Source organism: Paraburkholderia sp. RL18-101-BIB-B (assembly GCF_046026985.1).
GTDB lineage: Bacteria > Pseudomonadota > Gammaproteobacteria > Burkholderiales > Burkholderiaceae > Paraburkholderia.
The window spans coordinates 1-56,619 of the sequence record NZ_JARESV010000011.1; the positions used below are offsets into that span (position 1 = coordinate 1).

Annotated in this window: 56 protein-coding genes (1 of these 56 only partly in view); 23 read left to right on the plus strand and 33 right to left on the minus strand. The window is 61.2% G+C overall.

All coding sequences use genetic code 11. The features are described 5' to 3' along the window. On the minus strand, nt 1-372 hold a 372-nt coding region (locus P0D73_RS17815), incomplete at its 3' end, for a GDP-mannose 4,6-dehydratase (RefSeq protein WP_408432335.1). Between the two features lie 466 nt (nt 373-838). After that, complete coding sequence (locus P0D73_RS17820; RefSeq protein WP_408179364.1) at nt 839-1,750, minus strand: GDP-mannose 4,6-dehydratase; 912 nt, start codon at nt 1,748-1,750, stop codon at nt 839-841. A 192-nt stretch (nt 1,751-1,942) separates the two neighbouring features. Between P0D73_RS17820 and P0D73_RS17825 the strand changes: the two genes are divergently transcribed. Further along, nucleotides 1,943-2,821 carry a symmetrical bis(5'-nucleosyl)-tetraphosphatase gene (locus P0D73_RS17825; RefSeq protein WP_408432337.1) on the plus strand — a complete coding sequence of 293 codons (879 nt, stop codon included), beginning with the start codon at nt 1,943-1,945 and terminating at the stop codon, nt 2,819-2,821. 49 nt (nt 2,822-2,870) lie between these two features. Here the strand turns inward: P0D73_RS17825 and P0D73_RS17830 are convergent, their stop codons facing one another. The 8 genes from P0D73_RS17830 to P0D73_RS17865 form a co-directional block, all read right to left on the minus strand. After that, a complete protein-coding gene (locus tag P0D73_RS17830; RefSeq protein ID WP_408432339.1) occupies nt 2,871-3,716 on the minus strand; it encodes a lysophospholipid acyltransferase family protein in 846 nt (281 codons plus the stop codon). A gap of 72 nt (nt 3,717-3,788) precedes the next feature. Further along, on the minus strand, nt 3,789-5,069 hold the full coding sequence (locus P0D73_RS17835) for a dihydroorotase (protein ID WP_408179359.1): 1,281 nt from the start codon (nt 5,067-5,069) through the stop codon (nt 3,789-3,791). Nucleotides 5,070-5,194: 125 nt separating this feature from the next. After that, nucleotides 5,195-6,220 (minus strand): aspartate carbamoyltransferase catalytic subunit, encoded by a 1,026-nt coding sequence (locus P0D73_RS17840; RefSeq protein ID WP_012431924.1) that lies wholly within the window; start codon nt 6,218-6,220, stop codon nt 5,195-5,197. Nucleotides 6,221-6,415: 195 nt separating this feature from the next. Next, on the minus strand, nt 6,416-6,970 hold the full coding sequence (gene pyrR, locus P0D73_RS17845; RefSeq protein ID WP_408432341.1) for a bifunctional pyr operon transcriptional regulator/uracil phosphoribosyltransferase PyrR: 555 nt from the start codon (nt 6,968-6,970) through the stop codon (nt 6,416-6,418). Next, nucleotides 6,957-7,397, minus strand: a complete 441-nt coding sequence (gene ruvX / locus P0D73_RS17850) for a Holliday junction resolvase RuvX (protein WP_408432343.1) — start codon at nt 7,395-7,397, stop codon at nt 6,957-6,959. Before ruvX ends, pyrR begins: the two co-directional genes overlap by 14 nt. Continuing rightward, nucleotides 7,394-7,972, minus strand: a complete 579-nt coding sequence (locus P0D73_RS17855) for a YqgE/AlgH family protein (protein ID WP_007178990.1) — start codon at nt 7,970-7,972, stop codon at nt 7,394-7,396. The genes ruvX and P0D73_RS17855 overlap by 4 nt, the downstream gene beginning before the upstream one ends. 252 nt (nt 7,973-8,224) lie before the next feature. Beyond that, a complete protein-coding gene (locus P0D73_RS17860; protein WP_408432345.1) occupies nt 8,225-9,637 on the minus strand; it encodes a FimL-related protein in 1,413 nt (470 codons plus the stop codon). 268 nt (nt 9,638-9,905) lie between these two features. Further along, a complete protein-coding gene (locus P0D73_RS17865) occupies nt 9,906-10,076 on the minus strand; it encodes a rubredoxin (RefSeq protein ID WP_006047743.1) in 171 nt (56 codons plus the stop codon). A gap of 290 nt (nt 10,077-10,366) precedes the next feature. Between P0D73_RS17865 and P0D73_RS17870 the strand changes: the two genes are divergently transcribed. Then, nucleotides 10,367-11,227 carry a hydroxymethylpyrimidine/phosphomethylpyrimidine kinase gene (locus tag P0D73_RS17870; RefSeq protein ID WP_408258202.1) on the plus strand — a complete coding sequence of 287 codons (861 nt, stop codon included), beginning with the start codon at nt 10,367-10,369 and terminating at the stop codon, nt 11,225-11,227. A gap of 162 nt (nt 11,228-11,389) precedes the next feature. Here P0D73_RS17870 and groL read toward each other — a convergent pair whose 3' ends face one another. The 3 genes from groL to P0D73_RS17885 all read right to left on the minus strand — a co-directional run bounded on the left by groL (nt 11,390) and on the right by P0D73_RS17885 (nt 14,717). Further along, nucleotides 11,390-13,030: a chaperonin GroEL gene (groL, locus tag P0D73_RS17875; protein ID WP_132375877.1), complete on the minus strand. Its 1,641-nt coding sequence runs from the start codon at nt 13,028-13,030 to the stop codon at nt 11,390-11,392. 54 nt (nt 13,031-13,084) lie between these two features. Beyond that, on the minus strand, nt 13,085-13,375 hold the full coding sequence (gene groES / locus P0D73_RS17880) for a co-chaperone GroES (RefSeq protein ID WP_007178996.1): 291 nt from the start codon (nt 13,373-13,375) through the stop codon (nt 13,085-13,087). A 487-nt stretch (nt 13,376-13,862) separates the two neighbouring features. After that, nucleotides 13,863-14,717: a helix-turn-helix transcriptional regulator gene (locus P0D73_RS17885; RefSeq protein ID WP_408432347.1), complete on the minus strand. Its 855-nt coding sequence runs from the start codon at nt 14,715-14,717 to the stop codon at nt 13,863-13,865. Between the two features lie 308 nt (nt 14,718-15,025). Between P0D73_RS17885 and P0D73_RS17890 the strand changes: the two genes are divergently transcribed. After that, on the plus strand, nt 15,026-15,337 hold the full coding sequence (locus tag P0D73_RS17890) for a cupin domain-containing protein (protein WP_408432349.1): 312 nt from the start codon (nt 15,026-15,028) through the stop codon (nt 15,335-15,337). 157 nt (nt 15,338-15,494) lie between these two features. Here the strand turns inward: P0D73_RS17890 and P0D73_RS17895 are convergent, their stop codons facing one another. Continuing rightward, a complete protein-coding gene (locus P0D73_RS17895) occupies nt 15,495-16,736 on the minus strand; it encodes an NADH:flavin oxidoreductase/NADH oxidase family protein (protein ID WP_408432351.1) in 1,242 nt (413 codons plus the stop codon). A gap of 217 nt (nt 16,737-16,953) precedes the next feature. Between P0D73_RS17895 and P0D73_RS17900 the strand changes: the two genes are divergently transcribed. Both P0D73_RS17900 and P0D73_RS17905 read left to right on the plus strand, forming a co-directional pair. After that, a complete protein-coding gene (locus P0D73_RS17900) occupies nt 16,954-17,559 on the plus strand; it encodes a TetR/AcrR family transcriptional regulator (protein WP_408432353.1) in 606 nt (201 codons plus the stop codon). Nucleotides 17,560-17,679: 120 nt separating this feature from the next. Continuing rightward, entirely contained in the window at nt 17,680-17,802 is a 123-nt protein-coding gene (locus P0D73_RS17905; RefSeq protein WP_408283182.1) for a hypothetical protein, read from the plus strand. A gap of 143 nt (nt 17,803-17,945) precedes the next feature. Here the strand turns inward: P0D73_RS17905 and P0D73_RS17910 are convergent, their stop codons facing one another. The 4 genes from P0D73_RS17910 to P0D73_RS17925 form a co-directional block, all read right to left on the minus strand. Beyond that, nucleotides 17,946-18,449, minus strand: coding sequence for a YybH family protein (locus tag P0D73_RS17910; protein WP_408283184.1), 504 nt, complete (start codon nt 18,447-18,449; stop codon nt 17,946-17,948). Between the two features lie 13 nt (nt 18,450-18,462). Next, a complete protein-coding gene (locus P0D73_RS17915; RefSeq protein ID WP_408179345.1) occupies nt 18,463-18,963 on the minus strand; it encodes a Cif family virulence factor in 501 nt (166 codons plus the stop codon). A 107-nt stretch (nt 18,964-19,070) separates the two neighbouring features. After that, nucleotides 19,071-19,460: a MarR family winged helix-turn-helix transcriptional regulator gene (locus P0D73_RS17920; RefSeq protein ID WP_408179343.1), complete on the minus strand. Its 390-nt coding sequence runs from the start codon at nt 19,458-19,460 to the stop codon at nt 19,071-19,073. A 204-nt stretch (nt 19,461-19,664) separates the two neighbouring features. After that, nucleotides 19,665-20,576 (minus strand): LysR family transcriptional regulator, encoded by a 912-nt coding sequence (locus P0D73_RS17925; RefSeq protein ID WP_408283188.1) that lies wholly within the window; start codon nt 20,574-20,576, stop codon nt 19,665-19,667. Nucleotides 20,577-20,680: 104 nt separating this feature from the next. Between P0D73_RS17925 and P0D73_RS17930 the strand changes: the two genes are divergently transcribed. Beyond that, the gene (locus P0D73_RS17930; RefSeq protein ID WP_408432355.1) at nt 20,681-21,769 is read left to right on the plus strand and encodes an alkene reductase; all 1,089 of its coding nucleotides are present in this window, start codon (nt 20,681-20,683) and stop codon (nt 21,767-21,769) included. A gap of 157 nt (nt 21,770-21,926) precedes the next feature. Further along, complete coding sequence (locus P0D73_RS17935; RefSeq protein ID WP_408432357.1) at nt 21,927-22,283, plus strand: helix-turn-helix domain-containing protein; 357 nt, start codon at nt 21,927-21,929, stop codon at nt 22,281-22,283. A 4-nt stretch (nt 22,284-22,287) separates the two neighbouring features. Here the strand turns inward: P0D73_RS17935 and P0D73_RS17940 are convergent, their stop codons facing one another. The 7 genes from P0D73_RS17940 to P0D73_RS17970 form a co-directional block, all read right to left on the minus strand. After that, nucleotides 22,288-22,704 carry a VOC family protein gene (locus P0D73_RS17940; protein ID WP_132375882.1) on the minus strand — a complete coding sequence of 139 codons (417 nt, stop codon included), beginning with the start codon at nt 22,702-22,704 and terminating at the stop codon, nt 22,288-22,290. Continuing rightward, the gene (locus P0D73_RS17945; protein WP_408432463.1) at nt 22,701-23,231 is read right to left on the minus strand and encodes a helix-turn-helix domain-containing protein; all 531 of its coding nucleotides are present in this window, start codon (nt 23,229-23,231) and stop codon (nt 22,701-22,703) included. The genes P0D73_RS17940 and P0D73_RS17945 overlap by 4 nt, the downstream gene beginning before the upstream one ends. Nucleotides 23,232-23,643: 412 nt before the next feature. Further along, nucleotides 23,644-25,146 (minus strand): DHA2 family efflux MFS transporter permease subunit, encoded by a 1,503-nt coding sequence (locus P0D73_RS17950; RefSeq protein WP_408432359.1) that lies wholly within the window; start codon nt 25,144-25,146, stop codon nt 23,644-23,646. A 220-nt stretch (nt 25,147-25,366) separates the two neighbouring features. Then, entirely contained in the window at nt 25,367-25,972 is a 606-nt protein-coding gene (locus P0D73_RS17955; protein WP_408283203.1) for an FMN-dependent NADH-azoreductase, read from the minus strand. 148 nt (nt 25,973-26,120) lie between these two features. Further along, nucleotides 26,121-27,158, minus strand: coding sequence for a threonine aldolase family protein (locus P0D73_RS17960; protein ID WP_408179337.1), 1,038 nt, complete (start codon nt 27,156-27,158; stop codon nt 26,121-26,123). Between the two features lie 108 nt (nt 27,159-27,266). After that, a complete protein-coding gene (locus P0D73_RS17965; RefSeq protein ID WP_408179336.1) occupies nt 27,267-28,076 on the minus strand; it encodes a helix-turn-helix transcriptional regulator in 810 nt (269 codons plus the stop codon). A gap of 153 nt (nt 28,077-28,229) precedes the next feature. Then, nucleotides 28,230-29,159, minus strand: a complete 930-nt coding sequence (locus P0D73_RS17970) for a LysR family transcriptional regulator (RefSeq protein WP_408179335.1) — start codon at nt 29,157-29,159, stop codon at nt 28,230-28,232. A 98-nt stretch (nt 29,160-29,257) separates the two neighbouring features. Here P0D73_RS17970 and P0D73_RS17975 point away from each other — a divergent pair, with 98 nt between their 5' ends. The 3 genes from P0D73_RS17975 (at nt 29,258) to P0D73_RS17985 (ending at nt 31,799) form a co-directional block, all read left to right on the plus strand. Next, a complete protein-coding gene (locus tag P0D73_RS17975; protein ID WP_408179334.1) occupies nt 29,258-30,088 on the plus strand; it encodes an SDR family oxidoreductase in 831 nt (276 codons plus the stop codon). Between the two features lie 111 nt (nt 30,089-30,199). Continuing rightward, the gene (locus tag P0D73_RS17980) at nt 30,200-31,018 is read left to right on the plus strand and encodes a class I SAM-dependent methyltransferase (protein ID WP_408179333.1); all 819 of its coding nucleotides are present in this window, start codon (nt 30,200-30,202) and stop codon (nt 31,016-31,018) included. A 331-nt stretch (nt 31,019-31,349) separates the two neighbouring features. After that, nucleotides 31,350-31,799, plus strand: a complete 450-nt coding sequence (locus tag P0D73_RS17985) for a hypothetical protein (RefSeq protein ID WP_408179332.1) — start codon at nt 31,350-31,352, stop codon at nt 31,797-31,799. Between the two features lie 18 nt (nt 31,800-31,817). Here the strand turns inward: P0D73_RS17985 and P0D73_RS17990 are convergent, their stop codons facing one another. The 4 genes from P0D73_RS17990 to P0D73_RS18005 are packed head-to-tail and all read right to left on the minus strand — an operon-like array spanning nt 31,818 to nt 36,783. Further along, nucleotides 31,818-33,305 (minus strand): MdtP family multidrug efflux transporter outer membrane subunit, encoded by a 1,488-nt coding sequence (locus P0D73_RS17990; RefSeq protein ID WP_408432362.1) that lies wholly within the window; start codon nt 33,303-33,305, stop codon nt 31,818-31,820. Further along, nucleotides 33,302-35,413: an FUSC family protein gene (locus P0D73_RS17995; RefSeq protein ID WP_408432364.1), complete on the minus strand. Its 2,112-nt coding sequence runs from the start codon at nt 35,411-35,413 to the stop codon at nt 33,302-33,304. Before P0D73_RS17995 ends, P0D73_RS17990 begins: the two co-directional genes overlap by 4 nt. A 7-nt stretch (nt 35,414-35,420) precedes the next feature. Next, on the minus strand, nt 35,421-36,479 hold the full coding sequence (mdtN, locus tag P0D73_RS18000; RefSeq protein ID WP_408432366.1) for a multidrug transporter subunit MdtN: 1,059 nt from the start codon (nt 36,477-36,479) through the stop codon (nt 35,421-35,423). A gap of 19 nt (nt 36,480-36,498) precedes the next feature. After that, nucleotides 36,499-36,783 (minus strand): YtcA family lipoprotein, encoded by a 285-nt coding sequence (locus P0D73_RS18005; protein WP_408178779.1) that lies wholly within the window; start codon nt 36,781-36,783, stop codon nt 36,499-36,501. On the opposite strand from P0D73_RS18005, the gene P0D73_RS18010 reads away from it, so the two are divergent. From P0D73_RS18010 to P0D73_RS18025, 4 genes are all read left to right on the plus strand, one after another. Next, on the plus strand, nt 36,782-37,072 hold the full coding sequence (locus P0D73_RS18010; RefSeq protein WP_408178780.1) for a hypothetical protein: 291 nt from the start codon (nt 36,782-36,784) through the stop codon (nt 37,070-37,072). The genes P0D73_RS18005 and P0D73_RS18010 overlap by 2 nt on opposite strands. Nucleotides 37,073-37,260: 188 nt before the next feature. Next, nucleotides 37,261-37,653, plus strand: a complete 393-nt coding sequence (locus P0D73_RS18015; protein ID WP_408178781.1) for a DUF3331 domain-containing protein — start codon at nt 37,261-37,263, stop codon at nt 37,651-37,653. Nucleotides 37,654-37,975: 322 nt separating this feature from the next. Beyond that, entirely contained in the window at nt 37,976-39,697 is a 1,722-nt protein-coding gene (gene poxB / locus P0D73_RS18020) for a ubiquinone-dependent pyruvate dehydrogenase (RefSeq protein WP_132375896.1), read from the plus strand. 134 nt (nt 39,698-39,831) lie between these two features. Then, the gene (locus P0D73_RS18025) at nt 39,832-41,004 is read left to right on the plus strand and encodes an MFS transporter (RefSeq protein ID WP_408432465.1); all 1,173 of its coding nucleotides are present in this window, start codon (nt 39,832-39,834) and stop codon (nt 41,002-41,004) included. A gap of 127 nt (nt 41,005-41,131) precedes the next feature. Here P0D73_RS18025 and P0D73_RS18030 read toward each other — a convergent pair whose 3' ends face one another. Then, nucleotides 41,132-41,770 carry a response regulator transcription factor gene (locus tag P0D73_RS18030; RefSeq protein ID WP_408178783.1) on the minus strand — a complete coding sequence of 213 codons (639 nt, stop codon included), beginning with the start codon at nt 41,768-41,770 and terminating at the stop codon, nt 41,132-41,134. A gap of 536 nt (nt 41,771-42,306) precedes the next feature. Between P0D73_RS18030 and P0D73_RS18035 the strand changes: the two genes are divergently transcribed. Both P0D73_RS18035 and P0D73_RS18040 read left to right on the plus strand, forming a co-directional pair. Continuing rightward, a complete protein-coding gene (locus P0D73_RS18035; RefSeq protein WP_408432369.1) occupies nt 42,307-45,669 on the plus strand; it encodes a PAS domain-containing sensor histidine kinase in 3,363 nt (1,120 codons plus the stop codon). A gap of 260 nt (nt 45,670-45,929) precedes the next feature. Then, nucleotides 45,930-46,280 carry a winged helix-turn-helix domain-containing protein gene (locus P0D73_RS18040; RefSeq protein WP_132375900.1) on the plus strand — a complete coding sequence of 117 codons (351 nt, stop codon included), beginning with the start codon at nt 45,930-45,932 and terminating at the stop codon, nt 46,278-46,280. A 121-nt stretch (nt 46,281-46,401) separates the two neighbouring features. On the opposite strand, the gene P0D73_RS18045 is transcribed toward P0D73_RS18040, so the two are convergent. From P0D73_RS18045 to P0D73_RS18055, 3 genes are all read right to left on the minus strand, one after another. After that, on the minus strand, nt 46,402-46,767 hold the full coding sequence (locus P0D73_RS18045) for a response regulator (protein ID WP_408432372.1): 366 nt from the start codon (nt 46,765-46,767) through the stop codon (nt 46,402-46,404). 46 nt (nt 46,768-46,813) lie between these two features. Beyond that, a complete protein-coding gene (locus P0D73_RS18050) occupies nt 46,814-46,927 on the minus strand; it encodes a hypothetical protein (protein ID WP_408432467.1) in 114 nt (37 codons plus the stop codon). A gap of 883 nt (nt 46,928-47,810) precedes the next feature. Continuing rightward, a complete protein-coding gene (locus tag P0D73_RS18055) occupies nt 47,811-48,497 on the minus strand; it encodes a TetR/AcrR family transcriptional regulator (protein WP_408432374.1) in 687 nt (228 codons plus the stop codon). Between the two features lie 271 nt (nt 48,498-48,768). Between P0D73_RS18055 and P0D73_RS18060 the strand changes: the two genes are divergently transcribed. The 7 genes from P0D73_RS18060 to P0D73_RS18090 form a co-directional block, all read left to right on the plus strand. Continuing rightward, entirely contained in the window at nt 48,769-49,743 is a 975-nt protein-coding gene (locus tag P0D73_RS18060) for an HlyD family secretion protein (RefSeq protein WP_408432376.1), read from the plus strand. Beyond that, on the plus strand, nt 49,740-50,684 hold the full coding sequence (locus P0D73_RS18065; RefSeq protein WP_408283237.1) for an ABC transporter ATP-binding protein: 945 nt from the start codon (nt 49,740-49,742) through the stop codon (nt 50,682-50,684). The genes P0D73_RS18060 and P0D73_RS18065 overlap by 4 nt, the downstream gene beginning before the upstream one ends. After that, a complete protein-coding gene (locus P0D73_RS18070) occupies nt 50,681-51,823 on the plus strand; it encodes an ABC transporter permease (RefSeq protein WP_408178790.1) in 1,143 nt (380 codons plus the stop codon). Before P0D73_RS18065 ends, P0D73_RS18070 begins: the two co-directional genes overlap by 4 nt. A 12-nt stretch (nt 51,824-51,835) precedes the next feature. After that, nucleotides 51,836-53,296 (plus strand): efflux transporter outer membrane subunit, encoded by a 1,461-nt coding sequence (locus P0D73_RS18075; protein WP_408178791.1) that lies wholly within the window; start codon nt 51,836-51,838, stop codon nt 53,294-53,296. Between the two features lie 130 nt (nt 53,297-53,426). Continuing rightward, nucleotides 53,427-54,593 (plus strand): HPP family protein, encoded by a 1,167-nt coding sequence (locus tag P0D73_RS18080; RefSeq protein WP_408178792.1) that lies wholly within the window; start codon nt 53,427-53,429, stop codon nt 54,591-54,593. Nucleotides 54,594-54,682: 89 nt separating this feature from the next. Next, complete coding sequence (locus tag P0D73_RS18085; RefSeq protein ID WP_408178793.1) at nt 54,683-55,096, plus strand: MarR family winged helix-turn-helix transcriptional regulator; 414 nt, start codon at nt 54,683-54,685, stop codon at nt 55,094-55,096. A gap of 6 nt (nt 55,097-55,102) precedes the next feature. Beyond that, nucleotides 55,103-56,619 carry the 5' portion of a chloride channel protein gene (locus P0D73_RS18090; RefSeq protein ID WP_408283243.1) on the plus strand. The gene runs 274 nt beyond the window's last position, so only the first 1,517 of its 1,791 coding nucleotides appear in the window; the start codon lies at nt 55,103-55,105; its stop codon lies off the right edge, out of view.

Consider the following 56,619-nt stretch of genomic DNA (forward strand, 5'->3'; position numbering starts at 1 on the left):
CGCGGCCTTGTCTGCCTCGCCGAGCGCATTCCAGTAATGGCGGGCCGCCTCGAGCAGCGTGAAGGTGCCGACCACGTTCGTTTGCACGAAATCAGCCGGGCCATGGATCGAACGATCCACATGGCTCTCGGCGGCAAAATGCAGCACGGCACGCGGCTTATGCTCGGCAAAGAGCGCGTCGAGCGCGGCGCGATCGCAGATATCCGCGCGCACGAAAATGTGCTTCGGATTGTTTCGTTGCGACTTGAGCGTACCCAGATTGCCGGCGTACGTCAGCTTGTCCACGTTCAGTACCGCTTCGTCCGACGCATTGAGCCAGTCGAGCACGAAATTGGCGCCGATAAAACCGGCGCCGCCCGTTACCAGAATCATGAAATTCCCTTCTAGATGTTTGGTAGCAGGTCGAATTAGGCTGACTGACCTGCTCCCACGCGTTGTGGTGTCGGAATCTTGTCGACGCCCGCCGCCGCCCCTGACATTGCGGGCGGGCGCTCAAACGCCAATCTTATGAAGCCCCGATTATAAAGCCGCCTAAGGCAAAAACTAGAACCCTAACAACTTGAAACAGCTTGACAAGTTTGGTTTCCATCATTCAATCCCGCCGTCACTTTCATGATAAATGTCGCTGTGAACGGCCGTAGGCATGATGGAGCGCCGCGCCGATGGAACGGCTAGCGGCCTGATTCAACGCGACGCACCGGCAAAACGGGAGGCAACACCGCACACATCTGAACAAATCAGCATGCAATGCGAAGCATTATGATTGTTTATACGCGATCGAAAGTCGCGCGTCACCATGGCCCAAAAAGATGGCGGATTGCCGCGCGGGTGCGGCCGATTATGCCGCCAGCATCCAGCGCAGCGTATCCATGAACGGAATGGCCTCGACTTTCGGCACGAGCGTGCGCAGCTTGGCGGGCGAACCGGCCAGCATCTTTACATCGGTTTGTCGCACGAAGGCGGGATTGATCTGAATCTCGAGCTCATGCCCCGTCAGATTGCTTGCCGCCGAGAGAATTTCGCGCAACGTGAAAGGCGTGCCGGTGCAGACATTGACCGTTTCCGAAGCGGCCTCGGAGTCGAGCAACGCTTCATAGGCGTTCGCCACGTAGCGCACGTCGGAGAAATCGCGCGCAACGTCGATATTGCCGAGTTCGATCGACGGTTCGCGGCGCGCGAAGTGCTCGACGATCTTCGGCACGAGGAAGTTGGACGCCTGGCCGCGGCCGGTATAGTTGAACGGCCGCACGATCAGGATCGGCAGGCGGTCGAACCAGGTCCGCACCATGGTTTCCATCGCCGCCTTGCTGGCCGCGTAGTGATTGACCGGCGTGACCGGAAAGCTCTCGTCGATGGCGTCGCTCGTCACGTTGCCGTAGACGTTCGCGCTGCTCGCGATCAGCAGCTTGCGGGGCGTATGGCCGACAGCGGCGCACGCCTCCAGCAGATTCAGCGTGCCGATTACGTTGACGCGGTAAAAGTCGAGCGGATCGTTATGGCCTACAAAGCTGATCGCGGCCAGATGGACAATGTAGTCGGGCCGCGCGGTTTCGATCACGCGCCGGCAGGCATCCGGCGACGTGATGTCGAGCCTCAGGCGCGTCGGCGTTTCTGGCTCGTCGCGCCCGGCGACCGTTTCGATCACAGTGTGGCCGCGACCGAGCAGGTTATCGACCAGATAGCGGCCAGTAAAGCCGCTCGCCCCGGTGACGAGCGTACGGATAGGTTGCTCTGCATGAAAAGACGACATGCTTTCTCCGTTCATGAAAGTCATCCTGTTGTGTCGCAATATCGCGGGGTCCTGCACCAGCCCGCTTGCCAGCAGCGCCTGACGCGATATGAACCCTTCAAACGGGCTATTATGTCACGCTAATATGTTGCATTGCCCAACGCGGCACGCCTCGTGCGTAACAGCGTGTATCAAACCGCACCCATTTCCTTGATGACACCGTCCACCACGTCTTCCGCTCTTTCCGATCCGTCCCCACTCCCGCTCGCTTTCGGCGATCTGCAAGGTTGCCGCACGCCGTTCCAGCAACTGCTGGCCAAGGCCGCGCCGCCGACCGGTACGCCGCTGTGGTTCGCGGGCGACCTGATCAACCGCGGCACCGAGTCGCTGGCCACGTTGCGCGACGTCATCGCGCTCGGCGAGCAGGCGGTGCCGGTGCTGGGCAATCACGACCTGCATCTGCTGTCGGTGTCGGCGGGGATTCGCAAGTCGAAGAAAGGCGACACGATCGACGAGATTCTCGCCGCGCCGGATGCCGCCGACCTGCTCGAATGGATCCGCCACCGTCCGATCGCGCACTTCGACAACGGCATGCTGATGGTCCATGCGGGCGTGCTGCCGCAGTGGGATGTGAATCTGACGCTCGAACTCGCCGACGAATTGCAGCGCGCCCTGCGTGCGCCGAGCTGGAAAGAGACGCTCGCCGGTTTGTACGGCAACGAGCCGAATCGCTGGAAACCGGGACTGAAGGGCATCGAGCGGCTGCGTTTGACGTGCAGCGCGTTGACGCGCATCCGCTTTTGCAACGCCGAAGGCGTGATGGATTTCAGCAGCAGCGGCAGCCTGAACGCGGCGCCGCCGGGTTGCATGCCGTGGTTCGATGTCCCGTCGCGCAAGACCGCCGATGTGACGGTGGTGTTCGGTCATTGGGCCGCGCTCGGACTGATTTTGCGTGACAACCTGATCGGTCTCGACTCAGGCTGCGTGTGGGGCGAACAACTGTCCGCCGTGCGTCTCGCGCAAAAGCCCGCGGAACGCACGCTGACGCAGGTCGATTGCGAAAACTGCCGCGCGCCGGGCGGCGGCAACTAACTCGCCGCGGTGACGCGGCCGGATGAAAGGCCCGAGGTCAGCCCAAATGTTAGGCCGAACGTCCTGACTGGTCGACCTGATCGACTGGTTCTTCGATCAGCGTTGCCACGGCGGCGGATGTGGCGGCCCGCTCCGCCATCACCGCGCCGGTTGTCGCGGTGCCGCTTTGCATCGCCTGCAATGCGGCCGCAATCACACCTTCCGCTTCTGCCGCCAGCGTGCGCCGGTCCGCGCCTGGCGCGAGCGGTGCGCAGACATAGATATGCGCGGTGAGCGGTCCGCCGCTCAGCAGCAGATTCAGAGAATCGGCGAGCGACAGATCGTCGATATAGGCAGGCGCGGTGGATTGCCGGCCCTGCGCGTCCTCATACATGATGCACAGCGGCTGCACCGCCGCCGACGCCGACACGGCCGCCTGAAACAGGTTCGCGTGAAACGGCAGCAGCGCGAGACCATTGGACGTGGTGCCCTCGGGAAACACGCACATCAATTCGCCCGCGCCCAGGCGGTCGGACAGTTCATGCATGATCCGCTTCGCGTCGCTGCGCTTTTCGCGCTGAATGAACACTGTGTCCAGTTGCTGCGCGAGCCAGCCGACCACCGGCCATTGCCGGATCTCGGCCTTCGAGACAAAGGGTGTGGGCCGCCACGCATTGATCACGTAGATGTCGATCCACGAGATGTGGTTGGCGACCACCAGCGCGCCGCGATCGAGCCGTGCGCTGTCGTTATGCACGACGAGCCGCATGCCGCACAGGCGCAACATCTTCAGCGACCATTCGCGATTGAGCGTGTGACGCACATGGGCGCTGGCTTTGGGAAAGCGCGTCGCCACGATCCACATGCCGTGCAGCAGATGGGCGACGAGACGGGCCTTGCGTAACGCGAGCTTCATGGTCGGAGCGTTCCTGATTGGGCCACGAACTGGCTTATGAGCGGGACGACGAGAGTAGCAACACCGCGGCGATCAGCGCTGTTCGAACGCGACGTGCCCGGACACGATGGTCGCACGCACGCGCGCCGGCAATTCGTAGCCGAGGAACGGCGTATTGTGCCCCTGGCTCTTCAACGCGCGCGGCTCGACGCGCCAGTAAGCATTTCGGTCGAACACGCAAAGATCGGCCACGCCGCCCACGGCGATACGACCGGCCGCGTCCAGATTGAGCACATCGGCCGGCGCCGTGGTGATTCGGTTCAGCGCCTTGGCGAGCGGCACGCCTGCTTCGTCGGCCCACTTCACCGTCAGGGACAGGAACAGCTCCAGCCCGGTCGCACCGGGCGTGGCCTCGGCGAAGGGCAGCAGCTTTTCGTCGTCGTCGACGGGCGTGTGGTCGGAGCAGATCGCGTCGATCGTGCCGTCGACCAGACCCGCGCGAATCGCTTCGCGATCGCGCTGTTGACGCAACGGCGGGTCGAGCCGGAACTGCGCGTCGAAGTAGCCGATGTCGAGGTCGATCAGATGCACGTGATTCACGGTGACGTCGCACGACACCGGCAGGCCCTCGGCCTTCGCCGCGTGCATCAGCGCGACGCCCGCCGCCGACGACACGTGCGACAGATGCACCCGTGCACCGGTCACGCGCACCAGTTCGAAGATGGTGTGCAGCGCGATGGTTTCCGCCGACACCGGCACGCCCGACAGCCCCAACCGCGACGCCAGCGCGCCGCTCGCGGCCACGCCGCCCTTGCCGAGATAAGCGTCCACGGGACGCAGCCACACGGTGTAACCGTAGGTCTTCGCGTATTGCAGCGCGCGCATCAGCACCTGAGTGTCGACCACCGGCACGTCGGCCTGCGAAAAGCCGATGCAGCCCGCTTCGGTCAACTCGACCATCTCGGTGATGACCTGCCCCTTGAGGCCGACCGTCAGCGCGCCGAGCGGATACACGTGCGCCTGATCCAGATTGCGCGCGCGGAACTTGAGCATCTCGACGAGGCCCGGTTCATCGAGCGTCGGATCGGTGTCCGGCGGACACACGAGGCTCGTCACGCCACCCGCGAGCGCCGCGGCCATTTCGGATTCGAGCGTCGCCTTGTGTTCGTAGCCCGGCTCGCGCAAACGCGCCGAGAGATCGACCAGACCCGGCACGACACACAGGCCTTTGGCGTCGATCGTCTTCGACGCGTTGAACTCCGCGGGCGCGTTGCCGATGGCGACGATCTTGCCCGCTTCGATAAAAATGTCCTGCTGCTGTTCGGTGCCCGCTGCCGGATCGATCAGCGTGCCGCCTTGAATATGAATCTTCATGCGCTGCCTTATGTTCAACCTAACGTTCAGCTACGTTCCGCGCAATATGCCGCGTGTTCGTACTGTGCTTTCGCGACGCGCGCGCCGTGCCATTCACGATCGACGCCGCGCTGCACCTTGCAAGATCAATCGTGGTTGCCCGCGACGATCCCCATCACCGCCATGCGCACCGCGATCCCGAAGGTCACCTGGTTCAGAATCACCGATTGCGGGCCATCGGCCACTTGCGAATCGATTTCGACGCCGCGGTTCATCGGGCCCGGGTGCATCACGATCGCGTCGGGCGCGGCGAGCGCGAGACGCTCCGGCGTCAAGCCCCAACTCTTGAAATACTCCTGCGCCGACGGCAGCAATGCGCCGCTCATCCGTTCGTTCTGCAGACGCAGCATGATGATCACGTCGACGTCCTTTAGACCTTCGTCGAGGTTGTGAAACACGCGCACGCCCATCTGTTCCAGGCCGCCCGGCAACAGCGTGCGCGGACCGATCGCGCGCACTTCCGGCACACCGAGTGTGGTCAGCGCATGAATGTCCGAGCGGGCGACCCGCGAATGCAGAATGTCGCCGACGATCGCCACGCGCAGCTTCGTGAAGTCCTTCTTGTAGTGGCGGATCGTGTACATGTCGAGCAGCCCCTGCGTGGGGTGCGCATGACGGCCGTCGCCGGCATTGATCACGTGCACATGCGGCGCGCAATGCTGGGCAATCAGATAAGGCGCGCCGCTCGACGCATGGCGCACGACGAACATGTCGGCATGCATCGCCGAGAGGTTGTTGATCGTGTCGAGCAGCGACTCGCCCTTGCTGGTCGACGACGCATTGATGTTCAGATTCAGCACGTCCGCCGACAGACGCGTCGCGGCGATCTCGAAGGTGGTGCGGGTGCGCGTCGAGTTCTCGAAGAACAGGTTGAACACCGACTTGCCGCGCAACAGCGGCACCTTCTTCACCTCGCGATCGGTCACGCTGACGAACTGGTCGGCGGTGTCGAGAATGTGATTGACGATCGCCTTCGGCAAGCCCTCGATCGACAACAGATGTTTCAGCTCGCCGTTTTTCGTGAGCTGCGGGTTGCCCTTCAGGAAGCCATAACGGAAGCGCTCGGTGGCGCTATCGGCGGAATCCTTGGGAGCCTGGGTGGCGGTGTTCATGGTGTACCTGCTTCAAATACGGGCTTTCAACGTGATCGGTGTCGATGCTGACTGCGTGTGACGATGCCAAGCCGGCTTTCGCGCGCGATGCCGCGGCGACCGGCTCGAAAAATCTCTCTTGTGTGGCGTGTGATGGCTCGATGCAATGCGCCGATTGCGACGGACTCGCTGCGCGCCTGACTCATCGCGCCGTGTTCAGTCGACGCGTGCTTCAGTGTGAAAAGTGAAACGCGGCTGACCGGGTGCGCCGCCTGCTTCAACGCTTTCCGAGCGGGCCAGCACGAGCGTGGCGTCGGCGGGAATGTTCATCACGCCGCCGACAAAGCGCGCCGCCACCGGCAATTCGCGCCCGCCGCGATCGGCGAGCACCGCCAGTTCGACCGATGCCGGGCGGCCGTAGTCGTACAGCTCGTTCAGCGCCGCGCGAATCGTGCGGCCGGTGTACAGCACGTCGTCGACCAGCACGATACGGCGGCCGTCGACCGAAAACGGCAGCGAGGTCGGGCTCGCCTGCGAGTGCAGGCCTTTCTTCGCGTAATCGTCGCGATGCAGCGCGACGTTCACCACGCCGAAGCTCCGCAGGTTCAGGTCGCGCGCCAGCCGCTCGGCAAGCCACGCGCCGCCGCTGTAGATGCCGGCCAGCACCGCGCCTTCGGCGCCGTCTTGCCCGCCGCCGAGCTGGTCGCCATACACCGCGCGAATCTGGTCGAGCAGCGCGCGATAAAGCGCTTCGGCGTCAATGGAACTCATGATCGTCGGAAAGTCCGTCTAGATATTGCTGGAGGATGATGCTGGCGGCTTCGGCGTCGAGCATGTCGGCGCGGCCGTTGCCGACGCGGATTTCCGCCTTCGCCTCGACCGACGAATAGCGTTCGTCGATCCACGTGACCGGCAGATTGAAGCGGCCGTTCAGCTGATTGCCGAAGCGCTTCGCGAGCTGCGTCATTTCGTGCGGCGTGCCGTCCGGATGCATCGGCAAGCCGACCACGAGCGCGTCCGGCTTCCATTCGGCGATCAGTTTGCCGACCGCCTCGAAACGGTATTCGCGGCTGCGGTTCTGCACGATCACGAGCGCCCGCGCGCGACGCGTCAGCGAATTGCCGACCGCCACGCCGATGCGTTTTTCACCGTAGTCGAACGCAAGCAGCGTCGCCTCACGTCCGCCCGGCAGGCTCATGCGTGACCCGCCTCGCCCGACAGCATGGACAGGTTGATGCCGAGCAAGGCCAGCGCGGCTTCGAGACGCTCTTCGGCGGGTACGTCGAAGACGATCTTCGGGTCGGCTTCGACCGTCAGCCAGCCATTCTTCGAAATCTCTTCTTCGAGCTGGCCCGCGCCCCAGCCGGCATGGCCGAGCGTGAGCAGGAAACGCTCGGGACCCGTGCCGCTCGCCACCGCTTCGAGCACGTCTTTCGAGGTGGTCATCTCGAGACCGCCCGGCACCGACATGGACGAGGTGTACGCGTTGCCGTCTTTCGGATCGTGCAGCACGAAGCCGCGCTCGGTTTGCACCGGGCCGCCGAAATAAACGGGCACATGGAGAAGGGGTTCGATCTCGAGCTTGAGATCGATGCGACTGAAGAGCGCTTGCAGGTCGATATCGGTCGGCCGGTTGATCACGAGGCCGAGCGCACCGCGCTCACTGTGATCGCAAAGGTAGACCACCGTTCCTGAAAACGTCGGATCCGCCATGTTCGGCATGGCGATCAGGAACTGGTTGGTCAGATTGATGCGATCGGTACTCTTGGACATAGTTCGGATTTTAGCAAAGACGATGCAGGATGGCGGGCTTTGAGCGTGGAACCGCGATGTGTGCCATGGAGCGTGCCGCGAGCCATCGACGGCGATTCAAGTTGCACTCTATCACGCACGCGGGCGCTCGCCACGGTGCAGGTTCGCAGGGTTTCGCGGCACGCGTATTGCGTGCCGGCGGGATATGTCATTGCGGCCCGTTGCGTCCGGCCGGCAGAGGGTCCGGCGGGCCGAATCCGCCACGCGTACTGTTCACGCGCCGCCCTGCTCGATCGAGCGCGTCAAGGCCGCCAGCGCGGTGTTGCCGCCGGGCGGCGCGACGCCCGCTGCGACTTTGTGCAACGTAGCACGCAAGGCCTCGGCGGCCTGCTCGAGCGTGCTCGCCGCCGGCGCGCCGACAATCACATGCGCACGCACCGCGGGCGTCGACACGCCGGCATGCGCGCGACGGCGCCACGCGAGCCCCAGCGCGTCGGCCAGCAGCGCCACGTGGCCGAGGCCCAGCGCGCACGCGGCGGAGCCGAGCCGGTAGGCGGCATCGCCCGCCTGCAGCGCTTCGCTGGGATCGGCTTTCTCCGGCTGGTCGGCCGCGCGGGCATGCTCGGTTAACGCGGAGATCGAGGCGTCCGCGGTTTGCAGAAAATCTTCGTACGCGTTGGCGCTAACCGCCAGCACGCCCAACTCGCGCGTCAGTGCACTGCGCGTGGCGCTGATCGCTTGGGCCTGCACTGCGCCCGCTTCCCAAAGCATTTCGGATGCCTGGGTGCCCGCGACGTGCCAGTCGACGGTCAAGCCGTAGTCGTGCAGCACTTCCACCTGGTCGGCGTCTTCCGCTGCGGCGCCGAACAACGCGTAGTCGCGCCACAGCAGCGCAAGCGTCGCGCGCACGAGGGAGCGCGGCGCAAGTTCGATGCCGCGCGCATGATCGGCGAGCGCGAGGTTGCAACGGGCGTAGAAACGCCGCGCGTCGGTTTCCCCGGTGGCGCGGCCGCTGACCCGTAAAGCCTTGGCGCAGGCCTTGGCGAGGCGCCAGAAATCGTAAGGGTCCGGGCCGGCGAGTTCACTGAAAACGGCGTCCAGTTCGTCGAGCGCCGCATTGGTCACGGCCAGTGCCGCCGCACTGCCGGAATCGGCCTGCGAGCGCAGCACCGGCAGCAGCGCGCGCTCATAGCGAGCCCGCAGATGAGCCAATTGATCGGCGGACTGCGCGTGCAGCGAGACCGGCGGCACCGGCCGCGCGGTCAACGCGAGATCTTCGAACGCGACGGTGGAACCGGGCGTGTGCTCCGACAGATGCGTGCAGAGCGCCCGGTAATGATTGAACAGTACGGGCGAGCAGGACAGCTCGCGCAGATTGTGGCGTTCGAGCGCGGCGCGGAAGTCGCGCAAGGCCGCGCCGAACACGGGCCGCGCGTTGGCCGCATCTGCCGGGTCGCCCTCCAGGAGCGGCGACAGCCGCACCAGCGCGTCAGCAAAACGCTGCGCGCTCAGCCAACCGGCTCCGCGCAATGCGTGCGACGCACGCAGCAACGCCGAGGTGCTCTCGCTGTGCTGTTCGAATGCCAGCAGCGCCTCGGCCAGCGCCAGTTCGGCCGGACGCACAGCGCCGCCGCGCGGGTTCGGCAAGGCATCGAAGGAAACGGGTGCAGCGGATCGAAGAGTCATGGGCAGGCGACACGAAGCTGACGGGCCGTCGCCTCGCGCCGCACGCAGACTGATCGGCTAACGCGCGAACCGGCAACAGGACAATGACAGACTAACGTTGCGACACGGCACAGCCGAGGACGTTCCGCGTCGACGCGTTGGGGCAAACTTCAGAGCGCACCGGGTGCGTTCGATCCGGCGCGCCACGCCGGCTGCGAAACACCATGCCAATGCCGCGCCGCAGGCATGCGGCGCGGCCCGCAGCCGGCATGCCGGCTGCTCCCGGACTTCAGATCTGGACCATCTCGAAGTCTTCCTTACGCGCGCCGCACTCCGGGCAGGTCCAGTTAATGGGGACGTCTTCCCAGCGGGTGCCCGGCGCAATGCCTTCGTCCGGCAAACCGGCTTCTTCGTCGTAAATCCAGCCGCAAATCAGGCACATCCAGCTTTGATATTCCATTCTTGTGTCGCGTCGTAGAGTCCGTGGAAACGGGAGCCATGATGGTACCGTGTTGCCGCCCCAATGCCTAGCAATCAGAAACGCGCAATCGTAGCGTGCTACGGCCTTTGGCTATGCAGTTTGCGTCGGCCGGCACGGTGGTTGCGGTGCCATGCCGCGCGCCGGCCGCGGCCGGCTTGCTGCGATGCATCGCGAGATGCGAAAAAACGCCCTCGCGACGGTTTAGGCCGCATAATTGAGTCGATTGCGCACTCTCTGCGCCTAAATTTAGCTCCTTTCTGTCAATCTTCATGCCCAGCGACACGCCTCCGATCGTCCTCACCTTCGGCCTTTCCGATCCCACTGGCGGCTCCGGCCTGCAAGCCGACCTGATGACCCTTGCCAGCATGGGCTGTCATGGCGTCTCCGTGCTCACGGGCTACACCGTGCGCGACTCGGCGAGCTGCGACGAAGTCACCGGGCTCGACCCTGAAGTGGTCGCGACCCAGGCGCGGATGCTGCTCGAAGACATGCCGATCGCCGCGTTCAAGGTCGGCGCCTGCACCCGCGCGGAAGTAGTGAGCGCGATTGCCGAAGTCGTCGCCGATTACGACGACATTCCGCTGATTCTCGCCCCCGATTTCACGCTCGACGACGAGCACGTGCTGTCCGCCGACGAACTGCGCGAAGCGATCGCCGATCTGCTCGCGCCGCAAACCACCTTGCTGGTCGCCGATTCCGCCACGCTGCTCGCGCTCGCGCAACCGGACGGCGACGCCGAAGCGCCGAGCCTCGACGCCGCCATCTCGCATCTGCTGTCGCAAGGCTGCGAATACATTCTGTCGACGGAAACCGGCACACACCGGCACGTCAACACGCTGTTCAGCGAAGACGGCCAGTTGCGTCAGGACATGTGGGACCGCGGCAGCCATCGGATCATGGGCTTGACGGATACGCTGGGCTCGGCGATCGCCGCGTTGCTGGCCAACGGCCAGGAGCCCGCTGAGGCCGTGCGCGAGGCGCAGGAATATTTGTACCAGGCCCTGCGCAACGCCTTCCGGCCGGGCATGGGCGCGTATATGCCGGACCGGTTCTTCTGGGCGCGCAGCAGCGACGACGAAACGCCGCCGACAGCCGGCAAAGATGCGGCGCCGGGCGAAGCACGGCACTGATAGGTAACGCGAAGCGCTGATCGCTTTCCCGGCGCTTCAGCCCGCAGCAAGCGCCCATAAAAAAAGCCGCATTTCTGCGGGTTTTTTCTTTTGGGAAGCACGCCTCGCGGCGCACTCCCCCATGTGCTTCCAACTGGACCTCGTAACGAGGCCCAACTGAAATTACATGTCCATGCCCATGCCGCCCATGCCGCCGGGCATACCGCCGCCCATCGGAGCATCTTCCTTCGGCAGTTCGCAGACAGCTGCGTCGGTCGTCAGCAGGAGACCCGCCACCGAAGCTGCGTTTTGCAGCGCCGTGCGCGTCACCTTCGTCGGATCCACGACACCTGCGTCAACCAGGTCGACGTACTCGCCGGTTGCTGCGTTGTAGCCGTAGTTGCCCTTGCCAGCAGCAACAGCTGCCACCACGACGCTGGCTTCTTCGCCACCGTTCGTGACGATCTGGCGCAGCGGCTCTTCCATCGCGCGCAGCACGATCTTGATACCTGCGTCCTGATCGGCGTTCAAGCCCTTCAGGCCGGCGATTGCCGTACGTGCGCGGATCAGCGCGACGCCGCCGCCAGCAACGATGCCTTCTTCCACAGCTGCGCGCGTTGCGTGCAGTGCGTCTTCGACACGTGCCTTCTTTTCCTTCATTTCGACTTCGGTCGCAGCGCCGACCTTGATCACTGCAACGCCGCCTGCCAGCTTGGCAACGCGTTCTTGCAGCTTTTCACGGTCATAGTCCGACGTTGCTTCTTCGATTTGCGTGCGAACTTGCTTCACACGTGCTTCGATGTTCGCACCTTCGCCAGCGCCGTCGATGATCGTCGTGTTTTCCTTGCCCACTTCGATGCGCTTCGCTTGACCCAGTTCAGCCAGCGTTGCCTTTTCGAGCGTCAGGCCGGTTTCTTCAGCGATGACTTGACCGCCGGTCAGGATCGCGATGTCTTCCAGCATGGCCTTACGGCGATCGCCGAAGCCCGGAGCCTTGACAGCAACGGTCTTCAGAATGCCGCGGATGTTGTTCACCACCAGCGTTGCCAGTGCTTCGCCTTCGACGTCTTCTGCGATGATCAGCAGCGGACGGCCAGCCTTGGCGACTTGCTCCAGTACCGGCAGCAGATCACGGATGTTCGACACCTTCTTGTCATGCAGCAGCACGAACGGGTTGTCCAACACGGCAACTTGCTTGTCCGGGTTGTTGATGAAGTACGGCGACAGGTAGCCGCGGTCGAATTGCATACCTTCGACCACGTCCAGCTCGTCTTGCAGCGACTTGCCGTCTTCAACGGTGATGACGCCTTCCTTGCCGACCTTGTCCATGGCTTCAGCGATACGATCGCCGATCGATGAGTCGCTGTTTGCCGAAATCGCGCCGACTTGGGCGATTTCCTTGTTGGTCGTGCACGGCTTGCTGATCTTGCGCAGCTCTTCGATCGCTGCGAACACAGCCTTGTCGATACCGCGCTTCAGGTCCATCGGGTTCATGCCCGACGCGACGTACTTCATGCCTTCGCGGACGATCGACTGAGCCAGAACCGTTGCGGTCGTGGTGCCGTCACCTGCGTTGTCGCTGGTCTTGGAAGCAACTTCCTTGACCATTTGCGCGCCCATGTTCTGGAGCTTGTCTTTCAGTTCGATCTCTTTCGCGACCGACACACCGTCCTTCGTGACCGTCGGGCCGCCGAAGCTGCGTTCCAGGACAACGTTGCGACCCTTCGGGCCCAGCGTGACCTTCACAGCGTTCGCGAGGATGTTCACGCCTTCAACCATCTTGGCACGGGCGGAATCACCGAATACGACGTCTTTAGCTGCCATCTTCTAACTCCTTGAATTCTTTAAGATATGACCGGGAAAAGTAGCGACCAGCGCTTACTTTTGCACCACGGCCATGATGTCTTCTTCGCGCATCACGAGCAGTTCGTTGCCGTCGACCTTAACGGTCTGGCCTGCGTACTTCCCGAACAGGACGCGGTCACCAACCTTCACGTCGAGCGCGATTTGAGCGCCCTTGTCGTCACGCTTGCCCGGGCCGACTGCCAGAATTTCGCCTTGATCCGGCTTTTCTGCTGCGGCTTCGGGGATCACGATGCCCGACGCGGTCTTGGTTTCTTGATCCAGACGTTTGACGATCACGCGATCATGCAAAGGACGAAGGTTCATACATACTCCTCTCTTGATTGAGACTGAAGAACGCTGAGAAAACCCGGCTGGCTGAGCCAACCGGCGATGTTGTTAGCACTCTCGTGCAGCGAGTGCTAATTATATGGACGGGTGGTGACAAATTCAAGAAGGGATGCTGCTGTTGGGTGAGATTCACTCAACTTTGGACCTTGTCCACTTAAGTCTGAGCGCCCGAGCGGCGCCCGGCCGCCATCAGGAAAGGAAATATCATTTTGAAACAATGGGTTATTGTGAAACCAGCTGTTCCACAATGCCCCGAGTGCAGTGCGACCCCTGGCTTTTTCTGACGGCATCAGTCCGCGCGTCCGGGTGACTCACACCAAATCCAGGGGAAAACCCCGCCCCAAGTGCAATCGTCAGTGACGTTCCGGCAGATCGAAAACATGTTTCGGCCCCTGCCAGCACCTAACTCTCTCTCCCAGCCGGCTGAGGACGGAATCGACAGTCAGCTCGACACGCGCGGTGGTCATCGCGCTGCGCCAGAGACAAATTGTACGTTGTGTCTGTATTGGCTCGGTGTCACCCCTTGCTGACGAGCAAAGAAGCGCGTGAAGTTCCCAGGCGAGTCAAAGCCCAGATTGAGCGCAACATCCTGAAGTGCCATTTCCTGCTGCGAAACACTTTGAATCGACAGATCCATCCGCAGCATGCTGCCGAATGTCGCCGGCGTCATGCCTGTCTGCTTGCGGAATAGATGGAAGAAATGTGGACGCGATAGCCCAACCATTTGTGCAAGATCATCGAAGTCGGGTGCGATGCCCCGCACCTCTTTCATCGCTTCGATCGCGCGACGAATTCTGATGTCGTAAGCGATTCCGCCAACGGATCCGGCCGCTGACAGCTCATTCCTCTGGGGCAATACACCGACGAGTTCGCCGGTCATGTCGGCGATCAGCCCTTGGAGCGCTTGAAGCGACTGGCCCTCACGGTCGGTCAGGATGTCGAGCAGATCAGTATGAAGGCGGCCAAGCTTCCCTTGCAACGCTACGGACGGCCTCGAAAAAAACCGGGGATGAATGCTGTAAGCGAAGCGCCGGTCGACCTCCCTCAACCAGTCCGGCTCTAGGTAAAGGGCCAGCAGCACAGTCGGCTGCGATTGTGGGCGATGCTCATAGAAGTGCGGCTCCCACGCATTCACGAGCAACACGTTCCTGTCCGACAAAACGTGCTCACGATTGCGGATTCCGAACTGGATGTCCGGACCGCCCTCCTTGAAGATAACGTGAGAAACCCGGTGTGCGTGCAAGACCATGCTTTTGTCCAGCATGAGCAACGCCACTCTTCCAAACGGTCCGTGAATGATTCGCAAAGGTTCCGACATGGTGATTGGCTCCTGCCGCCCCGATGAATTCAAAGCGCTCTTATTCGCTCGGCCGCTTCGCGCAAAAAAAAATCATCCGGAATGATAAATCGGCCCCGTCCGGGACAAGTTTGCATACGGCAGGGACAAGGACAAGTGGGAAATTCGCCTACTCTGGCGGATAGGTTCGCCGCTACCGAAGTATGGTCCAGCGGCCAATCAACACGCTTCGAAGTCCGAACGTGAATGGCGTCTGCTGCGATGCAGAACGCCTCCCGTGACATTCGCAAATCAAGGAGACGATCCTGGCTGGTGTCGGCAGTGAAAAGGTGTTTGAGAATGACAAGGTCATCGTATGGAATTTCGTCCTCGCTCCGGGCGAGGAAACACCGGTACATACCCATACGCATTCCTACATGTGGTACGCGATCGAAGGTGCCCCCTTGCATATCTTCGACGAAAACGGCGGGGACCTCGGCATCTTCGACGTGCCAACGGGCGCGATTTATTCCCTCAAATGCGAGGACGGATATCTGGAAGTCCTGTCCGAGATCGGCAAGGGCGCCAAGGTCCCTGCGACGCACAAGGCGCGCAACGAGGGAAGCAAGCCATACCGCGAGGTGCTCGTCGAATACAAATAGCAGCGCGTCTGATTGAGACACCCTGGTACCCGATCAGGGTGACACTAACGCAGACGGTACGAGCGTGGGCCATGGCACACGCTCGACGGGACTGGCAACTTGAAGTCGCCAGGACGACCGGAGGCCGCCGCTGGATTCGCTGCGGTCCGGACATAGCTTAAGCCCGCTGCTGCAAGAGTGCGTTCATGTTGCGGGTCTCGAGCTCGGTGAACTGGGCCACGGCATCAGCGCCATCTAGCGACAGATCCGCGTCGAGCCCATCCGCCAGACGTTCGAGTTGCATGTTGTTCCATGGAAGAAGATGGAACGGATGGAGCATGGCTTCGGGACTGGACGCACGATCGACTTCGCCCGAGAGAATGCGCTTCGGAACTTCAGGATCGGCGATGATTGGGCGCCCGAGTCCGATGACGTCCAGTTCGCCGCGCTCCAGCGATTCGACCATGGCGGCCGTCGTGCGGAACCCGCCTACCACCATCACGGGCATCGTCGCCGCGGCACGAACCGAGGCCGCGAAATCCACGAAAAATGCTTCGCGCTTGACGGTACTTTCGCGCGGCGCGTCTTCTCCTTCGTCCTTCAATGTGAGGCCGGCGATCTTCGGCTGCTCGAGCGAGCCGCCCGAAAGTTCAAGCAGATCAAGTGTCGAATCGTTGAGCTTCTTCACCAGCTCGATGCATTCGGCATTCGTAAAGCCGCCCTTTTGAAAGTCCGACGAATTGAGCTTGATCGCAACGGGAAAGTCGGGTCCAACGGCGGAGCGGACCGCCGCCAACACTTCGAGCAGGAAACGCGAACGGTTTTCTAGCGAACCGCCCCAACGGTCGGTGCGTTTGTTGGCGAGCGGGCTCAGGAATTGCGAAATCAGATAGCCGTGTGCCCCATGCAGCGAGACACCCGTGAAACCGGCCTCGCGGACTTTCCCCGCCGCGAAGGCGAATTGCCCGATGGCCTGCTGGATCTGCTCTTCGGTCATCTCACGCGGCGTGGCAAACGAAAAGCCGGCGCCCCGTATCACATCGATATCCACCGAGGAAGGCGCCAGTGGCGACGTATTGATCGCGTCTTGCACCTGTCGTCCGGTATGACTGAGTTGAGCCCAGAAATGCGCACCTTCCGATGTTCCTGCCGCCGCGAGCCGCGCCAGTTGCTCCTGTCCGCTATCGTCATGGATGACGATGTTGCCCGGGCGCTCGAGGTGCCACCGATCGACCTGGATATTGCCGGAAAGCAGAAGGCCTGCGCCGGAATGCGCCCAGCGCCGGTACAGCGCCTCGAGACGCGGCGTCGAATGATTGTTGGTATCGGCCATGCCTTCGCTCATGGCCGCTTTGGCCAGGCGGTTTGTCAGGATCGCGCCGCTGGGTAACCGGAGCGGCTGTGAAAGGGCGTTGTTCATCCGAATGTCCTTCAGGGGAAAAATTGTATGAAGACCAAGCCCTTCCGTCGCAAAGCATAAGGGGTGGCTCGGCTGTCTAACGACAGTCATCGCTGTCGTTTGTTGTATAGTGATCGCTGTCGTATGATGCGTCAAGCAGATAAAAGAGGGACACGTTATGGTCAAGACCTGGTCGGATGACAATCCGAAAGCCGCGCTGATGTCGCGCAAGCGCACGATGATCGTCGACGCCGCGCTGCGGGCGTTCCTTGAGAATGGCTATGCGGAAAGCTCGGTGAACCGGATCGCCGAGGAAGCCGGCGTATCGATCAAGACGCTCTACCGGCACTTCGAGAGCAAGGACGATCTGTTCAGTGCGGTGATGGAAGCGGCCTGCTCGACGACCGGCACGCAGTCCGGTTCGGCAGAGGGAGTCGCAGAGCTTCGCGAGCCTGATTGGTTTAGCGAACCGCCGCCCGTCGCGTTGCCGATCGCGGGGGGCGAATATCTTCGGCACGCGCTTTCGGAAGAACAGTTGGCGCTGTATCGCGTCGTGACCCGCGATGCCCCTCGCTTCCCCGAACTCGCGCGCCGCTATCGCGAACAGGTTGCGGGTGCACGCGACGCGCTATTCGCGAGCTATCTTGACCGATGGCTACCTGTCACAGGCTGGAAAGTCAAAGACAAGTATGGTGCCGCGGCAACCTTCGCGGCACTCCTTAAGGCCACGCTTTTCGACGAGGCGCTGTTTGGCGTGAAGAGCGCAAGCGAGGAAGAAATTGCATCGTGCGCGAGGAACGCGGCCGTCCAGATAATGGTTCTCATCGAAGCCTGTCAGTTCTAATTCGTTCCGCTGATTCCAAGCCGCGATGGATTCGAGGCGTTGCGGAACATCGTGTGCTGGCCTGCCTCGCCGGCGGCGTGATGGAACAGCGGGCCGCTGCGGTCAACCACCATTGCCGCAATGCCGAACAGCGCCTTTCGCGACACATCGTCGAGCGACGCCTTGATGGCCGAATCGTCAAAAGATCCGTACGCGGGCAAGCGGGCCGATTTTGCGATTGACGGGATCGCCGCCCTCGATTGAGATCGCATCGACGCGTATCAGGACTTCGTCAGCCCCGCAGACCGCGCCGGCGACATCTTCATAACGGAAGATCTGCGGTCCTCTATTCCGAGAGCAGACGACGGCTTCCGTCTCTCTGCTCTCGTTGACAGAGAAAATCGGATCTACTGCGCAGGCGCCGGCACAGGCACGATCGACGCAATCCGCCACCCTTCCGGGGTTCGGACAGCGACTTCATAGACGAGGAACGGAGCGCTCCTCGCTGACGCTTCCGAAGCGCCAAGGGTAATCTGCGTAGGGGCGTACAACTGGGCAACGTCTGCGGTCAGGGGAACAATTTTGATGCTCTCGACGTTCGGCTCGAACTTCCACACCCCTTTGAAGGTTTCCTTGAAATGCTCGATGAGCGCGGGCTTCCCCCAGAACTGGTAGGCGCGAGCCACGAATGCGATCGGGTCGGGTTGGCCAGCTGGCGCGGATGCCAGTACGCGCTCGAACGCGACAATGTCATGCGCCGTAGCGGCCGCTGCCTGCCGGAGAAAGACGTCTTTGACCTCTTGCCTGTCTTTCTCCGTGAAACGATGCGTGGCGGCGGCGTATGCAGTCGCATTGGCGGCCGCAAGGATCACAACCGCGAAGAATGAAACGAGTGTTTTCTGTATGCGCATGTGCATCTCCCATTCACTCGGCAGGAACGGGAATTACCGCCGAGATCTTCCAACCGGATGGCGTCCGGATCGCAAACTCGTTGATCAGAAATGTCGCCGTTCTGGCGGGTTGGCCGGCTGCTCCGAGTGTGACGCGAGTCGGTGCATAGATCTGCACCGTGTCGCCGTTCAACGGAATGATGCTTATGGCGCTCTGATCCGGTTCAACGCGCCACGTACCCGTGAAAGCCTTGCGGAAGTGCTCCATGACGGCATCCCTGCCCCAGAACCGGTACGCGCGAGCCACGAACGAGACAGGGTCTGGCTGACCTGGAACGGCATGCGCCAGCGTGCCGTCGAGCGCGTCGATGTCATGGGCCGTTTCGGCGGCGGCCTGACGCAGGAACAAGTCATGAATCTCCTGCGTATCGCTTGCGGTAACTTCGGCAGCGTGCGCGGAAGTCACGGCAGTCATCAATGAAAAGGAAAGTGCAAAGAGGAGGTTGCGGCGCACACCCAACGATCGAATATCCACGATATATAGTCTCATATGCCCGTATATGGAATTTTTTTGCGGCGAGAGAACGGGATACTCTCGCCGCATGTCGCGGGGATCTCAATGCAGATGTGGCGCCCTTGACCTCAGAAAGTCTCTTGATCCATGGTCAGGTCCAGTTGCACGATTCGAGCCATGAATCGCCGCATCGCCAACGCGTCCTCCGTTCCAAATTCCTTTTCGAAGCGTGCTTGCGCCTTCTGCCACGATGGTTTGCTTTGCGCCTCTATCTTGGCGCCCAAGGTAGACAACGCTAGTTCTCGCTCCCGGCGATCTTCGCGCCCGACCTGAATCGTGATCAGCCCGTCGCGCTCGAGCGGGCGAACGTTGTGTCCCATCGTTGCCCGATCCATCGACAACACGTCGGCAAGCGCGGCCATTGTCGTCGGCCCGCGGCTGGCAAGGAGACTCAAGATCGTGTACTGCGTGGCCCGCAAACCGGTTTCCACCATGCAGGCATCATAGAAGCGGGTCAAGCGCCGCGCGGCTTTACGCAGAGCGGTGTTGTTACATACACCAGGATTGATTGCCGGCCGAGACGCAGTCATGTTGGATCAAACGTTAAGATCTTGGAGAAAATATTATGGGCATATAAGACCATTGTCAAGCGAGTTCATGCCGGCCGATTAGCACAGAAGTTCGCTTAGCCCACACCTGGCCGGCCGCGTTCGCAACGACGGCTACGTTGCCCGATCGAACTTGTGTGCAAACCGCTCCGTCGCCCATTCGATAAAGACGCGCAACCGCTGGCTCATATGCCTGTCTGGCGGATACACGAGGAAGAAAGGGTATGGATCCGGTTGCCACGTCGACAGAACAGGCAGGAGTTCGCCACGCGCGATCGCGTCCCTCGCGGCAAACGAGAAGGTTTGAATCACGCCGAGACCGGCCAGCGCAGCCGCGACATGGGCGTTGCTCTCGTTCACCCCCATGCCTTGTAAGCTGCCGATTTCGATTCGCTCGCTGCCCTTCTGAAAACGCATCGGCAACACGCGTCCCGTCCGTGCAGAAACGTAGCTCACGATCCGATGGCCGCTTTTCAGCTGGTCGGGATGCATCGGCCTGCCGTGCTCCTTCAGATAATCGGGCGTCGCGCATGTCACCCACGATGCACGGCCAAGCGGACGTGCGACTAGCGAGGGCTCGTCTACGCTGCCACCGCGGACGACACAATCTACGTTCTCGCCAATGAGATCGATCTGCCGGTCGCTCACGCCGAGATCGACACGAATGTCGGGATATCGCGCAATAAAGTCGGGCAGTGCCGGGATCAACACGCCGCTTGCGTTCGCCGAGCCGATGTCGATGCGCAACCGTCCGCGCGGACGCTGATGTGCGCTCGCGAAACCCGAGTCGATGTCCTCGAGTTCCTTCAACACGCGCGAGGTGCGCTCGTAGTACGCGGCACCCTCGGCCGTGACGGTGACGCGTCGCGTCGTTCGTTGAAGCAGTTTGACGCCGAGATGCTGCTCCAGTGAACGCACGAGTTTGCTCACCGTGGCGAGCGGCATCTCGAACGAGTCGGCGGCACGGGTGAATGCGCCCGCTTCAACAACACGGGCGAACACGCGAATGGCAAGCAGTTGGTCCATGTCGATTATCTATCCACGTAGATAAAGTTATCGGATTTACCCACTTTTTCAACAATCTCCTGCTTTGTACAGTAGCGCTCACGTCTTTGAAAAGGAAGTTGATCGTGACTACGAACGCACTTGAACGACTGCTTGCGCCCATTCGCCTCGGCAGGCTGGAACTGAAGAACCGTCTGGTCATGGCGCCGATGACCCGCAGCCGCGCCGGGTTCGACGGCACGCCGGGAGAGTTGGCCGCCGAGTACTATGCGCAGCGCGCGAGCGTCGGCCTGATCGTGACTGAGGGGACTCAGCCCTCGGACGATGGGCAGGGTTATCTCGCCACGCCGGGCATCTATTCCGACGCGCATGTCGCCGGATGGAAGAGGATCATCTCTGCCGTGCATGATCGCGGTGGCCGTCTATTCATCCAGCTCATGCACGCGGGGCGCATGTCGCACCCGGAGAACACGCCGCATCATCGCCAAGGCGTCGCGCCTTCGGCCATCGCGCCCGCTACGCCGATGTTCACGGCCAAGGGGATGCAGGATATTCCGGTACCGCGTGCGCTGACGACCGAGGAGGTGCGCCAGACCGTGGCCGACTTCCGCTTCGCGGCACGCCGCGCGATCGAGGCAGGCGCCGATGGCGTCGAGATCCATGGTGCGAATGCCTACCTGGTCCATCAGTTCCTCGCGCCAAGCGCCAATGCCCGCACCGACGAATATGGCGGCTCGATCCAAAACCGCGCCCGCTTTGCCATCGAGGTAGCCACTGCTATCGCCGACGAAATCGGAACTGACAGGACGGCCATTCGCCTGTCACCCGGCATGACGCGGTGGGGCATCGACGAAGGCGCCGAAGGACCGGCGCTCTACCACTATCTGGTGGCTGAACTGGACAAGCTCGGTCTGGCGTACCTGCACATCACGCATCAGGGCAATGAGCCGCTGGTCGCTGACATTCGCAAGCTTTGGACGGGCGTCTTGATCCTGAACCGGCCGGGCCGCCCCCGTGACGAGCTTGGAGCCGATGTAGCCTCGGGGCTCGCCGAGCTGGAAGCCTATGGCCAGATGGTGCTGGCCAACCCGGATTTCGTCGCGCGCCTGAAAACCGGCGCACCGATGAACGCTGCGAACCCCAATGCCTTCTTCGGCGGCGACGGGCGCGGCTATATCGACTATCCGGCGCTAGCCGAAGCCGTCGAACCCTGAGGGAGTGCGCGTTACCAATCACGCCGGGCGCGAGCCTACTTCGCATCATTGGCAAGATGCGGCTCGCGCCGGCAATCCCGCTCGACGGCGGTGCATGAGCCCCGAGTCAGTGCCTAACCGACATACCGCCACACGACAGACAGTCAGTCACTCGACCATGATCAAGGCAAACCACCTTGTGTACTTCGCCTGCGTAGTCAAGCACAGAAGCTTCAGCGTAGCCGCGAAGGAAGTCCGCGTAAGCAAGTCGACGTTGAGTCGTGCCGTCATCGACCTGGAACAGGGCTTCGAGCATCACTTCTCACGAGAACGAGCCGGCGCGTGGATGTCACGCCCGCGGGCGAGCGGCTATACGCACGCTGCCTCTCCGTGTACAACGCCGTACTGGCGGCGCAAAAAGCCCTCGAAAATATCGAGGCGGAGCGCAATATCACTCCAACCGCTCACCGGGAAACCAGTGCAGTTGACCAATAAGGCGGATGACCGCTATCCGCGCCGTACGACGTTTGAGTGACTACTCACGTCGTGCTTCGCGGCTCCTGAATCATCTTCCAGCCGTTGCCGGCGGGGTCGCGGAAACCGGCGTCGACGCTGCCGAAGCGATCGACCGGCTCCTGGGTGAATTCCACGCCACTTGCCTTTAGCCGGGCGTAGCTGGCGCGGCAATCGGACACCACGAGGACGAGCGGCGGCATGGCCCCCTTCGCGACCATCGCGCGCAGGGTCTGCGCGGTGGCATCGTCGTGAATGGGCGGACCGGGTTTGAACAGTCCGAGCTGGAACGAGGGTTGGTCCGGATGCTGGACTGTGAGCCACCGGTAGGGACCGTTGACCACGTCCGTATGAACGCGGAATCCGAGTTTGTCGACGTAGAACTTGAGCGCTTCGTCCTGATCGTCGACGTACAAGCCGACCACACTAATACCCTGGTTCATGACACCTCCTTGGTTGATGGCCGGAATGTACCTTTGGCCACACGGCGGCGCTTCTCCAAAACTGCGATGGTGAGATCGGGACGCTGCGCGGCCTTCAGAACGCAGGCGGGCACGCGGTCGAGCTGCTGCATGGCGGCCTGCGCCTCACGGCGCATGGCACTGGGGCTTCGTCCAGTGATGTCGCGGAAGATGCGGCCAAAGGTACCCAGGCTCTCCCAACCGGTGGCGAACGCTATTTCCGTGACGCTGAGCCTAGTGTCGCGCAGCAGGGTATTGGCCTGCTCGATGCGCCGTGTCAGCAGGTAGCGATGCGGCGGGATGCCGAAGGCCCGCTTGAAGGAGCGAGCGAAATGGGCCTCGGAGACGCCACTGACCGCGGCCAGGCGTTCGACGGGCCAGGCCTCGTGCGAGGCGGCATCCATTCGGTCTTTGGCGCGTAGCAGGCGGCGCAGCAGGGCCGGATCCTGCAACGGGTCGACGACGGCCGGCGCTGGCGACGAGGCAGGCGGCTGATTGAATTCGGCCATGATCATTGATCGGCATCCTTGGCTGCAAGGGCAGCCTATCGAAGAATGATTCCGGAACCTCTCGATACTTTCATCGGTCTGCGGCTAGAGCGAATCGGTCGGCACGATTGCCAATTATTCGAGCAAGTCCGTGCGTTCAACGCGCGGCATCGATGAGATCGATGAACAGGTGCGACGCGTTCGGACCGCCTGTGATCGTAGCATTCCGGACCCGCACACAAAACCGTTCGAGGCTGACCAGTATCTCATCAGTCGACTTGCTTCAGACAAACGGTTTGGGACTAGCGATATAGACGTCCGGGTAGTGACGCCCGCATGAAGCCATGCATCGCCAGCCGCGATCCGGCGCCTTCGATCGCGCCTGCGGTTCCGCGATCCGGCGTGATCGACTGCCGACACGGCTCGTGTTCGATCAGTAGTGCTCTGTCGCTGCCGCGTTGCCGGTTGTGGGTGCGGGGCCCGCTGTCGTTACGCCGTGACTGTCAGCAACCGGTCGCGCGCCGGCGCCGCTCGGCCGCCCAGGACGCAACAACAAACCGCCCAGCACACCCGCCGCCGCCGCGAAGATCGCACCGACCAGAAACGCCACGTGATAGCCGCTGTTGAGCGCCGCAGTGGCGCTTTCGGAAGCCTGCATCGCGTCACTGCGCGCGGCGGCGAGACTTGCGAGCACCGCGAGGCCGAGTGCGCCCCCCATCATCAACGATGTATTGACGATACCGGACGCGAGGCCCGAATCGCTCGGATCGACGTCGCTCATGGCCGCCAGCAGCACGGCATTGAATGCGATGCCCGCACCGAAGCCGAACAGGATCATGCCGGGCAACACGTCGAGCACGAAGCTGCCGGTCATCGGTGCCCGTGCGAACAGCGCGAGGCCACACGCCGCGACGAGCAGCCCAACGGCAAGCGGAAGGCGCAGACCGAAGCGCATCACCACGCGCGCCGACAGCCCCAGCGAAAAGAACGCCATGATCAGACTGGCCGGCAAAAACGCGAGCCCGACCTGCATGGGCCGGTAGCCAAGCACGCGCTGCAGATACAACGCGGAGATGAAGAACCACGCGAACATCGCTGCCGCCCAGAGTACGCCGACCACATTGGCAGTCGCGAGATTGCGCAACCGGAACAGGCCGAGCGGCATCAACGGATGCTGCACGCGCGCCTCGATAACGAGAAACACGGCAAACAGCGCCAGCGCGGCAAACAGCAGGCCCAGCGTCTGCGCCGAGGTCCAACCCGCTTCATTACCGTTCACGACTGCGTACACGGCGAGCATCAGCGAAGCAGTTACCGTCACCGCGCCGGCCACGTCTAGCCGTTCGCCATGCGCATGACCGCGTGCCGCGGGCAAGAGCGCGACGCACAGCGAATAGACGGCGATGCCAATGGGCAAGTTGACGAGAAAGATCCAGTGCCAGCTCAGCAGGTTGGTCAACAGACCGCCGAGCAGTACGCCGATGCTGCCGCCTCCCGCGCAAACAAAGCAATACACGCCCATCGCTTTAGCACGCTCGCCGGGTTCAGTGAACAGGTTCATGATGAGCGACAGCGAAACAGCGGAGACGACCGCGCCGCCCAACCCCTGCACGGCACGCGCGCATACCAGCAGGAGTTGCGAATTAGCCATGCCGCATGCGAGCGACGCCAGCGTGAACAGCGTAATGCCGCCGAGGAACAGCTTGCGGTGGCCGTAAAGATCGCCCAGCCGCCCGCCAAGCAGCAGGCAGCCGCCGAAGGTCAGCATGTACGCGTTGACCACCCACACCAGCGAGGTTTCGGTAAAGCCGAGGTCCGCGGCGATCGACGGCAATGCAACGTTCACGATCGTCGTATCGAGCACGATCATGAGCACGCCGAGGCACAGAACGATCAGCGCTAGCCAGCGTTTATTGCCGTGGATGGAATGGGTCATGCAGAGACTCCTTTGCCTTGGTCAGACAACTGCAAGCGGATGCCGGCCATGCCGATACCACCAGAAGGCATCGGCATGACCGGTTCCCTTCCGGTTTCGATCAACGCTTGCTGAGCATCGCAAACTGCTGGCGCAACGCGTCCGCCATGTACGACCACGAACCTGCACCGTGACCCAGGAAGCAGGTAGGCAAGTGTGGAACGGACATGGCGGTGCTACGTCATGCAGCGAGTGCGGCGGTATCTTTCTTCGCCGAGGCAATGGCCCCATTGCGTGCCTCCTCACCCATCGCCACGCCCTCCGCGCGAATGAAAGTGATATCCGTGATGCCCAGAAAACCGAAGGCCGCCTTCAGATAGGTTTCCTGGTGATCGAAGAAGGCTGCAGGCGAGCCTTCGCTATAAACGCCGCCGCGCGACGAGGCGATGATCAGCTTCTTGCCGCCGCATAGTCCGACCGGGCCGTGCTCCCCGTAGCTGAACGTCTTCCCGGCGACAGAGATGCGGTCGATCCAGGCCTTCAGTTGAGAAGGCACGCCAAGGTTGTACATCGGTGCGCCGATGACCACGATGTCGGCGGCCAGGAACTCCTCGAGCGCGAGCTGGCCCGCGGCGACGTCGGACTTCAATGCGTCGTCGACCGGGGCGCCTTGCGCGGCCGCGAGGTGTGCGGCCGTCAGATGGCCGATCGGTGTGACGGCCAGGTCGAGATGAGTGACAGCAAGGTCGGCATGGCGGGCCCGGAAAGTTGCGGCAACCTCCGCCGACAGATCACGACTGACCGAGCCTTGCCCGAGGATGCTGGAGTCTACGTGTAGCAGTTTCATGCGATATCTCCGAAGTGGCAGACGATGCGTATGCCGGAAACCCGCACGATAGGCTCTGACCTCCAATCTGAATAGCCTATATTTCTAGATGAAACCCATCGCTCGGGTAGATACCCACCTCACTGAGTGACGCAGGCTGAGTGTGCCTTCAATGCTGGGCGAGCCGAGCCAAAAAGGCGTCGATCTGGTGTTCTTGCGTGGCCCAGGACGTTACCAGGCGAATCACCGAATGATCGTTATCCGACTTTCTCCAAACGTAGAAAGCAAAGTGCTGCGTCAAAGCCGAAATGACAGAATCGGGCAAGATTGCAAACACTTGATTCGTAGCCGTTTCCGCCTCGAGCGCGTAACCGCCGGACGCGATCCCGGAGGCGAGCTTGGCCGCCATGGCATTGGCGTGTTTTGCATTTTCGAAGAAGAGATTCTTGACGCCAAATAACTCCTGAAACTGGATACCTAATAGCCGCCCTTTGGCTAACATGCCGCCGCGCTGCTTGAGGTGGAAAGCAAAATCCTCCGTCAACGCCGGATTGCAAACAACAATGGCTTCACCCAAAAGCGCCCCTACCTTGGTTCCACCGATCCAGAAAATGTCGACGAGCGAAGCAATATCGGCCAATGTCGCGTCGCTCTTGCTTGACGCCAACGCCGCGCCCAAGCGCGCGCCATCGAGAAATAGAACGAGGCCTCGCTGCTTTGCTAGCGCCGAGATCTGCCGCAGTTCCTCGAGGGAGTAGACGGTGCCTGTTTCGGTTGCATTCGACAGATAGATAAGTCGAGGCTTTGCCATGTGCGGAAAATGAGCATTGCTGGCAAGCGCGGCCTCGATATTGGCGGGCGTGAGCTTCCCGTCTACAGCGGGAACGACGATGAGCTTGTGGCCAGTTGCCTCAATGGCACCGGCCTCCCTGACTACGATATGTCCCGAGCTCACTGCAATGACGGCTTCGTGCGGACGCAGGCAACTGGATATCGAAACGATGTTGGCCATGGTGCCGCTCGCGACGTAGTGGATCGCTCCGTCGAACGTGTCCCCCAGGCGAGCCCTGATCCGGGTCGTCGCCTCGGCAGAGTACGAGTCTTCCCCGTAAGGTGCCTGTTGGATGTAGTTGGAGTCAGTCAGGGCACGGAGAATGTCGGGATGTGCGCCTTCGCTGTAGTCGTCAAGAAAGCTGAAAGTAGTCATTCGGTGTTTCTGCCTTGGATGGAGGCCGCCCAGGATGGGCGCGAGGCCAAAAACCGAAGACTACCGATCCGTCAGCAAAACGCCTTGTAAAAAATTGCTGCCCCGCCGTCAGAAGCGAGCGGGAGTCACGCCGTACGCCTCGCGAAACGCCCGCGTGAAATGGCTTTGATCAAAGAAACCAACGGCGTGCGCGATTTCGGTGATTGGCATGTTCCTATTCGCGTTGATCAACGCCATCGCCTTTTCCAGCCGCATGCGCAGTAACCAGGCGTGGGGCGTCATGCCGACAGTGCGTTTAAACAGTTTCAAGAACCGGAATCGAGCGAGGCCAACAAGAAGAGACAGATCTTCCAGAACGATTTTGTCGGCAAGATGCGCCTCGACAAATTCCCGAACAAGTCGCAGTTGTTCAGACGACAGAGCACCGGCGATAGTTTGGGGGGACGGTTGCTTCAAACGGGCGAACAGCGACTCCAGCAATTCCAGAACGTAGGTCTCGTTCATGATCGGATCGTTTATCCCGTGCCGAAGGGTTGAATGCATCTTGAGCAACTGGTCTGCGAGGCGGCTATCTTGCAGCACCACTGCGGCCTGCGAGGGGAAATAGTGCTTGCCCGTGATTTCCTCGCCGAAGCCATTCAGCAGTGCAGGCGATAGTCGAAATGTCTGAAGCGTGTACGACTCGTCCGCATCGGCCACTCCGTCGTGAACCTCGCCCGGAGGCATGAGCTGAATGGTGCCACGCGTGAGCAACAGCGATTCCCCACGGAACGATTGACGCTGCACGCCGCTGGCAATGAGTGCGATATGGCTGTCGAGATGATAGTGCGGCTCAAAGCGAAACTCGGCGAACCGAGCCGTGCTGAGGATCAAACCGGGGATGTCGGCTGAGTGACTGTATTGGACTTCTTCGGGCATGACTCACCTCCGGTTCGCCGCCGACACCTTGGAGACTAGCCCCGAAAGTTGCGCCGTGAGGCCTTCATTATCCCAGCTTCCTTTGGTCTGCACTTACGCTGTCAGATTTCGCGCTTTCATGTGATCTCCCGATCGAGTTGATTAGCCGATTCGTTAGCGTAATCCGATTGCAGGCTTCTCCCTGGAAGTGCCTCCCGTCGACTCCTTCAACAAAGCGATCAATGCCCGCAGCCCTGCGGGAATATGGCGATTGCCAGGAAAGTACAGGAACAGACCGGGTACGAGCGGACACCACTCGTCCAGCACGGTAACGAGGCGCTTGCGGGCAAGCGCAGCGCGTGCGTACATCTCGGGCACGTAGGCGATCCCGAGCCCGTCGATCGCAGCCTCGATCATCAACGCATTGCTATCCAGTGTCAGCGCACCGGGCGGGTCGATCGTGAATTCCTGTCCGTGCCGCGAGAACTCCCAACGATACCGTTTGCCGCTCGGCAAACGCTGCCGGATGCACCGGTGCTGAAGAAGATCGTCTGGCGTGACCGGCTTTCCTTGTTGGCGAAGGTAGCCCGGCGACGCGACCGTCAGAAAGCGCATGTCGTCGCCGAATCGCACTGCAATCATGTCCTTGTGCAGCGCCTCGCCAAGCCGGACGCCTGCATCGAATCCGCCTTCAACGATGTCGACTAGACGTCCGTCGGCGACGAGGTCGAGTTCCATCGCCGGATAGAGCGCAAGAAAGCGCGGCACGACTGCCTGCAACAGTAACCTGATCGCCCCTTCACTGCCGTTGATTCTGAGCGTTCCGCTCACTTGTCCATCGGTGCGCGCGACGTCCTCCAGCACTTCCTCGAGATCGCCCAGCACCGGATTGAGACGTTTCAGGAAACGCTCGCCCGCGTCGGTCAACGAGACGCTGCGCGTGGTCCGATGCAGAAGACGCACGCCCAGGTCGTTTTCCAATCCGCGCATGGCGTGGCTCAGAGCCGAGCGGGACACACCCAGCTGGTCGGCGGCCTGCCGGAAACTGCGCCTTGCGGCGACTTCCATGAACGCCTGGAGGTCGGCCAGAGTTGGCTTGTTCATTGGTGAAAATTCCTCACCTCATCATGCAAATTGAAGGTGGTTCTCATCACAATCATACCGCTCTAGTATGAATGGCAAGAACTCAACAGGAGCTGAGCATGACAAAGAACTGGTTGATTACCGGCGCATCGAGCGGGCTTGGGCGCGAACTCGCCGAGCGGCTGCTGGCGCGCGGTGACCGAGTCGTCGCGACAATACGCAAAGAAGGGGCGCCGGACGATTTGCAGGCGCGGCATCGCGAGCGTTTGCATGTGGTGGAGTGCGACGTGACCAACGTGAACGCGGTCAGGGCCACGGTCGCCGAGGCGTTCGAAGTCATGGGACGGCTCGATGTCGTTGTCAGCAATGCGGCTTACGGGCTATTCGGTGCCGCGGAGGAACTGACCGACGCGCAGATCGACCGTCAAATCGCGACCAATCTGACCGGCTCGATTCAGGTGATTCGTGCAGCCCTTCCGTCCCTGCGGAATCAGGGCGGTGGCCGCATTGTTCAAGTGTCGTCGGAAGGAGGTCAAATTGCGTATCCGAGTTTCAGCCTTTATCACGCGACCAAATGGGGGATCGAGGGCTTTGTCGAAGCGGTTGCAAAAGAAGTCGCATCTTTCGGCATCGATTTTCTGATCGTGGAACCCGGTCCGACGCGGACAAATTTCGGCGCCGGTCTCGATCGCGCGACGCCGATGAGTTGCTATGACCCTACGCCCGCCGGCGAGATTCGGAATGCGATTGCGTCGGGGAACTTCGCCAGCTACGGAGACGCTGGGAAGACGGTGGACGCGATGATCGTCGCGATTGACAGCCCGAATCCGCCGTTGCGCCTGGCTTTGGGCCAGTCCGCTTACCACTCGGTACGCGAGGCACTCCTCGGCCGATTGAGGGTACTGGAATCGCAAAAGGAGGTCGCGTTGTCAGTCATGGAGCAGTCTTAGAACGCAGCAAGCATCCTGGCCGCACAGGCGAGCGATGCGAAGGCGATGCATCACGACTGTTCAATATGTCCGGCTGCGCCTACCATTACCGCAATAGCAGTAGGGAGGCGTATGGACAGCTTCGGTACCGATACTCGCTTCACGGGCTCGATCCCCGAGCTCTATGAGAGCCACCTTGTTCCGCTGCTCTTCGAACCTTACGCCGCAGATCTCGCGAACAGGGTGGCCGGGCGTCATCCGTCACGCGTGCTTGAGACCGCCGCCGGCACTGGCGCAGTGACCCGCGCGATGGCGCATGCACTACCCCTGAATGTCGAGCTGGTTGCGACCGACCTGAATCAGCCGATGCTGGATCGTGCGGCGGCCATCGGCACCCCAAGGCCGATCAAGTGGCAACAAGCAGACGCGACCCGGCTGCCGTTCGACGACGCGAGTTTCGACGTCGTCGTCTGCCAGTTCGGGGTCATGTTCTTTCCGGACAAAGCGCGTGCGTTTTCCGAAGCTCGGCGCGTACTTCGGAACGGTGGCGTGCTGTTGTTCAACGTCTGGGATCGCATCGAGGAAAACGACTTTGCCAATACCGTCACGGCAACGCTTGCCGGTCTCTTCCCCGCGGATCCTCCACTTTTCATGAGGCGCACGCCGCACGGCTATTTCGACACGAAACTGATCTCACGCGACCTCGCGGATGCGGGCTTCAGCGCGGCGCCCCACTTCGAAACGATTGCGGCGCGTAGCCGCGCGACATCGGCTCGCGTGCCAGCCGTCGGCCTTTGCCAGGGAACGCCCTTGCGCAGTGAGATCGAGGCCCGTTCTGGCGGCGGTGCGGACGACGCTACCTCCGCGTGCGCCACTGCGATCGCCGGGCGATTCGGCACGGGACCGGTCGACGGAAAGATCCAAGCGCACGTGGTCATCGCTCAGCGCTGAGAGGCCCGGCATTGCTGCAGCCGGTTGCAAAGTCAAACGGCCATTCACGCGGCGACTCGCATCCAACGGCTGCGAATCCGCGGACGCTACCTCCGTTATGTAAGCCCGTGTGACCAAAGCCGATACACAGACCAGCAGTACCAGTGCAGTGGGTGATCGCCACTAACCCAGCCCAAAGAGGCATCCGCCCACGCATGCTGACCTTCGTTAGCGCAGCCTCAGACATCACTTCCGCTTCCGCCTCCCCTGCACCCTGATCCCGAACCTCCAAATCCAGAATTGCGCGCTCCGAGTTAATATGGATAGCTGAATGACAACGTGAGGATAGTCTATGAATGCATCGGTTATCTCTGCCCTGGCTGCACTAGTCGGCGCCGCCATCGGCGGCATGACTTCGGTTCTTGCCTCGTGGTTGACCCAACGCACCCAGGTTCGCGCGGAGTGGCTAGCGCATGACCTCACCTGGCGGCAGGATCTGTACAAGGCGTTCATCGAGGAAGCGACGAAGTGCTATGTCGACGCGCTGCAACACAACCAGCCCGATCTCGCCGGGCTCGGCAACCTCTACGCGAAGATCAGCCGCATGCGCGTCCAGTCGTCGCTCGAAGTCGCGGACGAAGCCGACGTGATCGGACGCAAGATCGTGGACACTTATCTCGCGCCAGACAAGTCCTTCATCGAGATTCGCGAGATGCTCGCGGATGGCTCGATCGACATTCTCGGCAAGTTCGGCGACGTGTGCCGCGCGGAATTCGAATCGCTGCGCGCACAGCAGTTCTGAACAGAATACGTGCGCCGTTCAACGCGGCTTCAGTTCGACAGGCGGATCGGCGAGATAGCCGCCGCCGAGCGCCTTCGTCAACACAATCTCCTGACTGAGCACTTGACCCTTGAGCGTGAGCAGGGCGACCTGTTCCGCGACCACGGGCTGGCGCGCTTCGAGCGCCGCGAGCCGGCTCGTCAGCCCGCGTTGATAGTAGGCTTCGACGCTGTCCCTCGTGAACGCGACCGATTCGATCCGTTGTTTCTGCAACGCAGTCTCCGCGTCGAGGGACTGCAGACGGCTGCCCGTCTGCGCGACATCGCGTACGGCGTTGAGAACGGCCTGGTTGTACTGCTCGATCAACAGGTTGCTGCCCTCGCGGGCGCCGTTCAGGTTCGCGTTGAGCCTGCCGCCGTCGAAAATCGGCAAGGTCAAGCCCGGAATCAGGTTGATCTGCTGGCTTGCATGCGTGAAGAGGTCGGCGAGGTGCAAGGCGTTGAAGCCGAAAAATGCCTTGATATCGAAGCTTGGATAAAACGCCGCCTTCGCCGCGTCGATCCGGTCGAACGACGCCTCGACATACCATCGCATCGCCTGCAGATCGGGCCGCCGGGCCAGCAGTTCGTACGAGAGCGTCGTCGGCAAGGCAGCCTGCGAGCGCGGCAGCGCAACGGGTTCGATGGCGGGCAGTCCGGCGGGCCCCGCGCCGACCAGCGCGCGCATCGATTCGCGCAACTGCTTGATCTGCCCTTGCGCCGACACGATCTGCCCTTCAATGGCCAGTTGCTGCGCGCGTGCCTCTTCGAACTGGGTGCGGGCTTCGAGGCCTCGCGCCGCTCGCCCTTCGTGTGCTTGCACCGCGAACTCCGCGATCTCATGCGATTCGTTCAGCAGATCGATGAGCTGATAAGTCGTTTGAATGCCGTAGTAAAGCTGGGCGACATCCGTCGAGATTTCGATTTCGACAGCGGACGTCTCGGCGAGCCGCGCATTGCTCACGCCGAGCGACGCGGCGACCTCCGCGCGTTGCTTGCCCCAGATGTCCACGTCCAGGCTCGCGCCAAGCCCGACGACACCTTCCGTGTACCACGGCCCCGTCAGCCCCGCAGCCGGTTCGTTCCTCGCGAACGGGCCGAGAAAGCCGTTCGCCGAAATATGCTCGCGATCCAGCGACGCCAGCGCCGCTACCTGAAGGTTGGAACCCGCTCTGGCAAGCTCCACATCCGACTTTGCTTGCGCGACGCGCGTGCGCGCGATGACCATGGTCGGCGCATCGGCGAGCGCCTGATCGATCAGCGCGTCGAGCTGGGCATCGCGATAGCGCGTCCACCAACGTGCGGCGGGCCAGCCGTCGCGTGCGAGGTGGATGTCGTCCGCGAGATTGATTTGCTCGGGCGCGATCTCGGTGTAGGGCGTGCCGTTGTGATGGATCAGCGCGCACCCCGACAGCTCGGACGATATCCACGCGATGCATAGAAAGCATCGACGCCATCGCCAATCGCACAAACCCGATCGCGCGTTCATGCTCGCACCGCCGGTGATGCCGGCACCGCGACCGGTGCGTCGACGCGCCAGTCCGGCAGCCCCGCGATCTGCCGCGACAGTTCGTCCGCTGCGGCGATGAGCGGCCGATCGGCCAGTTGAGCCGGTTCGACCGCTTGCGCAGCGACCTCGATGCGCCGCGGCGCGTGTGCATCGGGTGGGTTGGCCGCGAGTTCCTCCGCGTACCGGTTGAGTTCGGCGCTGGCCTGTTGCTGGGCCGCCTGCACTGCGTCGATGGTGTGTGGGCTCGACGATCCCGCTTGCGCCACGAGCGCGCTGCGCAACGCATCACCCGCAAGCATGATCTCGCGTCCCTGCGCGAGCACCGTTTGTGCGCGCAGTGTCAGTTGCGACTGCTCGCCTTCCTGCCAGGCGGGCTCGAGCGCGACACGCGAGAGCGTCGTCTCGCAATCGGCCAGCACGGCCCACGCCTGCAACTGGCGCTGTGCATACGGCAGATCATCCCCTTTCCCGGCGCCAACCTGCGATGGGCGCAACTGTGCTGCAATCGCGCGCAACAGGGTTGCGAGCTTCTGTCGCAGCACATCGCCCTCGCCCTCGCGCCAGAACGACATCTGCACGAAAGTCGCCACGCAAACACCCAGCAGAATGCCGACCATCCGGTCACGGATTTCAGTGAGGTTCGTGGTTGGGCCGAACTCTCCGAGCAATGCAAGCGAGAACGTAAACATCACCTGGAGGCCGGCATAGCTGATCCTCTCCGAACCCGCCGTTATCCACGCCCCTACGGCAACGACAGGCAACACGATCAACAGCAGGCCAACGATGTCGTCGAAATGCGGAACGATGAACACGACCGTGAACAACGCCAGCGCGCTGCCGACTGCGGCCCCGGAGAGCCGCAGCAACGCACGCTGCGTCGATGCGCCGAGGCTCGGCAGCGCGACGATCAGGCAGGTCAGCATGACCGTGTGGACGCCCTGCCAGTCCACGGCGTTGTAGAACACATAGCAGACAAGAACAGCGAGCAGCGTCTTCAGCGAAAAGCGCGTGTACGCAGGATTGGTCCATGCGTCGGGCGCGACCATCGGTTCGCTCGCGGGTGGCTTACCGGCCGCGGCGGCACCGCTTGTAACAAGATCGGCGTACGCGCGCAGCGCTCGCTGCGATTCGGCAGCAGCAGGAATCGTGTCGGCGGCATTGCGCTCTTCAGGTGTCGCCGTGCTCACGTAGCGATAGGGCTCGCCAGTCATGACCGAGTCATCGAGCGCGCGGCAGTTCGCACGCAACTCGCGCAACATCGCCAGTTGCGCTGCCGACACGCCTGGCCAACTGAGCGGCAGTTCACTCGCTCCGCGATAAAGCCGCGACACGGTCGCAATGCACGCAAGCTGTGATGCCTGATGCTCGCGATAGTTTGCATCACGCATCGTCGTGAACCGCAGCAGCTTCTGCAGCGTGAGCGCGCCTTGCTGGACGGCCGCCAGCGTGATCCGCGCGGCGCTCGCCGTGCCGTCGATCAGCTGCGTCAGGCGCGCGTCCAGCGTCACGAGTTGCCGATGGATTTCCGCCTTGAGTTGCAATTGCGGTTCGGCAGGCAGCAGCAAGGTATTCACCACGAGCGTCAGGGCGATTGGATAGTTGACGGCGATCCACACCCACAACACCGCGCGGATCAGCAGGTCGGCCTGATCGGTCTGGTCCACGAAACTCTGCACGTAGATCACGACGATCGCGACGATGAAAAACACCACGCCGATCTTGAGCACCCGGAGCAGGTACACGCTGCCAAAGAACATCAGACTCGCGATGACGATGCGCAGCAAGGGATAGTCGAATGTAAATTTCAACAGCAGGATCGACAGGCCGATGGCGAGCGTCGAGCCGACCATGAACATCACGCCGACCAGCCGCGTCACCACCACGTTCGACTGCGTGACATAGAACACCACGAGTAGCGACAACGCGAGTTCGGGCACCTCGAGCGCCATCGACACGACGATCACGATGGCGCTCGTCAGCATGGAACGCAACATGACGTTCAGACGCCCTGGAAACGGTGCAAGCTCGCGGCTCAGGAAAGCGCCTGCATCGCGCAGCGTGACGGGCAGATAGTCGGCGGCGGTCATGGGTTCCTCAATGGTGCTCGCCGCCGTCGCCGCGCCCGGGTTCCAGCACGGCCACCGCCGACGTACCGACGCGAAACAGTTCCGGGTTCGGCTTGTCGATGCGGATCTTCACCGGGAAGCGCTGCGATACATGCACCCAGTTAAGCGTGCGTTGAATGCGCGGCAATCCGCCGGGCAATGCAAGGCCGGCTTCATCGGGCGCGATACCATAGCTGATCGAGTCGACGCTGCCCTGAAAACGCTGGCCCGTATCGCTCATCAGGTAGACCGTGGCAGGCGTCCCCGCCGTGACGCCCTTGAGTTCAGTCTCGCGAAAATTCGCGACCACGTACCAGTGGCGCGTATCGATCAAGGTGAAGACCGGTTTGAGCGCCGTGGCAAACTGGCCGGTCGATGTCTTCAATGACACGATGCGTCCGTCGAACGGCGCTCGCACCGTCGCATACTCCAGGTTCAGTTCGGCCGTCGCGATCTCCGCCATGACGACGGCGCGTTGCGCGACCAGCGCATCGACGCCGCTCACAGCCGCCGCCGCCTGCTGCGCCTGCAGTTGCGCCGCGCTGAGTTCGGCCTGCGTGGAGCGCTGCGCAGTGCGCGCACGGTCGACGTCTTCCGCCGATACATAACCGTGTGACAACAGCGGCTCCATGCGGTGCAGCGTGTCGGACGCCTGGCCGGCTGCGGCTCGCGCGCGCTCGACGGCCGCACGCACCGACTGCGCGTTGTACTGCTGCGCATTGACCGTGCGCTGGGTCAGCTCGATCTGGCGGTCGAGCGCGACGAGGGACGCCTGGCCCCGCGCGAGCGCATCCTGGTACGGGCGCGGATCGATACGGAACAGCAGATCGCCCTGCTTCACCGCCTGATTGTCGCGCACGGCCAACTCGACGATGCGGCCGCTGACTTCGGGCACGACGTCGATCGTATCCGCGTAGACATAAGCGTCGTCGGTGCGAGGTGCCCGGTCCCACACCCGGATGACGTAGACGAGCAGCAACAGCGTCACCACGACCATCACGATGGCCGGCCATTTTCTCTTCGATGTCCTGCTGGCTGGGGTCGCCATTCATCCACCCGACAAAAATTCAATGTTGGAAGAACATCAACCAGACAGCGAGCGCGAGGAATGCGACAAGCGTGGGATACACCACGGCGGAAGGTCCCATCAGATTGTCGGCCTGTAAGCGCTTGAGGATCAGATAGATGACGACCGTGAGCACGACGCCCGCGACGATACAGAACAGCCAGTCGGGAAAGTACGCGCCCAACACGCCAATGGATGGCGAATTTGCGCACCCTGACATCGGAATCGCGGCAATCGCGGCCGCGCCGATTGCACGCTTTGAACATCTGCCTCTGGCTAGTGGCATGTGTCGTTTCAAAGTCGTCTCTATGGTTGAAATCAATGTTACGCCTTGCAGATACGCCGATGCGTCTCGCCTCGGATTTCAGGTTTTGGGCAGTGAGGGAAACGGCTTCGGGCGCACCGGAGATGTGACGCTTGCTTTGCATTTCCAACAAAGCGCCTTCATCCAAAGGCCTTCTGAAGAAACTGACAGCGCACCTTTCAAGATCATAGCCTGTGGGCCGCCCGTCGACAGATGGCAGGCGCACCAAGCCGTCACAATAACGCCGAAAAAGGTATTCCGCATTACATGAATATGTAATGTCGCCGCCATGACTCCTCTTCCTGGTCAAACCCTGACGCACTCCACATTCATGTAGTAGCGGCCCGCAATTGCGCTGACTATCATCAAGCCGGGGTCGAATGTTGGCTCGAGAATCCGGCACGTCACATTGATTGCGCACGGCATCTTTTTGTCTAATGAGAATCGAGGAACCGCATCATGCAAGCGCCCTTTGAAGAAGACAGAACGTGGCAGTCCGCGACGGCGCGCCTCTCGAACGAAAGCGAAATGCAACGGCCCATTGTGTCCAGTCGGGCGCGCCCGATGTGCGGCAAAGGCAAGTTTTCGAAATGCGCGATCCGGATTCTGGAGCGCACTGGACAGATCTCGGCAACCATTGCGTGGAGCGACGCGACCTCCTGCTGCTACGGCGAACAGACATGGCGGCGCTGCATCGCGAGGAAAGCCGGGGTTTGCGCACTGAGCGGCCAGACCATTGCAACAGGCGATGCCGTGTATCGACCCAGGCGTGGCCGACCTGCCCCACGAAACGTCGAAGCGATGATTCTGGCTACCGTCATGGACGCTACCCCCGTGGAGGAAACGGTCTGACAGGTCAAATCCGGCTCTGCGTCAACAACGATGACGTCATGCTCGGCCGACGTATTTCATATCTACGTAATCCGAATCTTGTTCCGGTGTCCTGCCGTAACTCAATCAGTGTCGAGCGCCAATAGCCTGTCCAGGCTGATTCCAGATTCATGTAATAGCCGCGCTTCGCCACGCTCACTAACATCAAGGACCTGACACTGCGGACCGTTCAAAACAGCCACTACGGCTGGGTGATTGCACCGCGCTCATGTGGACGTGTCTCTTTGGTCTCTCTGCGAAAGCATCGCACTCGTAGTAATTCATTCACCTATGGAGATGTGAAATGGCGACGATAGCTGCCGACTACATGGTTGGTGCACTAGTCAACGCGGGCGTGAAGCGCGTGTTCGGTGTCGTGGGGGATTCGCTCAATGGATTCACGGACTCGCTGCGCCGGGATGGTTCGATTGAATGGGTTCACATGCGGCATGAGGAAAGCGCGGCTTTCGCCGCTGGCGCCGAGGCCCATCTCACGGGACAGCTCGCAGTCTGCTGCGGAAGTTGCGGTCCGGGGAATCTGCACCTCATCAACGGCTTGTTCGACTGCCAACGCAGCGGCGTTCCCGTTCTTGCTATCGCCGCGCATGTCCCAAGCACGGAAATCGGCATCGACTATTTTCAGGCGACTCACCCCGAAATCCTGTTCAAGGAATGTAGCCACTACGTCGAACTCGTCACCAGCCCGGACCAACTGCCGCAAATTCTGGGCCGCGCCATCCGGACAGCGGTTGCGCGTAAAGGCGTCGCTGTTGTCGTCATACCTGGAAATGTGGCGCTCGGACCTCTCACCAAACCTGTGCCGACCTGGAGCGCGCCTTCCGCTCCGGTGATTCACCCATCAAACGACGATGTGACGGAACTCGCAGGCCTGCTGAACCGGTCGTCGCGAGTGACGTTGCTGTGTGGGGCCGGCTGCAAGGATTCCCATGCGGAAGTCGTAGAACTCGCCCGCAAACTGCAAGCACCGATCGTGCACTCGCTGCGAGGCAAGGAATACATCGAATACGATAATCCATTCGATGTGGGCATGACGGGCCTTGTCGGTTTCGCTTCTGGTTATTCCGCGATGAAGAGTTGCGACATGCTCCTGATGTTGGGCACCGACTTCCCTTATCGACAGTTCTACCCGGAGAAGGTGACTATCGCGCAGGTCGATACACGGGCGGAAGCGCTCGGCAATCGATGCCCGATAGAGCTTGGCGTATTGGGAACCGTCAAGGATACGCTCAATGAACTTCTTCCCAAGATTCAGCAGAAAACCGACAGCAGCTTTCTGAATCGCGCACTCGACGACTATCGCAAGGCTCGCCAGAGTCTGGATGCGCTGGCGGAGCCGGAAGCGGGCAGCAGCACGATCCATCCGCAGTACGTGACGCGGCTCGTCAGCGAACTCGCGGACGAAGATGCGATCTTCTCCTGCGACGTCGGCACGCCCATCGCATGGACCGCACGATATCTGAAGATGAACGGCAAACGACGACTGGTCGGTTCGTTCAACCACGGTTCGATGGCCAATTCGTTGTTGCACTCGATCGGCGCGCAGGCTGCTTTCAGGGACCGACAGGTGATCTCGATGTCGGGTGACGGCGGCTTCACCATGATGATGGGCGAGTTCCTGACGCTGATTCAAACCGGTTTGCCGGTCAAAGTCGTCGTGCTCAACAACGGAACACTCGGCTTCGTGGAAATGGAGATGAAGGCCAGTGGGTTCATCGATACGGGATGTGACCTGAAAAATCCGAACTTCGCCGCGATGGCCAACGCGATAGGAATCAAAGGCGTGCGCGTCGAGCATCCTGCGGAGCTGGAAGGCGCCCTGGCCGAAGCATTCGCCCATCCGGGCCCGGCTCTCGTCGACGTAGTGAGCGCGCGTCAGGAACTCGTGATGCCTCCCGCGACCACCACTGATCAGGCCTACCACTTTGGGCTGTTCATGCTTCGTGCCGTCATGGACGGTCGGGGCCAGCAGCTCATCGATCTCGCAAAGGTCAACCTGTTCCGGTAACGCGGTCCGCAAAACTCAACGGAAATCGAACCATGTCCAGCAAGGCCGTCAGCACCGTCAATGTTGCATCAGACCGCCAGCCCATCCACATGGGTTTCGTCATCGCCTGGCTTTTCTGTGCCGCGTTCTACTTCATGCAGTACATGCTGCGTTCGGCGCCGGGCGTGATGATACCCGAGCTGAGTGCGGCGTTCGCCCGCGATGCGCTGGGCGTGGGCGCGCTAGTCGGCCTGTACTACTACACCTATGCGCTGTTCTCGATCGTTTGCGGTGCGTTGCTCGATCGACTCGGCGGCAAGGCCGTCATTCCGGCCGGCATCGTTCTCGTTGCCGTCGGCGCGGCGCTGTTCGGTCTGGGCAGCGTGGAGGCGGCGCAGGTCGGCCGCCTGCTGCAAGGCGCGGGTTCGGCGTGTGGGTTCATCGGCGCGGTGTATCTCGCCACGCACGGCTTTCCCCCGCGTTCTCTTGCGACGGCGGTGGGATTCACTCAATGCTTCGGCATGCTGGGCGGCTCCGCAGGGCAGTTCGCCGTTGCCCCGCTGATTCACGGCCTCATCACGTGGCAAAAGTTCTGGTGGCTGTCCGGCCTTGTCATCCTTTTGATCGCCGTGCTGGTGTTCTTCGCGACGCCCGCAGTCCATGACGACAGCCCAGCCAACCAGGGCTCATGGATGAAGATGTTCGCGCCATACAAGGAAGTGCTGTCCAATCCGCAGTCGTATCTCTGCGGTTTCTGCGCCGGCTTGCTGTTCCTGCCGACTACGATCGGCGACATGATCTGGGGCATTCCGTTCCTGCACAACGGTCTCGACGTCAGCTATGCGGAGGCCGTCAATCGTGCGAGCATGGTGCCGCTCGGCTGGGTGATCGGCTGCCCGCTGTTAGGTTACCTGTCTGACCGTCTGGGGCGTCGCAAGCCGGTGTTGATTGCCGGCGCGTTACTGATGCTTGTGTCGGGCGCGGGCATTTTCTATCTGCCAGCCGGAGTGGCGCCGCCTTATATGCTCGGGCTGCTCCTCGGCATCGGCTCCGGTGCGGCAATGCTGCCCTACACGGTCATCAAGGAAGTCAATCCGGACAACGTCAAGGGCAGCGCCAGCGGCGCGATCAATTTCCTGGTATTCACGTTCAGCGCCTTGCTCACGCCCGCGTACGGCAAGCTGCTTGCCCACGTCGCGAGCGGCGGCGCAATGGATCTGCCGGTGTTCCGCGCAGCCGGCTCGTGGCTGCTCGGTGGCATCGTGCTCGCAATGGTGCTTGCGATGTTCATGCGCGAGACCGGACCACGCGGACGTGCGAACGCGTGAGACTGTACGGCCAGGCTAGCGTTTTGTGATCCTATCCGAAGGATGGGCCGCCGACGCCGCGACGTTCGGGCGTTTGGTGGTGGCCGCAAGATTTCCGTATCGGGTCGGTGCTAACACGCATCAGACGTCAGGCATCGAACGTGGTTGTCGACGACGTTTCGAGTTGCAGTTTGCCGGCCTGCCGGACGAGAGTAGCAAACGAATCCGCCTGCATTTTTTTCATGATGTGGCCGCGATGCACCTGCACGGTGTATTCAGTGATGCCGAGGATTGCCGCCGCCTGCTTGTTGAGCAAACCGCTTGCGAGTAGCGGCAACAGTTCCTGCTCACGAGGTGTCAGCGATTGATAGAGCGCCTGAAGCGTCGCTGCATTCTGCGCTTCCTCGCGAAGAACGTATGCTCTCGCGAGAGCCGCGTCGACCGCGCGCATCAATGCATCTTCATCGACAGGCTTGGTGAGGAAGTCGACAGCTCCGCCCTTCATGGCAAGAACTACGGACGGCACATCTCCCACTCCGGTAATGAAAATGACCGGAATCGGAGAGTCCATGCGAAGAAGCTTCTGGACTTCCAGGCCATTCATGCCAGGCATTCTCATATCCAGGATCAGACATGCCACCACATTTCGATGCGGTTTGTCCAGAAACTCTCCACCGGAGCTGAATGCCTGGACGTCTCTTCCGTTTGCGCGCAGCAGCGCAGAGAGTGCTTCTCGCACCCGGCTGTCGTCGTCCACCACATAGACCAGTTCGTTTGCGGATTCCATGGAACCCCCTGTAGTCAGGCAAACCTCCCCTAACGTCGGTACAGTCGATCTGCGATAGACACGCAGAATGTGCCTCTCAGGCGGGCGTGCCGACGAGAAATTATAGCCGTGGGAATCGTTGCCCGGAAGCGTAGGGAGCCGCATCGTGCATTACATGATTATGTAATGTCAGCGCCGTGTATGAAATTGTAGGCTGAGCGTTCCGCCTTGTCCGCTTGATTGGAAATCCCGATGCGGCGCACTCGGAAACACGTGATTGCTATCAGCCCACTATGCTCTTCCAAACCGCGTCTTCGAAAAGCTTTGATCCCCAAATGCAAGCAGCGAATCGCTATGGTATGACGGATCGCTGTCTCCTCATATCCGATTCGTGCGCACTGCACTGCGCGCGACCAGGCCTCGCACGTACTACATAAAACAACCGACGACACCCCCGCTCAATTTGCGCAAGGCACCATTGCGCTGGAAGATCCTGCCATGGGCGGAGACATGCAAAAGTACCACCGTCCAATGCGCCGACGAACTCGGAGGTTGACATGCTTACCGTGTTGATACCACGCTCGTCTCGGGATATTGCCCTCAGCGTCGCCATATCCAGTGCGTCCAGCATCGCAGGGTTACTAGAACCGATTTCCGGCATCCTCAGCCTCCTCTTTGTTGTCCTGATCGCGCACTTTTTCGGCAGGAGTTTCGGGCGTCTGGCCGCTGGGTTCGCCTCGCTTGGGATAGCCGGAATGGCATTCACCGCCGGTCACCCTCCGCTTGACTCCGGCTCTATCACCCATTCCGCGGTCGCAATCGCGGCGGCATGGCTTTGTGCCGAGCTGGCCTCCCGGCGCCCCCCGCAGCCTGACTCAACGGCCGGATCGAAGGATGGACAGTTCGATGAGCAACTCCGCCAACTGAACCAGACACTTCAAAGTATTAGCAATCTTTTTCCCGGCCATGTGTGGACCGCGCTGCCCACTGGTCACATCGAATACCTGAGCCCCAGCCTGTGCGAATACACAGGCATAAAGGAAGCACACCACTGCGACTCTTTCCGAGCCGCAATCCACCCTGACGACCTGCAGACAAACGACCGATACTGGGGGGCGCTTCTGGCCGGAAACGACATGGGAGAGCTCGAGCTTCGACTCCGACGTACTGACGGCGAGTACCGGTGGTTTCTCTGCCGTGTCAAAACGATAAGAAACGAAAGTGGACGGCTACTGCGATGGATCGGTGTGAGCTGGGACATACACGACCGGAAGACCGCTGAATCCCTGCTTCGAATCGAAGAGGAAACCTATCGGCGCATTGTGGATAGTGTGCCGGCATGCGTATGTGTCGGTGGACCCACCGGCGAGCTTGTCTACGTGAATAAAGTCGGCGTCGCCGCGCTGGGACGACCGATGGAGGAAATAGTCGGCGACCGATGGATGGCTTACATTCATCCCGATGACCTGGCAGCCGCACTACAGCGATGGAAAGCGTGCATTGCCGCGCGTGAACCGGTCGACATTGCCGTGAGGATGCTGCAGCGCGACGGCATATACCGCTGGCAGCGTCTTCTCGCCGAGCCATCACGCTCGTCGAGCGGGGACGTCATCAACTGGTACCTCGTCGGAATAGAAATCGAGGAGACCATCAAGGCTCAACAGGCATTGGCGGCCAGTGAGAAAGAAGCCCGCGAACTCCTCGATCGATTACCCGGCCGCTTCGCTACCCGGACAGAGCACGAGTTCGACTACGTGAGTCAGCAGATTCTCGAGGAAACGGGTACGACGCTTGAGGGCATACAGAATCTCGGCTTTCTGAGTTTCATTCACCGCGATGACCGCGACCGGATAGAGGCGGGCCATCGTCGCTCTCTTCAGGAAAAGAGCGCGCACGATACGACCTATCGATGGGCAGACCGCGACGGTAACTATCGATGGCACCACGCGCGCTCCGTTCCTTACTTCAACGAGGACGGAAGCGTCTACAAGTGGTATGCCGTGACCATCGACATTGACGATCTTTACAGGTCTAAAGAGGTCATCCGCGAAAATGAGGTTCAACTGAACTGGCTGGCGGAAACCGTTCCTGGCCTGCTCTGGCGTACGGACTCCCATGGCCGCCTGCAATACGCCAACAAGCGCACTGAAGACTACACCGGGCTACAGCTCGATGATTTGGTGGCGAACGGCTGGCTTCACCTGGTGCATCCGGATGACTCCGCGTCGACTGTTGAAGCCTGGCAGAATTCCATCGATAGCGGGAGGCCTTTTGACTGGGTCTATCGGCTCCGGGCGGCCGACGACACGTATCGATGGTTTCAATGCAAAGGCGCACCTATGCGGGGTGCCAACGGTGACATTTTGAATTGGTATGGGCTTTCGACGGATATCCACGACCGGCAGTTAGCCGAGGAGGCTCTTCGCTCGGAAGAGCTTAATTTGCGAAGGCTCGTGGACGCATTGCCCGTGATGATCTGGCGCGCCACACCGCAAGGAGATGTCGACCGGTGGAATCGACAAATGCTGAAGTTCATGGGCAAGGGCGAGGAAGAATTCGACAGAGAAATGTTACTTAACCTCATCCCGGAAGCTGACCGCCTTCGCGTCCGTTCACGCTGGAGGCAAGCTGTCCAGGAAGGTGCGTCTTATCAGGACACGTACCAGGTGACGGGCGCCGATGGGAAACTGCGCTGGTATCTCGCTCGCGGCGAACCGTTTCGCGACGAAAGCGGACAGATCCTGCACTGGTACGGCGTATGTACGGACATCAACGATCTCAAGCAAACGGAAGCAGTGCTCGAACAGCGGGAGCATCAGCTACACGAGCTTATCGAGACCATCCCGGCCATGCTCTGGTGCAATGACCCACAAGGCAGGCTCACTTACGTCAATCGGAAGACCTCCGAATTTGTTGGCCTGGATATTTCACAACTCGAGAACCTCGGCTATCAGAAGACCTTCCATCCTGACGATCTGGACAGCCTGCTTCAGGCGTGGACACACTCGATCGAGACTGGCGAACCGTACTGCCATGTTGCGCGGCTTCGCCGAAAAGACGGCGTCTATCGCTGGTACCAGAACACTGCCGAAGCAATGAGAGACGCCGACGGCAACATTGTTCAATGGTATGGGCTCAGTCTTGATATCGACGAGCGCAAGCGCGCGGAGGACCGGCTCAGACAGACTCAGGCTGAACTCGCGCGTGCAACCCAGATTGCCACGGTCGCAGAACTCTCGGCGTCGATCGCACACGAACTCAATCAGCCTCTCACGTCCGTTATCGCCAATGCGCAGGCTTGCAAACGGTGGCTCGCGGCGGCTCCGCCCAACTTGGGCGAAGCCAGGCTTTCCGTGGAAAGCGTCGTTCGAGATGCCCGTTCCGCGGACGAGACGATGCAAAGCATCCGCGCACTGTTCAAGCGGCAAACATTCCAGAAACGGGAACGGAATGTGAAAGACATGGTCCTCGAAGCCGTCCGTCTGCTACGGGAAGACGAAACCAGACGTAGCGCCGACATCGAGTTCGACTTGCCCGATGGCCTGCCTCCAGTGTTCGTCGATCAGATACAGATTCAACAGGTTCTTCTTAACCTCATCACGAACGGCATAGAGGCCACGGAGAACTCGGGACGCACACCCAGGATTCTAATTGCCGCAAGCCCCGTTGACGACCGGTCCATACTGCTCGAAGTCATCGATAACGGCTCGGGCATCGTCGACGACGACAGCATATTCGACGCATTCGTCACGACCAAGTGCAAGGGGATGGGCATCGGACTTGCGGTGTCCCGTTCCATTATCGAGGCTCATGAGGGTCGGCTTACCGCCTCCAATAACGAGGGCTACGGAGCGACCTTCGGCGTCGTCCTCCCCGTCTTGCCTGTCCAGATTTCCCAACCGGAGGTGGGCGCGAGATAGTGCAACCGGGCGACTTTCGCCATGCGTCGGCCGCCTGCTCCAATGCCCTCCGTCGCTTCAACCACAGAGCCTCGTCGACAAAAACAGACTTGACTCCAGATTCATGTAATAGCGGTCAGACATACGGCCAACTACCATCGAAACCAGGTAGAACACTGGAGCGACCACGGCTCGATGACTTCAACGCTGCTATCGCAGTCGCCGGTCTGCGCCGGTTACTGGCCCAATACAGCGGCCTCAAACGAATGGATATTTAAGCAATGATTCGCATTGGAAATCTGACTGTCTTCCCGGACCGGCGAGAGATATTCGTCGACGGCTCGCCTGTCGAGCTTGGCTGCAGAGCGATGGATGTTTTGCTCGTCCTTATCGAAGCAAACGGCGCATTGGTGACAAAGGAGAAGCTGATAGATCAGGTGTGGCCGACCACCATAGTCGTGGACAACAATCTTCACGTGCACATCTGCGGGATTCGTAAAATGATGGGCGAGGATCGTAAGTTGCTGGTATCCGTACCTGGCCGCGGCTATCGTCTGTTGAGACCGGTTCAGCTACCGCATGCCGCCTCGATTTTCGTCGAATGTACTGACTCAAGGCGGGGTGCGCAGTAGTTTTTTCTCTTCGAGCGCGCAACTCGCCTGGCGCGACACGTCCCGCTCAAAACAACTTGCCGGCGCCTGCAAATCTGGCAGCGCTTGTCCTAAGGCAGAGGTGGACCGGCCACCGACGCCTTCAGGCGATGCTGTCGAGCAGGTCCAGCAACGCGTCCCCATCGACAGGCTTTCTGAAGAAGCCTAGTGCGCCTCTCTGCTGATAGTAGTTTTCAGTATGCTCGCCAGGTTTGCCGGTAATAATGATGACGGGCATTGCTGCGCCGGAATGAACCACACGCTCGAGCACTCGCAAGCCGTCGATGGGCCGCATTCCCAAATCCGTTATAACGCATAACAGCCCCAGATAGCCGTCGGAAAAGAAATCCTGTGCCGATTCGTAGAGCCGTGTTCCATACCCGCCTGAGGCCAACAGGTTCGCAAGAGAGGTCAGAACCCGCCGATCATCATCAATCACGGCAACGGTTCGAACCGGAGGCGCGAGCATTTCTTTCCTCCGGGCCATGGAGTCTCACAAAGGTTTGGCGTTGGCGTCAGGCATCGAACGTGGTTATCGACGAGGCTTTGAGTTGGAGTTTGCTTGCCTGCCCGACAAGAGTCGCAAATGAATCCGCCTGCATTTTTTTCATGATGTGGCCGCGATGCATTTGCACGGTGTATTCGGTGATACCAAATCGAAAGGCTTTGTGAGGAAATCAACTGCCCCGTCCTTTATGGCAAGACCGTAGTTGAATGCCTGGACGTTCGTTCCGTTTGTGCGCAATAGTGCAGAGCGTGCTTCTCGCACCCGACTGTCGTCGTCAGCCAGATAGACCAGTTCGTTTTCGGATTCCATAGAACCCCTCTGCGGTCAGGTAAAAACCTCTCCTAACTTCGGTACAGTCGATCTGCAGCAGGCCCGCTAAATGTGCTGCTCAAAGGGCGTGCCGATGAGAAATTATAGTCATCGGAATCGTCGTCCGGAAGCGTGAGGAGCCATGTCGTGCATTACATGATTATGTAGTGTCACCACCACGTATGAAGTTGTAGGCTTATTGTTTGGCCTCATCGACCGCGGCGCATAGCGTCGGTCGTTCCAGATACACCATCTTCTACCGCGTAATCACGGCCGTCACCAGAGCCAAAGTAACTATTTATGCTTGGACGCTGCTTACAAGGGAATATTGGCACTTGTCCTAGTGTTCAATGATTTGAGGCTCGATTGCGCCTCGCCCATCAACCATGGCAGACTTTCTATGAACCGGTGCGGGCCCGGCCTCTACGCCAGGACATTTCCGTCGGATACGTGTACTGCTCGGGGTGGAATGCGACTCCATTCGCACAGCTCTATGAAAAGTTCAAAACCGGTCCGCGCGTCAGACAGCCGTCACTGATACCGGGCATCACTGTATGCTCACCGAGCCATTGAAAACCATCGAGCTCCGCTAACCTCGCATAAGCGGGTGTCTCTCATTCCTGTCTACTGGCCACCCTTGCGGATGTGCGGCGCGCATTGTCTTTGGATAAGCCGGGTCGAAATACAGTCGTGGTTCACTTGGCTTCCGAACGATGAGCGAGTGCGATCGCATCGAGACCCGCCAGCACGAATCGCACAAAATCCTCTGCAAGCGCATCCTTGTCCCGGGCGATAGCGGGCAATAGAGCGGACTGCATCTGCTTTGGCGCGATCATCATGGCGATGCAGGGTAACACTGAAAACATCAAAGCCCGCTGAACCACGGGCGTGGTCGGGTCCAGCCCCAGCACGCCGCCGATCACCTTGAGCAGGAATGCGGCCTTCGGACGCACCGCTTTCTCGATGAGCGCCGGGATGGCTTTCGACGGTGACAGCACTTCGCGCAGCATCAGCATAAAGCCCCAAGGCGTGCCCGCGTTCGTTGAAAGACCGACGAAACGCGAGAGGACCGCGCGCAACTGATCCTTGGGATCGTCGAGGCCCGCAGCAAGCTCGGCCAGCTCGTCAAGACCCACGACTTGCCGGTGCGCCTCGACCAGCGCTGCTTCGTAAAGCGCTTCCCTGCTTCCAAAGTGATAGTTCACCGACGCCATCGGTGTGCCCGCGCGTTCGCAAATTTCCTTGCTGGTGGCATCCGCGAAACCACGTTCGGCGAACACCCGGCCTGCAGTCTCGAGCAGGTGCTGACGAGTCGCCGCGCCGTCAGGGCGCGAGGCCCGTCTAGGCTGGGTCGCGGCTGTCTTTTTCGGGGTGGTCGGCATGGTCGAAGACTTACATTCCAGAAATAGTTTGAATTTGAATTCAAATTCGCATAGTATCCATTCTACTTGATCTGCGTCCGGTCCGCGAACGGACGCGCCGGCATGAAATGCTGAGTCAGCACGGCAGCCGGATCGCCCTCGCGGAGACCGCAGATTGAACTCATCGCGCGCGTTCCGTCGTGTTGAGTCGATCCGCCCAGTGTCCCGATCGGGACACCACAGGGTTTTAATTATGGATGACTTACTAAATAAAAATCTCTCGGTGGGCGTTTTGTCTAACCCCACGCGAGCGCAACGATTTGCCGGCGCCGCACTTTCCGTGCTGCTCGTCGCCCTGCTATCGGCCTGCTCGCGGCACGAAACGGCGACTTACCAAGGCTACGTCGAAGGTGAATTCGTCTACCTCGGCTCCTCGCAAGCCGGCAAGCTCACGGCGTTGTCGGTCTCTCGCGGACAAACGGTCAAGGCGAACGCCTCGCTATTTTCCCTTGAAGCCGACGATGAAACCCACGCGCTCGTCCAGGCGCAGCAACAACTCGCGGCGGCCCGCGCTCAACTCGCCGACATCCGGACCGGCAAGCGCGTGCCCGAAGTCGACGTCAACCGTGCGCAACTGGCCGAGGCCGTAGCCAACGCCCGCAAGGCCGCGCTGCAACTGACGCGGGACGAAGCCCAATACCGCGCGGGCGGCATCGCAAAAGCTCAACTCGACGATTCGCGCGCGAATGCCGACTCCACCGCCGCACAAGTTCGGGAGCTCACCCATCAGGTCGACGTGGCTCGCCTGCCGGCCCGTTCACAACAGATCGTCGAACAGGAGGCGCAAGTAGCCGCTGCCGATGCCGTGGTTGCGCAGGCGCAATGGAAGCTCGATCAGAAACGCGTCAGCGCGCCATCAGAAGGCCTTGTCTATGACACGCTCTATCGCCAGGGTGAATGGGTGTCCGCCGGCAGTCCGATTGTCCAGATGCTGCCGCCGCAGAACGTCAAGGTGCGTTTCTTCGTTCCGGAGACGATCGTCGGGCAACTAGCACTCAATCGCGGCGTGACGCTGCATTGCGACGGCTGCGCGGCTGACGTGCCAGCGAAGATCACTTACGTGTCGAATCAGGCTGAATACACGCCGCCCGTCATCTATAGCAACGAAAGCCGCGCCAAACTCGTGTTCATGGTCGAAGCCCACCCGTCGATTGTGGACGCGACGAAGCTTCATCCGGGCCAACCTGTCTCGGTGGTGCTGCAATGAACGACGACACCCGACAGTACGTGATCGACGTGCATGACCTGAACAAGCGCTTCGGCAACAAGCACGTTGTCAACAACGTCTCGTTGCAGGTCGGCCGCGGCGAAATCTTCGGCTTTCTCGGGCCAAACGGCAGCGGCAAGACGACGTCCATCCGTCTCATGTGTGGATTGCTTACGCCGGATTCGGGCAGCGGCACCTGCCTCGGCTACGACATCGTGCGCGAGAGCGAGCAGATAAAACGCAACGTCGGGTACATGACTCAGCGCTTTTCCTATTGGGAAGACCTGACCATCCGCGAGAATCTCGACTTTGTCGCGCGCATCTACCAGATGCGCAACCGGCGCGAGGCGGTGGATCGCTCGCTGGAATCGCTCGGCCTGCAAACGCGCGCGAACCAGTTGACCGGTTCGCTGTCGGGCGGGTGGAAGCAGCGGCTCGCGCTGGCCGCCTGCATGTTGCACGAGCCGAAACTGCTGCTGCTCGACGAGCCCACCGCCGGCGTGGATCCCACCGCACGGCGCGACTTCTGGGAAGAGCTGCACCGCCTCGCCGCCACCGGCATATCAGTGCTCGTCAGTACCCACTACATGGATGAAGCCGAGCGCTGTCACAAGCTCGCTTATATCGCTTACGGGAAGATGCTCGCGCGCGGCACCGCGAGCGAAGTGATCGAATCACAAGGCCTTTCGACGTGGTCGATCCATGGCGAACACCTGAGCAAACTATCCGAGCAGCTTCGCACGACGCCCGGCGTCGACCAGACCGTCGTGTTCGGTTCCGCGCTGCACGTCAGCGGGCGCGATCATGAAGCGCTCGAAGCCGCGGTGCGGCAAGCGGTGGTCGGAACCTCGCTGCGCATCGAACCGATCAGCGCGGGGCTCGAGGATGTGTTCATCTATCTGATGAGCCATTCGAAAGACAACTTCGGAGCGCCGTCATGAGGAATCGCACCGTCTTCTCTTTGACGCGCTGGTGGAGCATCGTTCTCAAGGAGTTTCTTCAGCTGAGGCGCGATCGCGTCACGTTCGGCATGATCGTCGGGTTACCGATCATCCAGCTGGCACTGTTCGGCTTCGCGATCAATACCGACCCGAAGCATCTGCCGACAGCCGTCATCATCCACGACCAGAGCGAGTTTTCCCGCAGCTTCGTTGCGGCGATGACGAACTCCGCTTATTTCGACATCGTCGAAATCTTGCCTGACGAGGAGGCCGGACGCCGCGCGCTCGCTCAGGGCAAGGTCCAATTCGTGCTCAACGTGCCGGTGGATTTCTCGCGCAAACTGCTGCGTGGCGAGCATCCGTCACTACTGGTCGAAGCCGACGCGACCGATCCCACCGCAACGAATACCGCCGTCAGCGCGCTGCCGAAACTCGTCCAGCCGGTCGCGAACAAAGATCTGACGGGTCCGCTCGCACACCTGAACGGCACGCAAAACGCATTCGACGTGCAGGTTCACAATCTCTACAACCCCGAAGGCGTGACGCAATACAACGTCGTGCCCGGACTGATGGGCGTGATCCTGACTATGACGCTCGTCATGATGACCGGCCTCGCCGTGACTCGCGAACGCGAGCGCGGCACGATGGAAAACCTGCTCGCCACTCCTGTTCTGCCAATCGAAGTGATGACCGGCAAGATCGTGCCCTATGTCGTCATCGGGCTCATTCAGGCGTCGATCATTCTTGCCGCGACGCGCTACGTTTTCCACGTTCCGTTTGTCGGCAGCGCGCTGGCCATCTATCTCTCGGCGCTGCTTTTCATCGCGGCGAATCTGACGGTGGGCATCACGCTTTCTTCGCTCGCACAAAACCAGTTGCAGGCGATGCAACTCACCGTCTTCTACTTCTTGCCCAACATCCTGCTTTCGGGCTTCATGTTCCCGTTCGCGGGCATGCCGGCATGGGCGCGGTTTATCGGCAACCTCTTGCCGCTGACCTATTTCAACCGGCTGATTCGCGGAATTTTGCTCAAGGGCAATGGCTGGGCCGACCTGTGGCCATCGGTGTGGCCAATGGCGCTCTTCACGGCAATCGTCATGGCCATTGCATTGCGCTTCTACCGGCGCACGCTCGACTAGGGGGACACGATCATGAAGCAACTCGTTTTCCTGTGTTCACTCGTGCTATGCGGCTGCGCAGTGGGACCGGACTTTCACGCGCCCGCTGCGCCGGACACGCAAACCTACACGCACAAGGCCGAGTCATCTCGTACGGTATCGGCCGGCGGCACAGAGGGTTCCTCGCAAACCTTCACGACGGCGGACACGCCGCTACCGATGTGGTGGCGCCAGTTTCACTCGGCGCAGCTCGACCGCCTCGTCGAGCAGGCGCTCAATCAAAGCCCTACCTTGGCGCAAGCCCGCGCAAAGCTGATCGAGGCGCGCGAAAACTACAACGCCCAGTCGGGTGCGACACGGTTTCCGAGCGTCGACGCGAAGATTTCGGCAACGCGTCAACAAGTCGATCTCGCGGCTTTCGGCATTCCGAATGTCGAGAACCCCGGGCCGTTTTCGCTATTCAATGCGTCGGTGATGGTGTCCTACACATTCGACGTTTTCGGCGGCAATCGCCGGGCGCTCGAAGCCACGTTGGCGCAGGTCGACTATGAGGCGTTCCAACTGGATGCAGCGCGCTTGTCCATTGCGGGCAATGTCGTGTCGACGGCCGTGCAGCGCGCTTCGCTGCAGCAACAGGTCTTGCTGACGCAGCGTCTTGCAGATGCACAGGCGCAGCAACTCGGCATCATGGAGGCACGCTTTGCCGCCGGTGGTGTGTCGCAGCTCGACGTGAACAGCCAGCGCACGTTGCTCGCGCAGACGCGTGCGTCGCTGCCGCCACTCGCTACGCAGCTCGCGCAGGCGGATCACCAGCTTGCGATCCTGGTGGGCGATGTGCCGTCTAAAGCAGATTTTGATCAACTCACGCTGGACTCGCTTCATCTTCCGGTTGAGATACCCGTCACGCTGCCATCGACACTTGCACGGCAACGTCCTGACATCCGCGCCTCTGAAGCGCTATTGCACCAGGCCAGCGCAAACGTGGGCGTTGCAACGGCGAATCTGTATCCGCAGTTTTCGCTATCGGCGGGAATCGGCTCTGAACGCACGAGTATTCAGGACATTGTGAATGGCCTGAACATCTGGAATATCGGCCTGAATCTGACGCAGCCGATTTTTCACGGCGGCGAACTGCATGCGAAGAAACGTGCCGCCCAGGCCGCCTACGATGCTGCGTTTGCGAGCTATCAGCAAACGGTACTTCAGGCGCTGCAACAGGTCGCAGATGCGCTGACGGCATTACATAACGATGCGCACGAGTTGCATGCACGCGACGACGCCGCGCGACAGGCTCGAGCGAACCTCGAGATTGCGCGCGCGCAGTATTCAGCGGGTGGCGTCAGCCAGTTCAGCCTGCTCGACACGCAACGTCAAGCGCTGCAGACCGCTCTCGACCAGACGCATGCGCAGGCTGCCCGGTTGGGCGACACGGCTGCGCTGTTTCAGTCGCTGGGTAGCAGCGAGTCCGACTTGACGTTAGGAAGCACGCCGTAAGGGCGAGAGGCCGCTTTGCGTGACCACATATATCATGGAGTGATATATAATCGGATCGAAGGCCCACGGCGGAATCCGGAGTGTGGCCTCGCCCCATGTGATATCGCCCTCTCAAATTCCTATTCGACACTTGTCCCGCTACGCTCTCATCCGCTGGCTCGCCAGCTTCGCCCCCCACCCCATTGCCGTCCGGTGGCCGGAGCGCCTGAGATCGGGTCTCGGCGCATTGCTCGGGATTGCGTTCACCGGCGGGACCATGCACGTCCTTCTCGGACCGGCGGCGAACATTCCGCTTCTCGTCGCGCCAATGGGCGCTTCGGCCGTGCTGCTGTTCGCGGTTCCCGCCAGTCCGCTTGCGCAACCGTGGTCGATTATCGGCGGCAATATCGTCTCCGCGACAGTCGGCGTGGCCTGCGCAAGCTGGATCGCCGATCCAGTGGGCGCGGCTGCCTTGGCCGTCGCGCTGGCGATCTGTGCGATGTTTGCGCTGCGCTGCGTTCACCCGCCGTCGGGCGCGGTCGCGCTGACCGCGGTCCTCGGCGGTCCGGCGGTGCACGCGTTGGGCTACCGCTTCGTGGCCGAACCGATTGCGATCCAGTCGGTGACGCTGCTGTGCGGTGCCATCATCTATCACGCTGCTACCGGGCATCGATACCCGCACGTCGCCCAGGCGAGTTCGGTCAAAGGCGCGGGCGCATCGGCTTCGGCGTCGAATGAAGGTTTCACGCGCGCGGACCTCGAAGCAGTGTTGAACCGGCGCGGCGAATTGCTCGATATCGACACGGACGATCTGGAATCCCTGTTGCGCGATGTTCAGTTGCAGGCCTACGCCCGCACGTTCAATGAATTGACCTGCGCGGACATCATGTCGCGGTCGCTTGTCGCCGTATCGGCCACCACGCGAGCTTCCGCCGCATGGAGTCTGCTGAAGCAGCGCCAGATCAAGGCACTTCCGGTCACTGACGAAAAGCAGCACGTGATCGGCATCGTGACCCGCGCCGACCTCGTCGACAAGCGCGCGTTCGGCAAAGCGCCCGGCCTGTCGTCTCCCATGCAGCGCTGGTTCAGGCGCAGCGTCACGCCGGCGCCGCTGGTCGGCGCCCTGATGAATGTCGACGTCCGTACCGTCGACGCAACGACGCCCATCGTCGAACTGGTGCCCGTGTTCGCGAACTATGGGCATCACCATATCCCGGTTCTGGACTCGAGACAGCGGCTTGCCGGAATGATCACGCAGGCCGATCTCATCGCGGGACTGTATCGCCAGGCTTACGCCAAGCAGCGAACCACGGCATAGCCACCGTCATACACACCGAGGTCGAACACGGACATACATATCACGTCATGATATAATTCGTGTTTCACTTCTTTCTCCACGGCACTACGATGAAAACACTCACGCGCGGCTTGACCAAGGCGAACTTCGAGCAACTGTCCGAGTTTCGCTACCAGATGCGGCGCTTCGAGCGTTTTTCTGAACAGGCCGCCCAGGGCGAAGGCATCACGCCGTTGCAGTATCTGCTGCTCCTGCATATCAAGGGTTATCCGGAGCGCGACTGGGCGACCGTCGGCGAGCTTGCGGAACGGCTGCAGGCGCAGCATCACGGCGTAGTCGCGCTCGTGTCCCGCTGCGAGGCGCTCGATCTGGTCCGCAGGAAGGTCAGTGAGACGGACCGCCGCCAGGTCGAGGTTCATCTGTTGAAGGCGGGCGAGCAGGTGCTCGCCCGTCTCGCCGAGATGCACCGTACCGAGCTGAAGTCGCTCAAAGGCGCGTTTAATGTCCCCCAGATCGATATTTGAGTCGCCATGAGTCTCGATACCCATAAGCGCGATTTTTCCATCAATGCGCGGCTTCCTGGCATTTCCGCGCTCGCCGCGGGGATCGGCGCTCTCAGCACGCTCGCGGCGTTCGTGCTGTTGAGCCTGATTCATCTATTCACCAATCTGTTTTTCTTTCAGCAATTTTCGTTTGCGGACCGCTCACCCGCCGTCAACACGTTGGGTGTCTGGGTGGTGGTCATCCCTGTGATCGGCGGTCTGATCGTCGGTCTAATGGCGCGTTACGGCTCGGAGAAGATTCGCGGGCATGGCATTCCCGAAGCGATCGAGGCCATCCTGTTCGGCAAGAGCCGCATGTCGCCGAAGGTGGCGATTCTCAAGCCGCTGTCTTCCGGCATCGTGATCGGCAGCGGCGGCCCGTTCGGGGCGGAAGGCCCGATCATCATGACAGGCGGCGCACTGGGCTCGCTGATCGCGCAGTGCGTGAAGGTCACGTCCGCGGAACGCAAGACGCTGCTGGTAGCCGGCGCGGCGGCGGGCATGACAGCGGTCTTCGGCACGCCGGTGGCGGCCGTGCTGCTGGCGGTCGAACTGCTGCTGTTCGAATGGCGCCCGCGCAGTTTTCTGCCGGTCGCCCTCGCGTGTGCCGTCGCGGGATTTGCGCGCGCGGGATTCTTCGGCACCGGGCCGCTGTTTCCGCTCGAAACCGCGCCGCCCGGCGCGCTGTCGCTGCTGTCCTGCGTCATCGCGGGTCTGCTCTCCGGTGCGCTCGCCTCGGGTTTGTCGGCCGCGCTTTATAAAGTCGAGGACCTGTTCGGCAAGCTGCCCATCCACTGGATGTGGTGGCCCGCGCTCGGCGGGCTCGTCGTCGGCATCGGCGGCTTTCTCGAACCGCGTGCGCTGGGCGTCGGCTACGACGTGATCGGCGACCTGTTGCATCAGCACATTGCAATCCAGATCGCGCTGGCGATTCTCATCGTGAAGGCCGTCATCTGGGTCGTGGCGCTGGGCTCGGGTACTTCGGGCGGCGTCCTTGCTCCATTGCTCATGCTGGGCGCGGGACTCGGCGTCTTGCTCGGCCATGTGCTGCCGGGCGGCGAACCCGCCCTGTGGCCGCTCGTCTGCATGGCGGCCACGCTCGGCGCGACTTTGGGCGCGCCGTTGGCCGCCATCGTGTTCGCATTCGGCCTGACGCACGACAGTAACGCACTGCTGCCGCTGCTCGCCGCGACGCTGATCGCGCACGGGTTCGCAACAGTCGTCATGAAGCGTTCCATCATGACAGAGAAAATTGCCCGGCGTGGTTATCACATTTACCGGGAATACGGTGTCGATCCACTCGAGCGCCACCATGTCGACGAGGTGATGTCGCGCACGGTCAAGACAATCGATGCCGACATGTCCGTGGCTGAAGCGCTGGCAACGTACTTCGGCGCGACGCAGACACATCGCGCCTATCCGGTGGTGCGTCAGGGCGCGCTGGTGGGCGTCGTCGATCGCGCGGTGCTGGAGAAAATCCGCGATGGCGACGCAAAAATTGCGCT

Bases quoted from the DNA above. Each gene is read 5' to 3' on its own strand.
- P0D73_RS17820 (WP_408179364.1), bottom strand. From the start codon at position 1,750: ATGTCGTCTTTTCATGCAGAGCAACCTATCCGTACGCTCGTCACCGGG.
- P0D73_RS17825 (WP_408432337.1), top strand. From the start codon at position 1,943: ATGACACCGTCCACCACGTCTTCCGCTCTTTCCGATCCGTCCCCACTC.
- P0D73_RS17830 (WP_408432339.1), bottom strand. From the start codon at position 3,716: ATGAAGCTCGCGTTACGCAAGGCCCGTCTCGTCGCCCATCTGCTGCAC.
- P0D73_RS17835 (WP_408179359.1), bottom strand. From the start codon at position 5,069: ATGAAGATTCATATTCAAGGCGGCACGCTGATCGATCCGGCAGCGGGC.
- P0D73_RS17840 (WP_012431924.1), bottom strand. From the start codon at position 6,220: ATGAACACCGCCACCCAGGCTCCCAAGGATTCCGCCGATAGCGCCACC.
- pyrR (WP_408432341.1), bottom strand. From the start codon at position 6,970: ATGAGTTCCATTGACGCCGAAGCGCTTTATCGCGCGCTGCTCGACCAG.
- ruvX (WP_408432343.1), bottom strand. From the start codon at position 7,397: ATGAGCCTGCCGGGCGGACGTGAGGCGACGCTGCTTGCGTTCGACTAC.
- P0D73_RS17855 (WP_007178990.1), bottom strand. From the start codon at position 7,972: ATGTCCAAGAGTACCGATCGCATCAATCTGACCAACCAGTTCCTGATC.
- P0D73_RS17860 (WP_408432345.1), bottom strand. From the start codon at position 9,637: ATGACTCTTCGATCCGCTGCACCCGTTTCCTTCGATGCCTTGCCGAAC.
- P0D73_RS17865 (WP_006047743.1), bottom strand. From the start codon at position 10,076: ATGGAATATCAAAGCTGGATGTGCCTGATTTGCGGCTGGATTTACGAC.
- P0D73_RS17870 (WP_408258202.1), top strand. From the start codon at position 10,367: ATGCCCAGCGACACGCCTCCGATCGTCCTCACCTTCGGCCTTTCCGAT.
- groL (WP_132375877.1), bottom strand. From the start codon at position 13,030: ATGGCAGCTAAAGACGTCGTATTCGGTGATTCCGCCCGTGCCAAGATG.
- groES (WP_007178996.1), bottom strand. From the start codon at position 13,375: ATGAACCTTCGTCCTTTGCATGATCGCGTGATCGTCAAACGTCTGGAT.
- P0D73_RS17885 (WP_408432347.1), bottom strand. From the start codon at position 14,717: ATGTCGGAACCTTTGCGAATCATTCACGGACCGTTTGGAAGAGTGGCG.
- P0D73_RS17895 (WP_408432351.1), bottom strand. From the start codon at position 16,736: ATGAACAACGCCCTTTCACAGCCGCTCCGGTTACCCAGCGGCGCGATC.
- P0D73_RS17900 (WP_408432353.1), top strand. From the start codon at position 16,954: ATGATCGTCGACGCCGCGCTGCGGGCGTTCCTTGAGAATGGCTATGCG.
- P0D73_RS17905 (WP_408283182.1), top strand. From the start codon at position 17,680: ATGCCGAACAGCGCCTTTCGCGACACATCGTCGAGCGACGCCTTGATG.
- P0D73_RS17910 (WP_408283184.1), bottom strand. From the start codon at position 18,449: ATGCGCATACAGAAAACACTCGTTTCATTCTTCGCGGTTGTGATCCTT.
- P0D73_RS17925 (WP_408283188.1), bottom strand. From the start codon at position 20,576: ATGGACCAACTGCTTGCCATTCGCGTGTTCGCCCGTGTTGTTGAAGCG.
- P0D73_RS17935 (WP_408432357.1), top strand. From the start codon at position 21,927: ATGATCAAGGCAAACCACCTTGTGTACTTCGCCTGCGTAGTCAAGCAC.
- P0D73_RS17940 (WP_132375882.1), bottom strand. From the start codon at position 22,704: ATGAACCAGGGTATTAGTGTGGTCGGCTTGTACGTCGACGATCAGGAC.
- P0D73_RS17945 (WP_408432463.1), bottom strand. From the start codon at position 23,231: ATGGCCGAATTCAATCAGCCGCCTGCCTCGTCGCCAGCGCCGGCCGTC.
- P0D73_RS17950 (WP_408432359.1), bottom strand. From the start codon at position 25,146: ATGACCCATTCCATCCACGGCAATAAACGCTGGCTAGCGCTGATCGTT.
- P0D73_RS17955 (WP_408283203.1), bottom strand. From the start codon at position 25,972: ATGAAACTGCTACACGTAGACTCCAGCATCCTCGGGCAAGGCTCGGTC.
- P0D73_RS17960 (WP_408179337.1), bottom strand. From the start codon at position 27,158: ATGACTACTTTCAGCTTTCTTGACGACTACAGCGAAGGCGCACATCCC.
- P0D73_RS17965 (WP_408179336.1), bottom strand. From the start codon at position 28,076: ATGCCCGAAGAAGTCCAATACAGTCACTCAGCCGACATCCCCGGTTTG.
- P0D73_RS17970 (WP_408179335.1), bottom strand. From the start codon at position 29,159: ATGAACAAGCCAACTCTGGCCGACCTCCAGGCGTTCATGGAAGTCGCC.
- P0D73_RS17975 (WP_408179334.1), top strand. From the start codon at position 29,258: ATGACAAAGAACTGGTTGATTACCGGCGCATCGAGCGGGCTTGGGCGC.
- P0D73_RS17980 (WP_408179333.1), top strand. From the start codon at position 30,200: ATGGACAGCTTCGGTACCGATACTCGCTTCACGGGCTCGATCCCCGAG.
- P0D73_RS17985 (WP_408179332.1), top strand. From the start codon at position 31,350: ATGAATGCATCGGTTATCTCTGCCCTGGCTGCACTAGTCGGCGCCGCC.
- P0D73_RS17990 (WP_408432362.1), bottom strand. From the start codon at position 33,305: ATGAACGCGCGATCGGGTTTGTGCGATTGGCGATGGCGTCGATGCTTT.
- P0D73_RS17995 (WP_408432364.1), bottom strand. From the start codon at position 35,413: ATGACCGCCGCCGACTATCTGCCCGTCACGCTGCGCGATGCAGGCGCT.
- mdtN (WP_408432366.1), bottom strand. From the start codon at position 36,479: ATGGCGACCCCAGCCAGCAGGACATCGAAGAGAAAATGGCCGGCCATC.
- P0D73_RS18010 (WP_408178780.1), top strand. From the start codon at position 36,782: ATGTGTCGTTTCAAAGTCGTCTCTATGGTTGAAATCAATGTTACGCCT.
- P0D73_RS18005 (WP_408178779.1), bottom strand. From the start codon at position 36,783: ATGCCACTAGCCAGAGGCAGATGTTCAAAGCGTGCAATCGGCGCGGCC.
- P0D73_RS18015 (WP_408178781.1), top strand. From the start codon at position 37,261: ATGCAAGCGCCCTTTGAAGAAGACAGAACGTGGCAGTCCGCGACGGCG.
- poxB (WP_132375896.1), top strand. From the start codon at position 37,976: ATGGCGACGATAGCTGCCGACTACATGGTTGGTGCACTAGTCAACGCG.
- P0D73_RS18025 (WP_408432465.1), top strand. From the start codon at position 39,832: ATGCAGTACATGCTGCGTTCGGCGCCGGGCGTGATGATACCCGAGCTG.
- P0D73_RS18030 (WP_408178783.1), bottom strand. From the start codon at position 41,770: ATGGAATCCGCAAACGAACTGGTCTATGTGGTGGACGACGACAGCCGG.
- P0D73_RS18035 (WP_408432369.1), top strand. From the start codon at position 42,307: ATGCTTACCGTGTTGATACCACGCTCGTCTCGGGATATTGCCCTCAGC.
- P0D73_RS18040 (WP_132375900.1), top strand. From the start codon at position 45,930: ATGATTCGCATTGGAAATCTGACTGTCTTCCCGGACCGGCGAGAGATA.
- P0D73_RS18045 (WP_408432372.1), bottom strand. From the start codon at position 46,767: ATGCTCGCGCCTCCGGTTCGAACCGTTGCCGTGATTGATGATGATCGG.
- P0D73_RS18050 (WP_408432467.1), bottom strand. From the start codon at position 46,927: ATGCATCGCGGCCACATCATGAAAAAAATGCAGGCGGATTCATTTGCG.
- P0D73_RS18055 (WP_408432374.1), bottom strand. From the start codon at position 48,497: ATGCCGACCACCCCGAAAAAGACAGCCGCGACCCAGCCTAGACGGGCC.
- P0D73_RS18065 (WP_408283237.1), top strand. From the start codon at position 49,740: ATGAACGACGACACCCGACAGTACGTGATCGACGTGCATGACCTGAAC.
- P0D73_RS18070 (WP_408178790.1), top strand. From the start codon at position 50,681: ATGAGGAATCGCACCGTCTTCTCTTTGACGCGCTGGTGGAGCATCGTT.
- P0D73_RS18075 (WP_408178791.1), top strand. From the start codon at position 51,836: ATGAAGCAACTCGTTTTCCTGTGTTCACTCGTGCTATGCGGCTGCGCA.
- P0D73_RS18085 (WP_408178793.1), top strand. From the start codon at position 54,683: ATGAAAACACTCACGCGCGGCTTGACCAAGGCGAACTTCGAGCAACTG.